Annotated in this window: 62 protein-coding genes and 1 tRNA gene (2 of these 63 running past the window's edge); 13 read left to right on the forward strand and 50 right to left on the reverse strand. The window is 44.9% G+C overall.

The genetic code is table 11. From position 1 onward, the window contains the following. Positions 1–103: the 5' portion of a MerR family transcriptional regulator gene (locus ABMY42_RS08995; protein WP_038898134.1), read on the reverse strand. 254 nt of this gene lie to the left of the window's left edge; 103 of the gene's 357 nt are visible here — the first part of the coding sequence; the start codon lies at positions 101–103; its stop codon lies beyond the left edge, outside the window. A 312-nt stretch (positions 104–415) separates the two neighbouring features. Between ABMY42_RS08995 and ABMY42_RS09000 the strand changes: the two genes are divergently transcribed. Further along, positions 416–592, forward strand: a complete 177-nt coding sequence (locus ABMY42_RS09000; protein ID WP_199449947.1) for a hypothetical protein — start codon at positions 416–418, stop codon at positions 590–592. 94 nt (positions 593–686) lie between these two features. Here ABMY42_RS09000 and vopD read toward each other — a convergent pair whose 3' ends face one another. From vopD to sctW, 12 genes are read right to left on the reverse strand one after another with little or no spacing between them, the layout of a single operon-like run. Then, positions 687–1,700 (reverse strand): type III secretion system translocon subunit VopD, encoded by a 1,014-nt coding sequence (gene vopD / locus ABMY42_RS09005; RefSeq protein WP_005450225.1) that lies wholly within the window; start codon positions 1,698–1,700, stop codon positions 687–689. A gap of 9 nt (positions 1,701–1,709) precedes the next feature. Continuing rightward, positions 1,710–2,909, reverse strand: coding sequence for a type III secretion system translocon subunit VopB (gene vopB / locus ABMY42_RS09010; protein WP_009698249.1), 1,200 nt, complete (start codon positions 2,907–2,909; stop codon positions 1,710–1,712). Between the two features lie 3 nt (positions 2,910–2,912). Continuing rightward, the gene (gene vcrH / locus ABMY42_RS09015) at positions 2,913–3,404 is read right to left on the reverse strand and encodes a SycD/LcrH family type III secretion system chaperone VcrH (protein WP_005450229.1); all 492 of its coding nucleotides are present in this window, start codon (positions 3,402–3,404) and stop codon (positions 2,913–2,915) included. A gap of 12 nt (positions 3,405–3,416) precedes the next feature. Then, positions 3,417–5,507, reverse strand: a complete 2,091-nt coding sequence (locus ABMY42_RS09020; RefSeq protein ID WP_038898137.1) for a virulence-associated V antigen — start codon at positions 5,505–5,507, stop codon at positions 3,417–3,419. Positions 5,508–5,517: 10 nt separating this feature from the next. Then, positions 5,518–5,808: an LcrG family type III secretion system chaperone gene (locus ABMY42_RS09025; protein WP_005441819.1), complete on the reverse strand. Its 291-nt coding sequence runs from the start codon at positions 5,806–5,808 to the stop codon at positions 5,518–5,520. 60 nt (positions 5,809–5,868) lie between these two features. Beyond that, on the reverse strand, positions 5,869–6,282 hold the full coding sequence (locus ABMY42_RS09030) for an LcrR family type III secretion system chaperone (protein ID WP_038898138.1): 414 nt from the start codon (positions 6,280–6,282) through the stop codon (positions 5,869–5,871). Further along, positions 6,282–8,408 carry a SctV family type III secretion system export apparatus subunit VcrD gene (gene vcrD / locus ABMY42_RS09035; RefSeq protein WP_101959964.1) on the reverse strand — a complete coding sequence of 709 codons (2,127 nt, stop codon included), beginning with the start codon at positions 8,406–8,408 and terminating at the stop codon, positions 6,282–6,284. The genes ABMY42_RS09030 and vcrD overlap by 1 nt, the downstream gene beginning before the upstream one ends. Continuing rightward, positions 8,392–8,730 (reverse strand): type III secretion system chaperone VscY, encoded by a 339-nt coding sequence (gene vscY / locus ABMY42_RS09040; RefSeq protein ID WP_005441813.1) that lies wholly within the window; start codon positions 8,728–8,730, stop codon positions 8,392–8,394. Before vscY ends, vcrD begins: the two co-directional genes overlap by 17 nt. Before the next feature lie 5 nt (positions 8,731–8,735). After that, a complete protein-coding gene (vscX, locus tag ABMY42_RS09045) occupies positions 8,736–9,113 on the reverse strand; it encodes a type III secretion system protein VscX (protein ID WP_005441811.1) in 378 nt (125 codons plus the stop codon). Beyond that, positions 9,110–9,484, reverse strand: a complete 375-nt coding sequence (sycN, locus tag ABMY42_RS09050) for a type III secretion chaperone SycN (protein WP_005441809.1) — start codon at positions 9,482–9,484, stop codon at positions 9,110–9,112. Before sycN ends, vscX begins: the two co-directional genes overlap by 4 nt. Next, positions 9,471–9,755 carry a TyeA family type III secretion system gatekeeper subunit gene (locus ABMY42_RS09055; protein WP_005441806.1) on the reverse strand — a complete coding sequence of 95 codons (285 nt, stop codon included), beginning with the start codon at positions 9,753–9,755 and terminating at the stop codon, positions 9,471–9,473. Before ABMY42_RS09055 ends, sycN begins: the two co-directional genes overlap by 14 nt. Next, entirely contained in the window at positions 9,736–10,629 is an 894-nt protein-coding gene (sctW, locus tag ABMY42_RS09060; protein WP_005441804.1) for a type III secretion system gatekeeper subunit SctW, read from the reverse strand. Before sctW ends, ABMY42_RS09055 begins: the two co-directional genes overlap by 20 nt. A 187-nt stretch (positions 10,630–10,816) precedes the next feature. Between sctW and vscN the strand changes: the two genes are divergently transcribed. From vscN to sctU, 8 genes are all read left to right on the forward strand, one after another. Beyond that, a complete protein-coding gene (gene vscN, locus ABMY42_RS09065; RefSeq protein WP_017188262.1) occupies positions 10,817–12,139 on the forward strand; it encodes a SctN family type III secretion system ATPase VscN in 1,323 nt (440 codons plus the stop codon). Next, positions 12,136–12,597: a type III secretion protein gene (locus ABMY42_RS09070; protein WP_005441793.1), complete on the forward strand. Its 462-nt coding sequence runs from the start codon at positions 12,136–12,138 to the stop codon at positions 12,595–12,597. Before vscN ends, ABMY42_RS09070 begins: the two co-directional genes overlap by 4 nt. 9 nt (positions 12,598–12,606) lie before the next feature. Further along, positions 12,607–14,082, forward strand: a complete 1,476-nt coding sequence (locus tag ABMY42_RS09075; RefSeq protein WP_349266237.1) for a type III secretion system needle length determinant — start codon at positions 12,607–12,609, stop codon at positions 14,080–14,082. After that, the gene (gene sctQ, locus ABMY42_RS09080) at positions 14,079–15,044 is read left to right on the forward strand and encodes a type III secretion system cytoplasmic ring protein SctQ (RefSeq protein WP_005450243.1); all 966 of its coding nucleotides are present in this window, start codon (positions 14,079–14,081) and stop codon (positions 15,042–15,044) included. The genes ABMY42_RS09075 and sctQ overlap by 4 nt, the downstream gene beginning before the upstream one ends. Beyond that, a complete protein-coding gene (gene vscR, locus ABMY42_RS09085; RefSeq protein WP_005426130.1) occupies positions 15,041–15,691 on the forward strand; it encodes a SctR family type III secretion system export apparatus subunit VscR in 651 nt (216 codons plus the stop codon). Before sctQ ends, vscR begins: the two co-directional genes overlap by 4 nt. Before the next feature lie 13 nt (positions 15,692–15,704). Next, entirely contained in the window at positions 15,705–15,971 is a 267-nt protein-coding gene (gene vscS / locus ABMY42_RS09090; protein WP_005441784.1) for a SctS family type III secretion system export apparatus subunit VscS, read from the forward strand. Further along, positions 15,968–16,750, forward strand: a complete 783-nt coding sequence (gene sctT, locus ABMY42_RS09095) for a type III secretion system export apparatus subunit SctT (protein ID WP_045488063.1) — start codon at positions 15,968–15,970, stop codon at positions 16,748–16,750. The genes vscS and sctT overlap by 4 nt, the downstream gene beginning before the upstream one ends. Before the next feature lie 122 nt (positions 16,751–16,872). Further along, the gene (sctU, locus tag ABMY42_RS09100) at positions 16,873–17,925 is read left to right on the forward strand and encodes a type III secretion system export apparatus subunit SctU (RefSeq protein WP_005450246.1); all 1,053 of its coding nucleotides are present in this window, start codon (positions 16,873–16,875) and stop codon (positions 17,923–17,925) included. 165 nt (positions 17,926–18,090) lie between these two features. On the opposite strand, the gene ABMY42_RS09105 is transcribed toward sctU, so the two are convergent. From ABMY42_RS09105 to ABMY42_RS09200, 20 genes are all read right to left on the reverse strand, one after another. Continuing rightward, positions 18,091–19,569, reverse strand: a complete 1,479-nt coding sequence (locus ABMY42_RS09105) for a CesT family type III secretion system chaperone (RefSeq protein ID WP_349266238.1) — start codon at positions 19,567–19,569, stop codon at positions 18,091–18,093. A gap of 11 nt (positions 19,570–19,580) precedes the next feature. Beyond that, positions 19,581–20,039, reverse strand: coding sequence for a CesT family type III secretion system chaperone (locus tag ABMY42_RS09110; protein ID WP_349266239.1), 459 nt, complete (start codon positions 20,037–20,039; stop codon positions 19,581–19,583). Between the two features lie 220 nt (positions 20,040–20,259). Next, the gene (locus tag ABMY42_RS09115; protein WP_009698260.1) at positions 20,260–21,237 is read right to left on the reverse strand and encodes a hypothetical protein; all 978 of its coding nucleotides are present in this window, start codon (positions 21,235–21,237) and stop codon (positions 20,260–20,262) included. A gap of 11 nt (positions 21,238–21,248) precedes the next feature. Further along, positions 21,249–21,689: a type III secretion system chaperone gene (locus ABMY42_RS09120; RefSeq protein ID WP_005450259.1), complete on the reverse strand. Its 441-nt coding sequence runs from the start codon at positions 21,687–21,689 to the stop codon at positions 21,249–21,251. A gap of 482 nt (positions 21,690–22,171) precedes the next feature. Continuing rightward, entirely contained in the window at positions 22,172–25,063 is a 2,892-nt protein-coding gene (locus ABMY42_RS09125) for an ADP-ribosyltransferase (protein ID WP_049535756.1), read from the reverse strand. Positions 25,064–25,066: 3 nt separating this feature from the next. Beyond that, a complete protein-coding gene (locus tag ABMY42_RS09130; RefSeq protein WP_029789050.1) occupies positions 25,067–25,462 on the reverse strand; it encodes a hypothetical protein in 396 nt (131 codons plus the stop codon). Positions 25,463–25,687: 225 nt separating this feature from the next. Continuing rightward, the gene (locus ABMY42_RS09135; protein ID WP_017819085.1) at positions 25,688–26,323 is read right to left on the reverse strand and encodes an HrpE/YscL family type III secretion apparatus protein; all 636 of its coding nucleotides are present in this window, start codon (positions 26,321–26,323) and stop codon (positions 25,688–25,690) included. Next, positions 26,302–26,967 (reverse strand): SctK family type III secretion system sorting platform protein VscK, encoded by a 666-nt coding sequence (gene vscK, locus ABMY42_RS09140; RefSeq protein ID WP_349266240.1) that lies wholly within the window; start codon positions 26,965–26,967, stop codon positions 26,302–26,304. Before vscK ends, ABMY42_RS09135 begins: the two co-directional genes overlap by 22 nt. Then, complete coding sequence (sctJ, locus tag ABMY42_RS09145) at positions 26,960–27,703, reverse strand: type III secretion inner membrane ring lipoprotein SctJ (protein ID WP_005441767.1); 744 nt, start codon at positions 27,701–27,703, stop codon at positions 26,960–26,962. Before sctJ ends, vscK begins: the two co-directional genes overlap by 8 nt. A gap of 2 nt (positions 27,704–27,705) precedes the next feature. Beyond that, on the reverse strand, positions 27,706–28,050 hold the full coding sequence (sctI, locus tag ABMY42_RS09150) for a type III secretion system inner rod subunit SctI (RefSeq protein WP_005450269.1): 345 nt from the start codon (positions 28,048–28,050) through the stop codon (positions 27,706–27,708). 8 nt (positions 28,051–28,058) lie between these two features. Continuing rightward, complete coding sequence (locus tag ABMY42_RS09155) at positions 28,059–28,691, reverse strand: YopR family T3SS polymerization control protein (RefSeq protein ID WP_009698264.1); 633 nt, start codon at positions 28,689–28,691, stop codon at positions 28,059–28,061. Further along, positions 28,691–29,047, reverse strand: coding sequence for a YscG family type III secretion system chaperone (locus ABMY42_RS09160; RefSeq protein ID WP_005441753.1), 357 nt, complete (start codon positions 29,045–29,047; stop codon positions 28,691–28,693). Before ABMY42_RS09160 ends, ABMY42_RS09155 begins: the two co-directional genes overlap by 1 nt. 3 nt (positions 29,048–29,050) lie before the next feature. Further along, positions 29,051–29,299: a type III secretion system needle filament subunit SctF gene (gene sctF / locus ABMY42_RS09165; protein WP_009698265.1), complete on the reverse strand. Its 249-nt coding sequence runs from the start codon at positions 29,297–29,299 to the stop codon at positions 29,051–29,053. 15 nt (positions 29,300–29,314) lie between these two features. Then, positions 29,315–29,521, reverse strand: coding sequence for an EscE/YscE/SsaE family type III secretion system needle protein co-chaperone (locus ABMY42_RS09170; protein WP_005450274.1), 207 nt, complete (start codon positions 29,519–29,521; stop codon positions 29,315–29,317). Next, entirely contained in the window at positions 29,508–30,809 is a 1,302-nt protein-coding gene (gene sctD, locus ABMY42_RS09175; protein WP_349266241.1) for a type III secretion system inner membrane ring subunit SctD, read from the reverse strand. Before sctD ends, ABMY42_RS09170 begins: the two co-directional genes overlap by 14 nt. A gap of 5 nt (positions 30,810–30,814) precedes the next feature. Then, positions 30,815–32,686 carry a type III secretion system outer membrane ring subunit SctC gene (gene sctC, locus ABMY42_RS09180; protein ID WP_009698266.1) on the reverse strand — a complete coding sequence of 624 codons (1,872 nt, stop codon included), beginning with the start codon at positions 32,684–32,686 and terminating at the stop codon, positions 30,815–30,817. Further along, positions 32,686–33,114 (reverse strand): YscB family type III secretion system chaperone, encoded by a 429-nt coding sequence (locus tag ABMY42_RS09185; protein ID WP_017188269.1) that lies wholly within the window; start codon positions 33,112–33,114, stop codon positions 32,686–32,688. Before ABMY42_RS09185 ends, sctC begins: the two co-directional genes overlap by 1 nt. Positions 33,115–33,126: 12 nt before the next feature. After that, a complete protein-coding gene (locus ABMY42_RS09190; RefSeq protein WP_005450278.1) occupies positions 33,127–34,107 on the reverse strand; it encodes a T3SS regulon anti-activator ExsD domain-containing protein in 981 nt (326 codons plus the stop codon). Positions 34,108–34,250: 143 nt separating this feature from the next. Next, positions 34,251–35,111, reverse strand: a complete 861-nt coding sequence (locus ABMY42_RS09195) for an AraC family transcriptional regulator (RefSeq protein WP_005450279.1) — start codon at positions 35,109–35,111, stop codon at positions 34,251–34,253. 583 nt (positions 35,112–35,694) lie between these two features. Further along, positions 35,695–36,102, reverse strand: a complete 408-nt coding sequence (locus tag ABMY42_RS09200; RefSeq protein WP_274876744.1) for a YscW family type III secretion system pilotin — start codon at positions 36,100–36,102, stop codon at positions 35,695–35,697. Positions 36,103–36,475: 373 nt separating this feature from the next. Between ABMY42_RS09200 and ABMY42_RS09205 the strand changes: the two genes are divergently transcribed. Together ABMY42_RS09205 and exsE2 are read left to right on the forward strand one after the other, a co-directional pair. Continuing rightward, the gene (locus tag ABMY42_RS09205) at positions 36,476–36,922 is read left to right on the forward strand and encodes a type III secretion system chaperone (RefSeq protein ID WP_005450282.1); all 447 of its coding nucleotides are present in this window, start codon (positions 36,476–36,478) and stop codon (positions 36,920–36,922) included. Between the two features lie 7 nt (positions 36,923–36,929). Further along, a complete protein-coding gene (exsE2, locus tag ABMY42_RS09210) occupies positions 36,930–37,220 on the forward strand; it encodes a T3SS regulon translocated regulator ExsE2 (RefSeq protein ID WP_005450284.1) in 291 nt (96 codons plus the stop codon). Between the two features lie 122 nt (positions 37,221–37,342). On the opposite strand, the gene ABMY42_RS09215 is transcribed toward exsE2, so the two are convergent. The 3 genes from ABMY42_RS09215 to ABMY42_RS09225 all read right to left on the reverse strand — a co-directional run bounded on the left by ABMY42_RS09215 (position 37,343) and on the right by ABMY42_RS09225 (position 41,017). Next, positions 37,343–37,430: transfer RNA gene (locus ABMY42_RS09215), tRNA-Ser, on the reverse strand. Between the two features lie 144 nt (positions 37,431–37,574). After that, a complete protein-coding gene (locus ABMY42_RS09220) occupies positions 37,575–38,024 on the reverse strand; it encodes an L-alanine exporter AlaE (protein ID WP_005441741.1) in 450 nt (149 codons plus the stop codon). A 572-nt stretch (positions 38,025–38,596) separates the two neighbouring features. Further along, positions 38,597–41,017 carry an ATP-binding protein gene (locus ABMY42_RS09225; protein WP_349266242.1) on the reverse strand — a complete coding sequence of 807 codons (2,421 nt, stop codon included), beginning with the start codon at positions 41,015–41,017 and terminating at the stop codon, positions 38,597–38,599. A 94-nt stretch (positions 41,018–41,111) separates the two neighbouring features. On the opposite strand from ABMY42_RS09225, the gene ABMY42_RS09230 reads away from it, so the two are divergent. Then, positions 41,112–41,681: a YecA family protein gene (locus ABMY42_RS09230; RefSeq protein ID WP_009698271.1), complete on the forward strand. Its 570-nt coding sequence runs from the start codon at positions 41,112–41,114 to the stop codon at positions 41,679–41,681. 66 nt (positions 41,682–41,747) lie between these two features. On the opposite strand, the gene ABMY42_RS09235 is transcribed toward ABMY42_RS09230, so the two are convergent. The 8 genes from ABMY42_RS09235 to ABMY42_RS09270 form a co-directional block, all read right to left on the reverse strand. Continuing rightward, positions 41,748–42,914, reverse strand: coding sequence for a glutathionylspermidine synthase family protein (locus ABMY42_RS09235; RefSeq protein ID WP_349266243.1), 1,167 nt, complete (start codon positions 42,912–42,914; stop codon positions 41,748–41,750). Between the two features lie 5 nt (positions 42,915–42,919). Further along, positions 42,920–43,489 (reverse strand): DUF1190 domain-containing protein, encoded by a 570-nt coding sequence (locus tag ABMY42_RS09240; protein ID WP_005450289.1) that lies wholly within the window; start codon positions 43,487–43,489, stop codon positions 42,920–42,922. An 8-nt stretch (positions 43,490–43,497) separates the two neighbouring features. Then, on the reverse strand, positions 43,498–43,914 hold the full coding sequence (locus tag ABMY42_RS09245) for a DUF350 domain-containing protein (RefSeq protein ID WP_005450290.1): 417 nt from the start codon (positions 43,912–43,914) through the stop codon (positions 43,498–43,500). Continuing rightward, positions 43,914–44,957 (reverse strand): ion channel, encoded by a 1,044-nt coding sequence (locus ABMY42_RS09250; protein WP_349266244.1) that lies wholly within the window; start codon positions 44,955–44,957, stop codon positions 43,914–43,916. The genes ABMY42_RS09245 and ABMY42_RS09250 overlap by 1 nt, the downstream gene beginning before the upstream one ends. 132 nt (positions 44,958–45,089) lie before the next feature. Continuing rightward, positions 45,090–46,151, reverse strand: a complete 1,062-nt coding sequence (gene nadA, locus ABMY42_RS09255; RefSeq protein ID WP_005450292.1) for a quinolinate synthase NadA — start codon at positions 46,149–46,151, stop codon at positions 45,090–45,092. 246 nt (positions 46,152–46,397) lie between these two features. Further along, positions 46,398–47,585 carry a mannose-6-phosphate isomerase, class I gene (gene manA / locus ABMY42_RS09260; RefSeq protein ID WP_349266245.1) on the reverse strand — a complete coding sequence of 396 codons (1,188 nt, stop codon included), beginning with the start codon at positions 47,583–47,585 and terminating at the stop codon, positions 46,398–46,400. A 39-nt stretch (positions 47,586–47,624) separates the two neighbouring features. Then, entirely contained in the window at positions 47,625–48,299 is a 675-nt protein-coding gene (locus tag ABMY42_RS09265) for an HAD-IA family hydrolase (RefSeq protein WP_349266246.1), read from the reverse strand. Positions 48,300–48,372: 73 nt separating this feature from the next. Continuing rightward, a complete protein-coding gene (locus ABMY42_RS09270) occupies positions 48,373–49,461 on the reverse strand; it encodes a glycerol dehydrogenase (RefSeq protein WP_017819054.1) in 1,089 nt (362 codons plus the stop codon). Positions 49,462–49,790: 329 nt separating this feature from the next. Between ABMY42_RS09270 and ABMY42_RS09275 the strand changes: the two genes are divergently transcribed. Continuing rightward, positions 49,791–50,660 (forward strand): AraC family transcriptional regulator, encoded by an 870-nt coding sequence (locus tag ABMY42_RS09275; RefSeq protein ID WP_017819053.1) that lies wholly within the window; start codon positions 49,791–49,793, stop codon positions 50,658–50,660. A 3-nt stretch (positions 50,661–50,663) separates the two neighbouring features. Here ABMY42_RS09275 and ABMY42_RS09280 read toward each other — a convergent pair whose 3' ends face one another. The 6 genes from ABMY42_RS09280 to ABMY42_RS09305 all read right to left on the reverse strand — a co-directional run. Then, positions 50,664–50,999, reverse strand: a complete 336-nt coding sequence (locus tag ABMY42_RS09280; protein WP_026138354.1) for a PTS fructose transporter subunit IIB — start codon at positions 50,997–50,999, stop codon at positions 50,664–50,666. 128 nt (positions 51,000–51,127) lie between these two features. Beyond that, positions 51,128–51,805: a fructose-6-phosphate aldolase gene (locus ABMY42_RS09285; protein ID WP_349266247.1), complete on the reverse strand. Its 678-nt coding sequence runs from the start codon at positions 51,803–51,805 to the stop codon at positions 51,128–51,130. Between the two features lie 103 nt (positions 51,806–51,908). After that, positions 51,909–52,772 (reverse strand): sugar nucleotide-binding protein, encoded by an 864-nt coding sequence (locus ABMY42_RS09290; RefSeq protein ID WP_171357739.1) that lies wholly within the window; start codon positions 52,770–52,772, stop codon positions 51,909–51,911. Position 52,773: 1 nt separating this feature from the next. After that, positions 52,774–53,625 (reverse strand): [formate-C-acetyltransferase]-activating enzyme, encoded by an 852-nt coding sequence (locus ABMY42_RS09295; RefSeq protein WP_349266248.1) that lies wholly within the window; start codon positions 53,623–53,625, stop codon positions 52,774–52,776. Further along, a complete protein-coding gene (locus ABMY42_RS09300) occupies positions 53,615–55,915 on the reverse strand; it encodes a formate C-acetyltransferase (protein WP_349266249.1) in 2,301 nt (766 codons plus the stop codon). The genes ABMY42_RS09295 and ABMY42_RS09300 overlap by 11 nt, the downstream gene beginning before the upstream one ends. 133 nt (positions 55,916–56,048) lie before the next feature. Next, positions 56,049–56,355: the 3' portion of a PTS fructose-like transporter subunit IIB gene (locus ABMY42_RS09305; protein ID WP_038898155.1), read on the reverse strand. The gene runs 17 nt beyond the window's last position; the window shows 307 of its 324 coding nt (coding positions 18–324); its start codon lies off the right edge, out of view — the gene reads right to left on this strand; it ends in the stop codon at positions 56,049–56,051.

A 56,355-nucleotide genomic window follows, 5' to 3' on the forward strand; every position in this document is an offset into this window, starting at 1 on the left:
CACTGGGGGATCTTTGAATATTCTTCAATAAACCAATTTTTTCATAATATCTGAGTGTATGAGGCGACAGTTCAACACGCTTCGAAAACTCACTCATGTTCATGCTCATTTCCCTACTTAAATTGCTGTATACCCAAGTAATCTCAAAGTGCTAGGTTCAGCAAGAATGACTTGGTTTGAAGGCGAGGCAACAATTTGAAGCTCTAGTGGTTCTAAATCAAAAATCGTTAACGAAACATACGAACCAAGGCAACTCGCCCTTCAAAGCACCTGTGCTATAAAGGCACTCAAATTTTCAATAGCTTTAATCATATAGAAAGAAGCGATAATCCAACAAATTAGGTAGCCTAAACTCAACCTTCTTGATGAAAACGCCAAGTAACAAGACATTGAAAACCATACCGTAGGACTCGACATGGAACGTCAAAAGCATCGGCTATCAATTTGTTTGACCGCTAGCGTTACCGCACTGGTCTGTATTCTACTTCTACCGCTATCGGACAACATGAAGCTGTTTTCAATCTTAACCGTAGAGAGCGTCATTGCGTTCAGCTACTACCGGAAGCAAAGCGTTTCAAAACCAAAAGAATAATCTGGCTTATACGGCTTATACCATTGCGATCCACACAAAAAAGGCGCTGTATATACAGCGCCTTAACTCTTTATGCGATCTTATCCGCTACGGTTTAAACCGTTGGGATAGATGCACGCCATGCTTGGTTTTGGCTATCAGCAATTGAGCGGAACAGTTCACGCAACTCTTTTAGCAACCCTTCTTGGAAGCCGACGTTTTCGTCTGCTTTCTGTTTAGATGCTTGTGCGCGTGTCGCTAGAACTTCATCTTCTTTACTACGAGCCTGAGCTTTGGTTTGCTCTACGTTTGACGCAGAGTTTGCCATTTGAGTCAGAGCTTGAATGACTGAGTTCGTCGCTTGGTTGTTGCCCATTTGCTTATCAAACTTACGTCCGTAAGCCGTGGTATCCGCTTTGATATGATCCATATCGGTACGAATCATATTTGCTTCGCGGTGCATTTCCCCACGTTTTGCTTTCGCGCCTTCAAAACCTTTGGTGTTTTTGATCTCAGCCATTTTGGCATCTAAGTTTGCTTGTTGCCCCTTAAATGCTTTGTTACCAGCGGCTTCTTGTTTGATCTTCTTACCTGCTTTCATTGAGCCAACTGCGCCCATGATTGCAGTAACACCCGCCATAACACCAGAGATAACCGCCATTGCGATCATCGCTTTGGCTGAGTTGTTAAGCTCTTGTGCTTGGCTCTTAAGGCTTGCTACGTTTGCTTCAACAGCAATTTCACGTTGCAGTACTTGCTGCTCACGGCTTAGCTTAGACACTTGATAAAGCAGCGTAAGCAGAGACAGTGATTGTGAAATCGCGTCCGATGGAGATTTAATGACCTGCTCACCGTTTAGGGCTTTTTCTGTTGTCTGCATTAGCAGATTCACAGTTGGCGCCAATGCGCTCATCAGCTTTTCAACTACTCGAGCTTGATCGCCGATTGCAGGTGCTTTTGGACCATCCAATTGGTAATGTTTAGGACCTGATACTGCTGCCTCGCTGTTACCACGGATTGCCGCAGCTTCCGTTTTTGTCTCAGGCGCTTTTTCAGCCTTAGTGGTTTTACCTAGCTCGCCCAAACCGTAAAGATCTGCACGTCCAGTATTGCCAATTTTATCTAACATAAACGCTCCTTAAACCGTCGCTGGACGGCTCATCACCGCTTGCATCGTTTCGCCTTTCGCCTGAATCATCTGCATGATGACACTCATCAGCTCTTGGAAGTCTTCCATCAGCTTAGCGATCTCTTCTTTAAGCTTGTCGATAACCGCTTGGCTAAGGGTCATCTTCGCTCGCAAGTCAGTGATATCCGATTGGATATTAGTAACTTTCGCGTTATTAGAAGCATGAACCGCATCAGTGGTCCCCTTACCAACATTGACAGCAAGGTCGACGGTTTCTGCACCAAAACGGATTGCTTTCGCAGTCGTAGTCGCAGCTTTAGAGCCCATATCTGCGATCTTCGCCATGTTCGCTGCTGCTTTGGTCGCAATATCAGTGACTTTCTGTGCAATCTTACCTGCACTCTTCGCCGCCAATTTCGCGATACCACCTGCAGCGGCGCCGCCAAAGGTGACGATTGCCCCGATAACTGCTACGGCAATCTCTAGAGCCATCACGACCTTGTTGAGAGCATCGACATTAATGCCAGCCTCTTTCATCGCGTCTTGTACAGCTGGCTCTTGTAGAACCATGCTAACCGCGCCCATCACGCCGCCGGCAATCATTAATGCGCCTGCTGCCGCACCAACACCAGTAGCCACCATGATGGCACCAACGACAATAGAGACAACAGCACTGATCCAACCGAAGATCTTAGAGGCTAAGCCTGACTTCTGAGCTTCTTTTGCCGCAGCTTCAGACTCTTTGATCTTCTCTTGGTTTTCTGCCATTTCTTGCTCGTGCTTCGCTTTCGCTACTTTCACTTCCTGAATTTTAAGCTCGTTTTGAGCGCTCTTCAGTTTGTCTGTGATTGCAGCCAGCTCTACTTCAAAATCATCCGCAGAACCTGCGATGATTCTCACTGCTAGCGAGCCCGTATTGTCGGCAACCGCATGCAAAACCTTGGCAATCGAGTCTACGATTTTTTGTAGCTGAGCCATGGCTTTCAGCGTAAGTTCATTAACCTTATCGCTTACTGCGGCATTAGGTGCATCAAGCTGAACTTTAACTTTACCAGTGTTCAATGCTTCAGCATCTTTACCTTTTACGTTTTCAACGGTTACAGAAGGTGACGCATGAGATGCGGTCTTCGTTACCTTGTCTAACGTAGTTTGGCCAGAATCAGGTGTGTATACCTGACTCTGAGTGCGGTCAAGTGCAATAGAATTCATATTCTAGTTACTCCTTTTGTTTCTCACCGCTTCTAACATGATGTCTGCTCGTTGATGCAAGTCTGCATACTCTGATTTCCCGGCAGACATCTCCTTCGCGCTGTAAAACCCACTCTCTGCTTCTGTCAATTGCTCAAGCTTAAGGTGACATTCTGCAGAGTGGAAAGGTGGGCGTGGATCATTAATATCCACAAGCGCAGCGTAGCTGTAGGCATCAATCGCCTGCAGGTACTCACCCAGTTCCTGACGAGCGGCTCCCAAACCAATGAAAAAGCGCGCTTGGTAATGATCAAGCATGCTAAGTAGTTGGAAAACCTTAGCGGCTTGCTCTACCTTGCCTGATTGGAAAAAGTTGTATCCAACCGCATAAATGTGCTCGATAGTATCTGCCGATACGTCGTGCAGCATTTTTAACGTACCCCCATCCTCTAGAAACGAAAGTAGTTCCTCTGCTTGCATTTGAGATGGGTCAGTTGCCGCGTTTTGTGTAGTCATGGTTGTTTATCCTTAAATCGCTCGTAGGATTTCTTGTAAAATACTGTGGTACTTCTGAACAAACTTGTTCATAGCTTCAACGGTAGAGTTGTATTGAGAACTGGTGTCGTTCAGCTCAGTGGTTTTGATTTGCACTTCATCGTTAAGCAACTTGGATTTATCACTGACAGAACTAGAGAAATCAGACAATTTTTTGGATTTCTCGCCATTTTGATAATTCTCATTTTTTGCATCAATACCTTCATATCTCAAAAACATACGGTGTGTGACCTTTAGTACGTCTTCGGGTGAAGGCTGAATTCCACCAGATGGATGTCGAAATTCTGGCTTGATGTATTTCTCGACATTCTCTTTAGTAAAAATGAATCGAACATCTGTTCCATTTCGACTCTCGATGACACTAGACAAGTTAACCTTGTCTCTGTTTATCGCGTCAAAATCGATATAATCTTGATAGATATTCGCTCTCTTACCTGGTCCAGGTTGCCCCCAGCCTTTGTCACTTCGAAAAACTTCACTTAGATGTTTAAACTCAGGTGACTTATGAAATTCTTCTGGAGTACTGTAGTTAAAACTGGTGTGGTTAAATTTATAACTTTCAGGGTTGTAACCTTCACCATAAGTACCGCTTCCACTTTGCTTGATATGTATCTGAGACTGTACTTCACCAAAGATTTTTAGCCTTGCTGTATAAGACTGAAGTTCCTCTTTTTGCTGATCTCGTTTTTCAAGTCGGTTAACGCGACGCTCGTTTAAGGCAAACAGCACACGCTCATCAAAGCGATCACCAATGCTGGATTCAATCACAGACAGTAAATCGCGAGCAGTCAGAGAGTGTTCCGCTTTAACATCAGCGTGCTCTTTCCCGTCAGCTCCTGTGGTTATCTTCTTTTCTTCTTCTGAGATTTTGCTCAAGCGCGTATTTAACTTGCTAAGGTTCTCCATCATTTTTTGATGACGCGTAATGAAATCAGTACCAATGTCTTTTCTGGCAACAATCTTCTCAAATAGCAGGTTTATGTCTCGTGCAGTATTTTGTTTGATTAGATCAACCTGATCTTGCGTCGCTTGGTATTTCTGTACCTTATGGAGGTTACCGTAAAAAGTATCGACTTGCTTGTTCACAAGGCTTACCGCAATGCTAGAAAACAAACTCGAAAGTGTTATCGCATTTGGGGAGTTCTTGAGGTTTGCTACCACGGCATTAAGCACGTTTTGCAGTTGACCAACCTGTCCTGCCCCGTATTCGTTTTCGTACTGACCTTTCACTTGTTTTGCTAGGTCATTTAATGCACCGGTAAGCTCTTGCTTGGACATACCTGGAATCCAAGCAATCTTATCTGCCAAAGCCTTAGCATCACTGTTACTTAACGTGATGCCTACGCTGTCCAAAGAAGTAACCAGTTGAGCTGTAACCGCTGCACTAAAGCTTTCTTGCGTTAGCAAGTAGTTCGAGTTCTTGAGCCCGTTGATATCTACCGAGCCTAGATTACGAAAGGCATTGCGCAAAAATGAAATCGCACTATCACGGACTTCGCTAGAGCTCATTTGCTGCGCAAGAGCGTCTACAAATTTGCTGATCTCTGCTGTCGCGGCTGTAAGCGCGCTCGCATCTAGGGCTGCAATTTGCTGCGCTTGGGTGCTTTGGCTGCCTAAACGAAACTCATTGATAAAATCTGTTGGAAGCGAGCTGTCGACCGTATCTTTTAATTGCTTATCGAACCAAGACTGGAATTGATGCGCGAGCGTGTTGTTTACGCCAGTCACTACGTCTTGAGGCGCAATCTGACCATTCACCGCTTGGTGTTGCAGTGACTGCATCCAATGCGCAGCAGTCTCAGCGGCAGCAGTCCCCGTAAAGGCGGCTTGCTTTTCTAGCAGCGTGCGTAATGAATCTGCATACAGGTCCAAACTTTCTTGTTCGGTACGCCCAACTACCATTGGTAATTGGCGAATCAAAGACTCTAATTGAGCTGCATCGGAATCGCCTAGAATTGGAGAAAGGGTCTCTACCAAACGCTGCTGGAAAGAGGCTTGAGAGTCACGATTCGTTGCTGTATTTAGAACTCCAGATACAGAGTTCATGGTTGTCATATCCGTCATTTAGAAACCTCTAGATCACCATGCCACGCATCATTGTTGGTCGCTTGCGCCTAGAGCCTTTGGTACTCGTGGCTTGCACTTGATGCTGTTGTTGTCTGCGGCGTTGTACTTCTTCAAGCAGTTCATGCTCTGCTTGTTTCATCAATTGGGGCGAAGCATTTAACCCATCGAGCAGAATATTGCCTGCTACTGGACCAACGCCTAATCCTTCAAGTAATTCATTGAAGACATCAGTTCTATCTTCCGCATTACGGATAGCAAGTTCTGATTTTTCAATGGTTTCGGTAAAGGGTTGCTTCATCTTGATACCTATCTTAAAGCGAAGCATCTCTTGGATGCTGTCAGTAACAGTCGAGAGTTTTTACTTTTTTCTCTTTTTAAGTGGGCGGTAATCACTGAGGCGCAAGAAGTACCAATCTTCTTGTTCATCGTGGCTCGCCCCACAGGCTTTTAAATAGAACTGCGCTAACCTTTGGCTACTCATATTGCTGCCTCGCAATACGTCAACGTTGCCGCGAATGCTCCAATCGGGTGGGTACAATCGGATCGCGTGTTCTGCGAGCAAAAACAGAGCAGAGAAAGGATTGCTCAAACCTTGATTAGGGCTGATTCTTCGCAGCAGTACGATGATGATTTCACCTTCTTCCACTCGGAATACCAGTTCCATACCGTCGCACTCGTATCGTTGCCCGAGCAAGATGGTGCTTTTCTGCCAAAAGTAAGGCGTCACTTCGATTCCTGACGCCATTAAAGACTGAGCGAGTTCACACGCCATTACATTCCTACCCTTCCCAGCGGTTGAATATTGATTTGCTGAGTCAGTTCTTGGAACGACAACACTGGCAGTTCGTAGTATTCAGATTCAATCAATTTACGTACGTAACGACGCACATCCATCGACACCACCAGCACAGGTTTATTTGGCATGCGGCTCAAATCACCGATGGTTTGCTTAACGTCGCTGACAAACTGTTGAGTCACAGAAGGGTCAAGCGCTAAGTAGCTGCCCGCTGAAGTCTGGCGAATACCGTTACGGATCGTATCTTCCAAGCTCTGATCCAACAGATACGCAGGCAGCATATTTTGACCGCTGGCGTACTTGTAACAGATGTAGCGTTTCAAGCTGGAACGGATGTATTCCGTCAGTTGAACCACGTCTTTCTCTTTTTGTCCCCACTCAACCATTGCTTCTAAGATCACACGTAAGTTACGAATAGAAATATCTTCAGAAACGAGGCGTTGCAGGATTTCCGTCATCTTTTGTAGAGGCACAATACGTTGCGCTTCTTTCACTAATTCGGAGTAGCTGCCTTCCATTTGTTCAAGCAAGTAACGGGTCTCTTGAATACCGATAAAGTCTTGCGCGTACTCTTTCAGTACGTGAGACAGGTGGTAAGTCAGAATGCGGTCGGGAGTCAAAAAGCCCACATGGCTGTTTTGCAATTTTTCTCGGTGACTGTGGTCAACCCAAATACTCGCAATGCCCGGCAGAAAGTCGTCATCGTTTTCGTAAGGCACACCCAGTAAATCGATCTGCTCATTGCCCTCTGTCACCAGCAATTTTTCGCTTTCAATTCGACCGCGAGCAACCGGTACTTCTTGCAATTGAATCAGGTATTCACCGTTGCTCATCCCTTCATTAAATCGCAAGTGGATGCCCGGGAATGGCACACCTAGATCGAGGTACAGCGCGCGTCTGACTCGTGCGAGTTCATCATTTAATGCCACAGCTTCTAGGCTCTCTTGTAAGCGAGAATCCAAGTCGATGAGCAGCGGTACTGTCATCGCAAACTCTTCTTGCTCGCCCAATTTGCCTTTGCTGTTGCGAGAAGGGGTTGGTTTATTCGGTTTGGCAGCTGGCGAGCCCGCCCCTTGGGCGACAAAACTAGGTAGGTCAGAACTGTCAGATTCGCTCTGCTTTCTCTGTTGATAGAACAAGAAGAAACCACCACCGCCTACAACAACGGCAAGCACAAGGAAAGTGATTTTCGGGAAGCCTGGAATGAGTGCAAACAGCACCAATAGGACACCACCAATCAATAAAGCTCTTGGTTGCGCGGTAACCTGACCACCGATATCTGAACCTAGGTCAGAGGAATCTTCATTTGAAACACGTGTAACGATAATACCGGCCGTAATAGCGATAAACAGAGCCGGAATTTGCGATACCAGGCCATCACCGACGGTCAAAATAGCAAACAGTTCAAGCGCTTCAGACGCAGACATGCCCTTTTGAGTCACACCAATGGTCACACCGCCCAAAATGTTCACCACGATGATCACCAGACCGGCAATGGAGTCCCCTTTTACGAACTTCATTGCACCGTCCATCGAACCGTACATTTGGCTTTCTTTTTCGATCAATGAACGACGATGACGCGCCTCATGAACGTCGATCACCCCAGCACGCATATCGCCGTCGATACTCATTTGCTTACCCGGCATCGCATCAAGGGAGAATCGAGCACTGACTTCCGCAACCCTTTCAGAACCTTTGGTGATCACCATAAACTGAACGATGGTGATGATCAGGAACACCACGATACCCACGACCAAGTTACCGCCAACTACGAAGTTACCGAAGGTATAAACGATCTGACCGGCGTCGCCTTGCAGAAGGATAAGTCGCGTTGTCGTAATAGAAAGTGACAAGCGAAACAGCGTTGTGATCAAAAGAACCGCCGGGAATGCAGAGAATTCCAGCGGTGAGGTAATGTAGATAGCAAGCATCAAAAGGACGACCGCTATACTCATGTTGGTACCGATTAGTACATCCACCAATGCCGTCGGTAAAGGCAAAATCATCATAAAGACGATCGCCAATAGCATCACGGCGAGCATGATGTCTTTGCGTTGTCCAACTTTGTTTAAAATATCGATCAACTTATTCATTTGATTCACTATTTAGAGATTTCAGATAACGTCGATGAGCACGGCGTGCCCCCTCAACATCATTTTGTTTCCAGCGCGCTTGGCTGAGACAAAACCATAAGCCCGCTTTATTTGAGTTGTTTGCTTCCAATAAGCTTTCGCACAGCTCGATTGAACGTGTGTAACGACCAGAATTCAAGCATGCCACCGCCAGTGTTTGGCGAGCTTCTTGATGCTCTGGCTCGATTTCTAACAACGCATCCAGCAACGTGATCGCCTGTTCGGGCTTTTGATATTGAACTTGGAGTGCAGCGTGGATAAGCAATAGCTCCACATCTTTTGTTTGCAACATGGGGCTTAAACCTGAATCAGTAGATTCAACGCCATGGTGAGATAACGTTGGTCTAATTGCGTGTTTTGCAGCGTTTCCACCGCTTGGGAAAGCGCATGAGAACCATTTTGCTGTGCCAATTCCTGAAGTCGCTGCTGAGTCGTATCAAACTGCTGGCGATACTTGTCTGGGCGAAGTAGCTCTGAATGGGTAAGCTTTGGCTTGGCGAGCGACATCAAGTACTGCTCAGATGGGCGAAGCTCATACAGTTTCTCTAAGTGCGTCGCGATGGCTTGACCATCAGGCAGCAGTTGAAAACGCTGTGGGAAATCGTTTTCAACTTGCTCAAGAGAGACATGAGTAAAGCCTTCAATACCAACGTTTAACGTACTAATTCTACTCATGAATTCGCCACATCATTGTGTAAGCGAACCAAGAGCGCGAATGCTTGTTCGATGGTTGGCAATGTCACTTCATCACCTTCAATTTGCGCAGAGAAAACCAGCGTCTGTTCATCGAGCAATCCGGTTTTAATGGTAAATGGCCAACCTTGCCCTGCATGGCAAAAGCTCAGTGCCTTCTTGATCGGCTCATTAGATTGATGCCACGGCAGCGCTTTCGCCAACATAAGAAACAAACAGTCCTGATGCTTCTCAAGGTGCAAAGTACCGCTCTGTTCAAAGCTCAACTGAACACGCCCTGCTGACGAGAAATCCACAGCGTCAAGCCCCATTCCTCGGCAAAAATCATCCACTGACGCATCAATCCAATTCATCGTCCCACATTTCCTCTTCTTCTAAATCAATCGCTTCATCAAGCGCTTTTTGCACGGCTTGTATTAGGTTTTGTCGCTGCTCTTCATCGTTAAACACATCAATTGGAATATGCCGAACCAGTTTATGCAGCTCTCTGAAAAAGCTAATTTTTCGCTCGGTGGATTCCAATTCCATGGCATTCGCTAAGTTCCAGATCTCTTCACTGCCCACCCAGCGCTGCTCAACCAAAGCAATGACATCTGACATCAAATCAGTAACTTGATAAGCCATGGCTTGCCTGCTGAGGTTTAAACATCTGATAGAGATTGCCAACTTGGTCTTGAAGGGTGTTCAGCGTTTTAAGCTTTTGCATATCTGACATCAAAAGCTGCAACTTAACTGAGTCGATATTGCTGCCTTGAACGCTCAAGTCAGCACTCATGCCTTGCAACATAAAGTCAACCGCCGTAGACACCTCTTTTTCACCAAAGCGCTCAACCACATCCTTGTATGCTGAGCCTAAACCTTGGTAGCTATGTACGGTGTCGCGATAGAAACCACGCAGTTGGTGCAAACTGCTGAAGCCTTGTTCTTGGCTGTATTCGTCAGCAAAACTGGATACGCGAATTTCAGTATCAATTTGAGACCATGAATCTGGGTTTTGCTCAAAGTTCAGAAGGGCTTGGTCGATCAGCGCCAGTAGGTTCTTACTTTCTGGGTTCGCGCCAAGAAACTTTTTCACCGCTTTTAATGCAAGGTACTGGTGGCTTTTCTCTTCAGAAAAACCATTAAGGTACGCTTGTAACTGGGCAATTGTTGATAAGTTGCCACTTGCCATTTTGGCAGCAAGGTCTTTGATCTTTTGGTTCTTCTCAAGATCAGGCACTTTTCTTAGGTAATCAGAAACCAACTCGTGGGCTTCATTAACGCGAATACCGCCATCTTTCACTTTGCGTTTGGTCAGATCTTTTTCCGCTTTTTCTGAGCCTAATGACGTCAGCTCTTCCATCGCGTCAAACAGTGATTGAGTAGCATTGTGTACACGGACAGTTTCGCCTCGATAGTTGCCACCAATTGACTCCCCAGAACGTGAAGACTCAAGACCGCTTCGAATTGGCGTGTCAAACTTGTTACCCGTTGTAATTTGATTATTGATAATACTCATTCACTTGCACTCCTTTCGTACAATATGAGCGAATTATAAGAATTGCATTTGCAACGGGCTGTCAAAATCAGACGTGTTTTTTTAGGGCGTTTTAAGTTTTCTAAAAACTCCCGACCAATAGTCACTATAAATACTGCACCATCCTTTTTATTCTCTCAGCATCAGTTATTGCGCATGTTTTCCTAAATTGAACGACTTCTCATACATCACCGAAACCCAACAATCTGCAATCAAACAGACACGTTTGATCCAAATCCGCGGTCGAGTTACTCAAGTTACCGGCACCATCATCAAAGCCGTGGTGCCAGGTGTACGTGTCGGTGAACTTTGTGAGTTGCGTAACCCGGATCAAACCTTGTCGCTGCTAGCGGAAGTGGTTGGCTTTCAACAACATCACGCGTTACTCACCCCACTTGGCAACATGTTTGGTATTTCCTCCAATACCGAAGTAAGCCCGCTTGGGAAGATGCACGAAGTGGGTGTTGGCGATCACCTGTTAGGGAAGATTCTGGATGGTCTGGGTCGACCGTTTGATGGTACCCAAAGCAAAGAGCCGAGTGCTTGGTATCCGGTTTACAGAGACGCGCCGCCGCCGATGCAGAGAAAACTGATCGAGAAACCTATTTCCATGGGGGTTCGTTCGATAGACGGATTGCTCACCTGTGGCGAAGGACAAAGGATGGGTATTTTTGCGGCAGCAGGCGGTGGTAAAAGTACCCTACTCGCGAAACTTATTCGCTCTGCCGATGTTGATGTAACGGTCCTCGCCCTTATCGGTGAGAGGGGGCGTGAGGTAAGAGAATTTATCGAGCACGACCTTGGTGAAGAAGGCATGGCAAGGTCAGTATTGGTTGTTGCGACCTCCGACAGACCAGCAATGGAACGTGCCAAAGCAGCGTTTGTCGCGACCTCTATCGCGGAGTACTTCCGAGACCAAGGTAAACGTGTCTTGCTGCTTATGGATTCAGTGACGCGCTTTGCCCGAGCTCAGCGTGAGATTGGCTTGGCTGCTGGTGAACCACCAACACGACGAGGCTATCCGCCCTCTGTTTTTGCTGCACTACCAAAACTGATGGAACGTGCGGGTCAATCAGACAAAGGTTCCATCACCGCACTGTATACCGTGCTTGTAGAAGGTGACGATATGACAGAGCCAGTTGCCGATGAGACCCGTTCGATACTGGATGGTCACATCATTCTTTCTCGCAAACTGGCAGCGATGAACCACTACCCAGCTATCGATGTACTTCGCTCCGCGAGCCGTGTGATGAACCAAATCGTGGACAAAACTCATCAAGCGTCGGCAGCTCATATGCGTGAAATGTTGGCGAAATATGAAGAAGTGGAACTGCTGATCAAAATTGGTGAATACCAACATGGTGCTGACAGCCGCGCGGATATGGCGATTGCACAAGGTGATGATATCCGAGCATTTTTGCGCCAAGGCACACACGAACCAAGTGAACTCGACGAAACCGTGACTCAGTTACGAGGACTGGCGGGCTTATGATCGAGCAGTTACTAGAGATAAAAAAGATTCGAGCTGATCGAGCAGACAGTGCCGTTCAGCAGCAAGAGTATCGAGTCAATAGTGCGCTTTCTTTATTGCGAAAAGCCGAGCAGTCCGTGGTCGATTATCACCAATGGCGAAAAGAGGAAGAAGAGCGACGGTTTGCCAAAGCGAAGCAGAAAACGGTGGTACTAAAAGAGCTTGAAATATTACGCCAAGAAATCGCGCTATTAAGGGAGAGAGAAGCAGATTTAAAACAACGTGCCGCAGAGGCAAAAAAAGCATTAGAACAAGAAAACCAACGGCTTAAAGAAAGAAAACAAGAAGCCCTTGCCGCTCATAAAACAAAAGAAAAATTCATTCAGCTAAACGAACAAGAAATTGCTGAACAAATGCGTCAAGTGCAGTACCAAGAAGAGCTCGAACAGGAAGAGTTTCGTAGCGTCGTTGTTTCATAGAAGGTAAAGATGCGAGTCAAACACGATCACCCAAGCACAACAGAATTCTCACAACAAGGTCAACAGAGTCCAGCAAGCAACATCTCTGAAGAACTTGAGTCTCGCTTTAACAACGCTCTTAAGCCAATGCCGTCCGAAGCGGAGCATAGTCAAGAGACGACTCGTTTGTACAAAGCGGCATTGAGTTTAGATAAGTTCGAGCCCCTGAAGCCTAAAGCTCAGCCTAACAATCTTCAGCAAGAAAGAGCCAAAGACCAAGCTTCTTCTGAAAAAACGGACAAAGCTGGCAGTACAAACGGTGCTGACAGTGCGAAACATGCTGCTAAAGCCAATCTTTCTCCGTTAGAAAAAGACTCTACGCTAGGCACAAATCATCAAGCTTCAAAAGACGCTTCGAACAGTGATGCTGTAGAACAGCCAAAGACCGCGACAGAAGCGGAATCAGATATCACAAAACCCATTAAGCCTAACTCGTTAGTCGAGCAAGCTATTGGCGATAAAGAACGCATAAAGCATGAGAACAGCTTGCACAATACGGAGATAACGGAGCGCCCAAATAAGGACAAATCTCCTGTCGAAAACAACGATAAAGACGCTGCTCAATCTCTATCTGAAAAAGCGCCTCCGAGTAATATGGCAGGTAAACATGCACAGCAGCAAGAGGAAATCATTGTGAAAAACCAATCCGTCGGTTCCTCAGCAACAAAAGAAAAAACGACTCGTGATAACCAAGCTGATTCAGCAGGTTCAACCGCATCTCTTGATGGTCTGTATCACGATCCTAAAGCCATTATTGGCGGTTTCCAAAAAGACTTGAATAGTCAACCAACGCCAATCCAGCTTGATGGCAAAGCTGCTACCGCCGTGCAAAACGTATTAAATGGTCAGCGACAAAAGCCAGATACGACAACAAAAGAAGCAGGCACTTTAAGTAACGCGCAAATTAATGCAGAAGCGAAAGCTGCGTTGTCAGCGTTTGAAGAGAAGCTAAAGCACTCGAAGCACATTGATTTACATCATTCGACGCCTGAAGCCGACATCAAACTGTTCTCGGCGTCGAATATAAGCCAGCCGACCACCCAAGGTGATGTGATCCTCAAGAGTATGGAGGCACAAGCACCACAAAGTTCGGCAAGAGATGTGAACGAGCTGATCAGCAAGTTGGTTGACAAGATCTATGTGTCTTTGCCAAGTGCGAACGAGAAGGAAGTCCGACTGCTTCTCAATGAAGGTCAGTTAAAAGGTGGCGAGATCTCGATTAAACATGACAGTTCTGGTTACAGCGTCCTGATCAAGCAAGAGCATGCCCTGTCACTGATCAATCAAAACGCTAAACAAGAATTGGTTGAGCGCTTGCAACGCTTGGGTATCGACCAGCCAATTCGAATCTCGGTCAGCGAACAGATGAACCAACAACAAGATCAACAACGCTCGCGACAACAACGCAGTATTTATGATGAATGGAAACCTGAGGACGAACGATGATACTTGATTTTCCCAAGGTCGACGCATCGAGCATCGCACTAAGCAACCAACTGTGTGCGAAGCAATGTCACTTTCAAGATAGCCAGAGCAACAGCCTGTCGGTCACGCTTGGACAAAAGCCTGAATTTTCGGGCTACCGTTTAACGCTACTCATTGGCGGACAAACGATTCAAATCGATTTTTGTGGTGCGCAGCTACAACAGTGGCTACATGGCATGCTTGACTCAACGGCATTTGAATCGCTGCCAAACTCATTGCAAATGGCGTTACTCAGCAGCCAGATTGAGCCCTACACCGATGTCATTAAGCGTCTGTTTGGGCAACTGCCAGTGTTGAGTAAATTGCAAGCTCATGAACAGCAAGCTCAACAAGAGAATGTGTTGATGCTTACCATCAACCGTGATGACGCCTCTCTTAGCCTATGGGTAAATGAAGGTCGAGATGTGCTGATTGACGCCTTGCCACAAGCACCGTCTTACCTAAGCCAAAACATTGCGCTGCCGTTCTGGCTGAGCTTTGGCAAAACACGTTTAGCACTCGGTCAATTTGAACAATTGGAACTGGGCGATGTGGTGTTCTTCGATGATTGCTACATCGCACAACATCAAGTGCTCTTTCAGGTATCCAATCAAAACCTTTGGCGATGCCAACTCGACGAAACCACTCTCCATATCCTAGAAAAAGAAACCAATATGAACGATATCAATAGCTCTGAAGCACTTACCGACCACCAGCAACTGCCAATTGAACTCACGTTTGATGTTGGTCAGCAGACCATTACTTTAGAGCAACTTAACGCTCTGCAACCTGGTTTTACCTTTGAACTTAACCAACCAATTTCTAACCCAGTGACAATGCGAGCAAATGGCAAAATCATTGGTGAGTGCGAATTGGTGAACATTAATGAACGCCTAGGTGTGCGTGTACTCGAACTGTTTGGCGGTAGTCAGGAGCCAGCATGATCCAGTTACCTGATGAACTGAACCTCATCGTCACACTCGCCCTACTCGCTTTGATTCCTTTCATTGCAATGATGGCGACTTCTTTTGTTAAGCTGGCGGTGGTGTTTTCCCTATTGCGAAACGCACTGGGTGTACAACAAATACCACCTAACATGGCGCTCTATGGATTGGCGATCATTTTGTCGATCTTCATCATGGCACCAGTGGGTTTTGAAACCTATGACTACGTGACGCAGCATGAAATATCCCTAGAAGATTCCGAGAGTATCGAAGGACTGATTGAGAGCGGATTGCAACCGTATCGTGAGTTTTTGAAGAAGCACATTCGTGAAACCGAATCGGTATTTTTCACCGATGCGGCAAGAACATTGTGGCCACAAAAGTACGTCGATCGTTTGGAATCAGACAGCTTATTGTTGTTGCTCCCCGCCTTTACGGTAAGCGAGTTGACTAGGGCGTTTGAGATTGGTTTCTTGTTGTACCTACCTTTCATCGCAATCGACCTGATCGTGTCCAACATCCTATTGGCAATGGGCATGATGATGGTATCGCCGATGACGATCTCGCTACCGTTCAAACTGCTGCTGTTTGTATTGCTAGACGGTTGGACCAAGCTGACTCATGGCTTAGTGCTCAGTTACGGATAGTAAGGAGAGAAGCATGAATCCGGCTGAAATAATCCACTTTACCACTCAAGCTTTGACGCTTGTTCTGTTCTTGTCGCTGCCACCGATTGTCGTTGCGGCGCTGGTTGGTACTTTGGTCTCGCTCATTCAGGCGTTAACTCAAGTACAGGAACAGACGTTGGGTTTTGTCGTTAAACTGATCGCCGTCATCATTACCTTGTTCGTCACCACACAGTGGCTAGGCGCAGAACTGCATGCCTTTGCAACATTAGCTTTGGATAAAATCCCGCAAATACGATGAGTTACGATGATTTGCACCAAGCGTTGTTCCTATACAGCTTAACGCTTCCTAGGTTAATGGCTTGCTTTATATTTCTGCCCATCTTAAACAAGCAAACTCTGGGCGGCACCATGGTGAGAAATGGTGTCTTGTGCTCCCTTGCGTTGTTTATTTTTCCGATGATTAACCAGCAGGATTTGCCCACAGAAACGGATGGGATCTGGTTGATGATCATCTTGGGCAAAGAGGTACTGTTAGGTCTGCTGATTGGCTTTGTTGCGGCGATCCCTTTTTGGGCAATCGAGGCGGCAGGCTTTCTCGTGGATAACCAACGAGGCGCAGCAATGGCGAGTATGTTCAACCCTACCCTCGGCTCACAATCGACGCCAACCGCAGTACTGTTGACTCAAACTCTCATCACCTTGTTCTTCTCGGGCGGTGGCTTTGTCGCTTTTATTTACGCGCTATTTAACAGTTATGCTTCTTGGCCCGTCATCAGCTTTTTCCCGTCCGTAACGGAAGAGTGGGTACACTTTTTCTATGCCCAGTTCGAACAATTAATGTGGCTTGGGGTATTGATGTCTGCGCCTTTAGTATTGGCGATGTTCCTCGCCGAATTTGGTCTGGCATTGATCAGCCGTTTTGCACCGCAGCTAAACGTTTTCTTCTTGGCAATGCCAATCAAAAGTGCCATCGCCAGTGTGTTGTTGATTGTGTACCTGGCGTTGATGATGAATCACTTTCAAGCACTTTTCTCTGAAATTGTACTGTTCAGAGAGCAGCTCAATACCATTTGGTGATCGCATAAGAACACAGTGGAGAGAGGCGAATAGGTGACTGTTCACTAGCTTCCGCCTCTCCGATGATTAAAACGCTTTTAGATTGAACTAAATTTAACTACGAAAGATAAACAGGCCCAGTAATGAGCGGAGAAAAAACAGAACTCCCCACCCCGAAAAAACTCCGGGATGCCCGTCAAAAAGGGCAAGTTGCAAAAAGTCAGGAAATCGTTTCATCGGCGTTGATTCTGGCTTTGATCACCGTGCTATTTGCGTTTGCCGATTACTATATGTCGCATATCTCCGCCCTGCTTTTATTGCCAAGTGAACTGGCGTATCAGGGCTTTCAAGATGCTCTTCTCGATGTAGCAATCGCCATTGCCAAAGAAATGGTTTATCTGCTCGCGCCGATCATCTTAGTCGCCGCTCTCATCGCCATCATGGCGAACATGGGTCAGTTCGGCTTTCTGTTTAGTGGCGAATCTGTCAAACCAGATATCAAGAAGATCAACCCTGTTGAAGGGGCTAAGCGAATTTTCTCGTTAAAGAGCATTATTGAGTTTATTAAGTCGATCCTTAAAGTTTCGCTGCTTTCATGCATTATTTGGGTAACGTTAAAAGGTAACTTAAACACTTTACTGCAGATTCCTACCTGTGGATTAGAGTGTGTACCGACCATCACTGGCGTGCTAATCAAACAATTAATGATCATTTCGGCAGTTGGTTTTATTGTGATTGCTGCTGCCGACTTTGCTTACCAAAAGTTTGACCATACCAAACAATTGAAGATGACCAAGGATGAAGTGAAGCGCGAATACAAAGAGATGGAAGGCAGTCCAGAAATCAAAAGTAAGCGTCGTCAGTTGCACCAAGAGCTACAAGCCTCCAACCAAAGAGATAACGTTAAACGCTCGAATGTTTTGGTAACAAACCCAACGCACATTGCCATTGGTTTGTACTACAAGAAAGGCGAAACACCTCTGCCTGTAATTACCCTGAAAGAGACCGATGCGATGGCGAAACGCATGATTGCAATAGCCAAAGAAGAAGGGATTCCTGTCATGCAGAAAGTGCCACTCGCACGTGCGTTATATTCGGATGGCCAGCTAAACCAATACATACCTGGCGATCTTATTGAAGCCACCGCAGAGATCTTACGTTGGGTTGCGTCTTTGGAGCAATCTGAAGAGCAATAAGCAGAAGCAAGTTTTGTCTTTACAACAGCGAGCCTTGGCCACGGTTGCTTTGACTTTTTTTCATTAGACGGTTTTTCATCAAAAACAAAAGGGAGCATCTGCTCCCTTTTGTGTTTTCTTGTTCGCTAGGATTTCACTGCGGACTTTGGTTTAAAGCCAAATCAGTTAAATCCAACCTTCTGCTAAGTACATCAAACGTAGTTGGCTTGGCGAACCTAGCTTTTCCAGCGCCGAAAGTTGCCCATCATCAAGGTTCGGGCTTTTATCCAAGTACACGCGTCCGTTCGCTGCATCAAGAGGCAGTTTGTAGGTCAAAGTCTTATTGATGTCTTGTGCCTTACCTTGATCAATGGCTCGGACGGCTGGCATCAACCAGTCCCAATCTTCATTGAGCAGTTTCTTAAACGCACCATTCGCCACCGATTCAGTTTGACTTGGAGCATCTTCCACACTCAGTTTAAGCATAGGATCGACATCTGGTACTAAATGCTCGCTAGCATCTGAGCCCAACATCTTCTTGAGCGTCAAACGCGCAGCTTCCATTTCTTGCGCTTCTTTTGGTGCTTGAGGCGATGTCATAGACTTGTCTTCCTTTGGACCTAAGTACGCCATTAAAGCTCGCACTGATGCTGCATCTTGCATGCTGAAAGTAAAGTCACCCTTGCTGTTAGACACTTCAATACGTGGTAACACGCCAGACATCGGCTCTTGACGAAGTTGATCTTGAACTTCGTTGTTCAAGCCGTAAGAGCCAGCTTGACCAGCAACAAAACCAGAGCCACTGATTAAGCCCGATGCTGCCACACTGCCTAGAGCTTCTTTTGCTACAGGAAGTACACCTGCGGTACCTACGGAGGTAACACCAAATGCTCCAAGACCACCTGTTGCCATACCTAACGTGGCACCAATCGCGCCTTCTGCCGACAGAGTTGCGTGCCCATGTGCAAGCGCTTGCTGCATTGGCAGTGCCAACCTTTGGTCACGACCGGGTAACTGGGCAATGTGATCCAATTGGTGGTGGTATGCCTCTGCATCACCATTGACGGCGGCTTTATGCAATTCACGCCCAGTGGCAACCAACAAGCCAACACCCGGTAGCGCCAAGTTAATCGCTGCGTTGACACCAGTCCCTTTAATCTTCTCTTTCGCCATCTCAAGTAACTCAGCGCCAAAGCCATCCATCTTTCCTGGGTATTGGTTTTCGATACTGACTTGTAAACGTGGGTCTTTGCTGATCGAATCGAACGTGCCTTTTAGATTTTCATAAGCGCTTCCGTCAACCTTTACTTCTTCCAATAGGCTGACGACTTCAAGGATCTTACGCTCAGTCAAAGGCTCGCCGCGATAACCTGATGGGCTAACAAGAGAGAACGCCAATAATGCCGTTTCTGGTTTTTCTTCTTTTAACAGCGCCTGTTTTAAATCTAAGTGAGTCTTAATGTTTTCTTGGAAGTACTTTTGATATTTCGAGCGCAGCACGTTTTCACTCACCGCTGCGAATTTTTGCCCTTTATGGAAGGTCGATGGCTCTTTGACTTCACCGCGCTTACTGATCACACGATCATCTTTTTGTGCCGCGACAGAACGGAATTGATCCAAGCTCGGAACGGGGCTTTGACTGATTTTGCTGGTTGGACTTACCATGGGAGAACTCCTTAAACTCGAAGCGTCTGAACGTGAGATTGTTCTTGATTGATAAATTGGGTTGGGTCTTGGTCTAGCATCGCAAATCGAGCCTGCCAGAGTTGCGTTTGCTCATTGAGGGCATGGAACCAAGTTGATAGGCTCGCTGCGTTTAAATGCTCAATTGGCTTTCGACCCGCAAGAACCAACTGTCTACCATTGGGTGCAAGTGAAAGCGTTAAGCTCCCATCCGCAATACCGAAATAATTAGCATGGGCGAGAAGTTCGAGACCTTTCAGTCTCAGTTCACCGCTTTTTTCGAGCCCACCAAAAGCCACCGATAAAATAAGATCGTTTTGTTCTGTCGCACTAAAGTAAATAACGTAACGATCATCAACCAATAACTGGCAACGATTTTCTTCAGAAAAAGAAAGTGGCGGTAGCTCGTTTATTTCGCAAAACTCTTTCAATATAACTTGTAATGTATTCATCGTTTATTCCTTCTGTTTCACTATTGCTAGTAAACAACGAATGGCATAATTACGATGTCGAAAATAGCTTTTATTTTGTTAGTTTCACGATACTGTCGTGATTTGCGCCACAAAAAACGAGAAATAAACAATAAGTAATTTTGAGTTTAATAAATGAAAAAAGAGCAGCGAAATGCTGCTCTTTTAAGAGATTAAATATTAACAACCGATTATGAAATCTTTAATTTAGCTTATGGCTATCAAAAATAACTTCAGACGGTGGGAACATATTAGAAACAGGTGGATGAGCAATATCACCAAACATTCTTGCGCCAAAAGCTGATGCTGCCCAAGGGTCTACAATCTTCACATCTTTATTCCATGTACTTGGGTCTTTGATATCACTACCATCTTGTCGACCAACCAGAACATACAAGTGCGTTCCTGAGTGTCCTTTCTTGAATGCCACTACTTCAACCTTGGTGTTTTGATCCATTTCACCTTGCATTCCTTGAATCATTTCAGAGGCGGCGGCAAAGGCAAACGTCGTACAGCAACCGGCTTTAGCATCTTGAACAGATTTCGCGATGTTTTGCAGTGTGCCCATTTGAGGGCTATTGCCTCTTTGCGCTGCGACTTGAACCATGTTTGCCGACATGGTTGCTTTTTTATCTTGTTGAACTCTCGCTGGGTTGGCGTAGAACCCCTCTAATCTTGGTTTCGCTTTCGATTGATAGAACTCAGATCGCTTGTCACCGAACGTATTAAGGTCAGTACAGGCAAAATCACCCAGCTTTTGCAGTGCGCCTTGGTGCTTTCTGATCAGGGCATCTGCAGGGTCAGTTTTACCCGTACTGGATGGCTTTGAAGTGCTTGAAACACTCGGCCAGTTCTCTCGTGGTCCTGTCGATAGTCGCTCTAAATCTTTAAGGTTTCCAAGAGTCAGCTTATTCTCACCATTAAGTACGTTTTGCATCATGGCTTTTGCGACGTCTTTCGGCAGACCTTGCTTAACCAATAAACCCACTACAATCGCTTTCGCTTTGTTTTGGTGATTGATACGAGCGCTTACACTTGTGTTTTTCGGCGCACCTTCTTTAACAAAGATATCCTTGCCACCATGAGCTCGGACTTCTTTGTCATCTGATTGATTTTGCGTAGATAGGTGTGCAGTCAGCTCGCTGAGCGAGTGCATATGTGATGTATTGATATTTACCATGACCCTAACCTTTAAACAGAGATGAAAGAATGCAGCTTTTCGTGTTGTTCAGCCGACTGATGCTGAGTCGTTAGATATTGATTCCACAACTGGCAAAGCTCCATAAGCTGAGTAATCATGGTCGAAACTCGACTCACTTCTGACGTCATTGGCATGCTTACTTGCATGTGTACTTCTTGGTTTTCTGGGTTTATGCAGAACTGCACGCCACCTGATTCGCGGTATAAGAAGTTATATTCTAAAAGTGTCTGCAGTTTTTTAAGCTCAAATGCTTCTTCACCTTGGCAAACCTTGATTGAAAATAACAGTTCTTCTCTCTCATCCAAGCTTTGAACTTCAACTTCTTTGCCTGCAGACATATATACAGCCCACATTTGATTATCATATGCCGTCACTCGATCAATATCGAGCGTGTTACCAAGTTCAATTAGTAAGGTATTCACCTTATCCATACTCACCTACTATCCTGATATTTAATATTGATGTATTAATTTAACAACCAGATATAAAATCTCGAATTTAAAATACATATATCACATCATTTTTGTTTTATTTTTTATTACTATGGTTAACTTTATTAAACTAACCATTACTGCAAAAACCAAATTAAGTATTCTTGAGCAAACGTTCCGCTCTTATGAGGCAATAGTAAAGCCTTTAAAGATGAACAGATTGTCAGTTGATGGGAGTATTGTGCTCAATAACAGCGACAAAATATGCCAGATATGGTCGGCTTTTTTTCGTTTTAAGCCGTTTATAGAAAGGTATACCCAAGAAACCTCAAGGCGCTAGGTTCAGCGAGAATGACTTGGGTATATGGTGAGAATCAAAGAATCTCACCATATACCCAGCTTTACTCTTTCAATCTCAAGCACGTTACAGCTGCTGAGATACTTCAAGTTGAATGGATTTCGTTAATTAGATGAGGACTTAGCTAAACAAAGCCACCAGAATACATCGGTTTAAAGGCTTCTGTTGCCGCTTTATCCGCATTCGCCACACTGACGTTTGGTGCACTGGATTCTCGGCTCAAAACCACAACTTTGGTTTGCTCTTCCATGTTCGAGCTATTTTTCTTGATATGATCAATCAAGTCAGCAAGCTCCGCCTCTCCTTTTGGATCGCTTTTACCACTCAAACCCGCTTTTTCCATCTCTGGCGTCGTCACACGTATGGTCACATGAGGTTGGCGGCGACCCATCGCAACTTCTGCATCGTGGATTCGCTTTTTCATCATAGTATTGGCTGAAGACGGGTAACCTTTCTCGAGATGTAAGGTGTAGCTTTGTTCAACAGTAAAAGACGTCCCCGCAGGAACCAAGATTTCTCTCTCACCTTCAGCTTTGCTGATAGGTTCAATATTCATCCCGATGTCTGGCGTAGGGTTGATGACTAAAAGCGCACCTTTCGCCATGTAACTTTGTGCCACGTCTGGAGCACGCGTTGTACTCATGAATCCAGGAAACTGAAAACCGGTTCCTTTCTCTAACGCCGCATCGGCGACACTAGTGTGACAGCCATGCCAGACTTTACCGGAGTATCGCTCAAACATTGGAGAGTCTAGCGCAGCCTGCAACATATCCACGGTCTGACGATACTCTTTCTTCGCCTGCGCTCGCTCAGCAGAACTGGTGTATTGGTTACGTTTTAGGAACGATTGAAGACGAATCTCCATTTCACTCTCGTTCTTTGGCGGAGCAAAGTCGCCGTAGCCTGGGTTGATAATATTCGCGCCATTCCCTGTGTAGAATCGAGTCGTCGCCAGCAGCATCACGTTAATCAACGTCGCTTGGTTATTCGCATCATCACCAATGGCTTCTAATACCGCTTGTTGGCGTTCAGCTGGCGTAGCTTTGCTACTCACGACATCTTGCAAAAAGGCCAACGCATCTTGGTGATCAGGTTTGTTTTTTAGCACCAACTGAGCATCAAGCATGTTTGACTTATCTACCGTACGAAAAGTATCCCACACGTCATTACGGTCGCCGTAACGAAAAACATTACTCAGCGATCCTTCCTGTGAAGATTCCGCCAACAAAGATGCAGCATTGCTGAGAAGCTGTTGATATTGCTCAGGAGACTGACGCTCTAACCAATTGCCTAACGCTTCCGCTTTAACACCGTCAATGAATGGCTGTCCTGACGGTGTTCGCTCAGGCAATTCCGGCATGGTTCTCTGCTCGGTATTGTATAACTTCAAGTCGTTCATATTTTGCGCAGCGTAGAGAATTTTCTCAGAAGCCAGACCAAAGGTATCGTCCGCCTCTTGATGACTCTGAGCAGCCTGCGCCAGTGCATCAAGATATTCACTCCCAGCATATTGTGATGGGTAGCCTTTCCCTTGAGTCACAGAATGGTCGAACTCCTCAACACTCATTTTCACCGGTTCAATCGCAGGTAAATGAATTTCTTGCCCATTTAGCGTGATTGTCTTGGCTTCCATTCCGGGTAAGTCGATGTCTTGGCTCACTAGACCCTCGTAAGCACCAAGCCAATTGCCCGTCTCGCGCGCTTGCCACGCCATCATGCCATCACTGTCTACCGTCGCAGCGCCGTGGTCGTTGTGCTCCATCGCATAAGCATCCAGTGCTCCCATGATCTCTGTAAAACTGTGATCACGTGGCTGAATCATCCACCCCAATAGCAAGGCTCGAAATGCTTGCGCTTCAGAAGCGGGCATTTTGAGAAGGCGTGCCACTTCGTACATAAAAGAGGTGGTACTAGATGGTCCAGCAAACATAGGTAATTTCTTATCCATGTTCTGTTGGCGCCAGTTGACTGAAGTTGGCTCATCCTGACCAATCGTGGTTAAGGTTTTATCATTGATAACGAAACCACCATAGCCGGACTCATGCTCTGAACGCTCTTTTAAAGCAACGGCGTCGTTGTGATAAGCCGCAGGCTTCATGGCCTCCTGCATTCCTTGAAACTTGAATCCGGTCCCTTTATGAGGGTCGCCGTTTTGACGACTGCCGATAAAGTCATTGCCGGTTTTGTTGCCAAGCGCTTCACTTGTATTCCAATCGGCATACTTAAGCCATGCCCAACCGTGGGGCTGGGTTGTGGTCGGAGTCGAGATCTCAGGTTTTGCCCCTGCACCGTGTGAGTGGAAAATGTTCAGCCTTTGATTCGCTTCTTTAGCATTCAGCAATGGCTGATTCACGGCATCGCCCATCATCTTAAGTCGCGAAGGATCACGAAATACCCTCAAATGACTATAAGCTAATGTAGTCAGTACCCGAGCATTGGCTTTAGGGTCATTGAGTACGCTGTTGAGCTGCTCTGCCCACTTAGCGTCGTCGTCACTCCAGCCGTCCAGAAAACCGATACCTGCGTCTTCATTTGTCTTTGCTACTGGCACTGAAGGATCTTTCGCTTGAGCGATCGCTACATTTTCTAGGATTCGACGCAAAAACGATTGAGACATGTACTCAACTGCAGGGTTCTGCAGCAGGTCATTGCCCAAATGGTTAAACTCAAATGCTTGGTTGGCTTCTGCAATCTTCTCCACCGACTGAGCAACTATCTGGTTTTTCACCGCGTTAGAGGTTGTTGGAAACTGCGCATTCACCTTATCTCGGACCAAATTTTCAATGCTGCCTTCATACTGAGCAGCACGCATGATGGCATGGTTAAACTCCTCCACAGCCTGACGCAATGGCGGCATTGAGACAGGTTGCGTGTTCAGCGGCGGCTGATTACCAACTAGGGAAACGGAGACCGATGGGGTCTGACTTAAAGAGGTATTAACCGCTCTTGGTGTCTGTTGCGAGGACAGTAAAGCCGCGGTGCTTGTCGCCCCGTCAGTGCGAATCGTCGTTTGCATCGATCACCCCGCAGTGGATTCAGTGATCGCATCAAACAAGGCACTGCGTAAACTGAGCGCATTTTGCCAAAAGACATTAAGGTCGCTATTCACCACGGAGTCATCCGGCAGTGCAAAATTGAGTACAACAGTAGCGTTGTCTGCCGCTAACGAGAACGACGCAATGCCGACGACATCAGGGTGAGAATTAAGCGCCAGCAGTTTGGAGGGTGATATGCCCCCTTCTGGCTGTTTGGCTGGTGACAAAGGGAACATGACCACCATGCGATTTTCATAATTAAAAATCGTGGCGTAATGCATACCGTCTTCGCCAACCAAGTTGCATTGACCATTCAAAAGCTGCCATTGCCCGCCAGATAAGTCGGATAGCCAGTTGTTTATGATTTCTTCTTTGTTCATTGCGAGGACCCCTTTTCGTATTGAATAATCAAAACGATAAGCGTATGGGCATTCGCCATATATCACTTTTGGTCAGAAGTTTTTAGGGCGGCTTTTATCAGTTAGCGCTCGCCGCTTTCATTTGCATGCTAGTGAGAGAAAATTGATGCTGAATCTAGAAATAACCAACCACTGAAAACAAAAAAAGCCCAGCATCGCTGAGCTTTCAAGTTTCAAAGATAGGCGTTATGAGAGTACCTGTTGGCGCTCGCTGAACTGCTTGGTAATCGCTTGTTTGAGCGCTTGCAACTGTCCGTCGATACTGGCATCAATGATGCCGACTTCCGTTTCCAAGATACATCCGCCATTTTTGAGTCGCGCATCGGCGATCACTTCAACATAACCAACTTCAGGGAAGTCACTGAGTATTGAAGAAACCTTTTCTCGAACCTCAGTCACTTGCTCTGGATGCACATGCAAGATCACTTGTTTTTGGTTGCTAACCAGTTGAAGCGCTTCTCTTACGACACTTGCAGTTGTATCCACATCATCAAAGCTGCTGATGATCTTTCTGACTGCATCCAGTACTACACCTGTCATTTTCTGTTCAACCTGCAAGTAGTATTCATTACATCTTGCTAGCGTCGCCATCATGGTTTCCGCGTTCTCGATCTTCGCTTGATCGATACCATCTTGATAACCACGTTGTCTTTCTAACTCATAGGCTTCGTCGGCTTTAGCAACAATGCTCTCGGCTTTGGAATGTGCTGCTTCAACCAAATGTTGCGAATCTAAGTAACTCACATAATCTTTTGCTTTGAGAATTTTTAGACCCGGAGCCAACTGTAAGTTGTCGGTTTTTATTTCAACAAATGAAACCATTGAGGAATTACCTGTTTTGCGATTTTCTTTATAAGTCGATAAGCAAGGTCTCGATGCGTTTCATCCAACCAATCGGCATTGAGTGTGGTTTGAGTGAGTGAACGTTCGAGTTTGAACTGCCATCTTTGCACGAGCTCAGAGGGCGATTTTGCCAATAGGAATCTTATCCATAGATAGCCGAGCTCACGGGCAGTCTTTTCAAAGCTGGCTTCATCTAAAGTCGGCGGCAACGATTTTTGCCAACCGCTTGGCCAGTTTGAAATCATCATTGGTCCATGCTGAATAAGAAAGCGGGTTTCATCGACACCAAAAACATGATTGAGACACTGTTTAGGCTGTTTCAATACGACTTGGCGCATCGATTCGCAATACATTGCTCCGCCAATCATCAACAACAATCTGTTGGTCGCTTCGGCTGGCAACAGTGCCAAACTGTTAAATGGATGATTAAAGACATGGTCAGTAATCGACGATAGCTGCCACTCTTCAATGCACCACTGATTGATTGTCGCTTGCTCCCTCCAGCCTTGGAGTTGTAACAACCAAGGCTGTTTTTCGCTTACCCAGCTCTCATCAATATAGCTGCAAGGACAATAGTTAAACTGATGCTGAATCTGAGAAACCGGCGTATCAGAATTAACCACGTTTTGCATTCCTGCGGCACCATGCAAACGTCGCCGCGTTAGAACCAATGACGAGTAGCACTAAGAATACGAGGATTGCAATCAAATGGCTTGCCGTGTCTTTGGTTACTTGAATCGACAAAATACTTTCAAATTGGTTGCCCTGAGCCGTCACTCGAACTTCTGAAGATGGCACCATAACCACGCTAATACGATCATAATTCAGCCCTTCGATACTGTTGTTCACCAACAGCTTGATTTGAGGGACGTATGAATCCAGAGCGACATCCGCTGCGTGTTTGATAAACACAGATGCCGATGCTGGCGTCGGACGCTCACCTGGACGAAGGTTTTGATCTTCAAGTACAACGTGAACGCGAGCCACTAGCACACCATCAATTTGTGACAAGGTTGAAGACAGCTCTTGCGATTTCGCGTAGATAAGTCTCGCTCTTTCAGCAAGCGGAGACGAGATCAGGTCGTCTTTCGGGAACACTTCTTTCAGGGTTGAAAATTGCTCTCTCGGATAACCTTTACGTTTCAGTGCATCAACCGCAAACGCAATCTGGGCGTTGTCGACCATCAATTTAACGGTGTTGTCTTTATCTGGCTCTTTCGTTGCCACTACGCCCTCAGAAAGCAGAATAGACAGCATTTCATTGCCTTCTTTCTGGCTTACTCCAGTGTATAGCTCCGTCTGACAACCGACTAAAAATAAAACGAGTAACATGCACGCGGCACGCATTGTCTTCATCATGACTATTGGGCCTTCAACAGTGTTTCTACGTTCTGTGTCGTTTTACCTACCGTCTTAGCAATCAGCTCTTCTTGAAAGGTAATTCGAGTCAACGCCCACTGCATCTGCAAAAGTTGAGCGGGATCGTCACCGACCATTTTCATGCTGTCGGTTAAACTGGTTTTTGCATTGTCGATGGTATTTTTCAGTTCGCTAATGTTTTCTAACAAGCCACCTTCTAAACCGTGGTTTCCCTCCGGCGCTAGCATCGCTTGCTCGAAACGCTCACTAAGCCCCTCTTCAGCTTGTGCGTCTTGCACTTGCTCGAGGTTGGTTTGCATTACTTCTGTGTACTGCGTATTGATCATATCCGTTCCTATGAGAGGTCTAGTTTGTGGCTGTAAGTCAACATGTTCTTGACCATGGCATTCTTTTGTATAACAAAGCTCAGCTCTTTTCGGACCATGTCCAACACTGGGGCTTGATCGGGGATGTCTTTCAACTCTGCCCAACTGTGCCAAAGCGCTTGTTCTTTTTGCGCGCCAAGCGGGAAATGCTCAGAAAGCAACGCTTTCAACTCTTGGCGGTCTTTAGGGGGCTCCGCTAATAAGCGCCCCGAAAAACTGCCCAACAACTCTTGCTCTAATGATGCCAACAATTCTGGTGACGCTTTATCGGTGCCCTTTGCACTTCTCTCCTGACTAAAGGCGTACCATAACGCTTCTTTCTTCTCGCTAGGCGAGGAAAACGCACCTTCAAGCGTACTGTTGAGCGTAGTAGCACTGAAATTTCCAGTACGTTTTAGCGTCTCGTACCATTCCTTTATCGCCGTTGTTTTGGCTTCGGCTTGTGTGACGCTGTCCGTGCTCTTTTGCGTCGATGATGTGCTCTTATCTGATGAGCTATCACTCATTAAACGGCTCATCTTGTTCGCATCATGTGCATCAACTCTAGAAGGTTGCTGCACATGACCGAGCGTGTAGTTGAATGCGTTGTTTTCAACCTTCATTAAAGGTTCCTGATGTCCTTAGAGAAACTCATGGCAAAGGCTTGGTTTTCTTCACTGCCTTTTGATGCCATATCTAGCCAAGACTCCGCTTTGCTTGATAGCCCAGCTTTTCCTGCTGCTAACGCTGCCAGACTGATTAAGTCTGGGTACGTCATACAAAGCGGTTCAAGTAGACGATGAGCGTCTTCGTACAAGCCACGATTCATCAAACTCATTGAACGAATCATAGCGACGACTTCTTCTGCACCACCTTGTGACTCAAGGCATTCCGCGATGGTATTTGCCTCTTCATGACGATGCAGACCGGTTGCCATCAACGCTGTTTCAGCCAGCAGCAAACGCATGTCTTTATCCATAACTTACACCTTCTGCAGAATCGACTGCATCACGTCTTTGATTGCACGAGTTGTGGTCGCGTTGATGTTGTAAACCACAGACCATTTGTTGATTGTGTGCTGCAGCTCTGCAAGCTTCGACGGATCGTCTGCGTTCGTTTCTAGGTTTTTGATTGCCGTGTTTACGTCTTCGTTCGCTTTTTGAGCTTGTGCTTCTAGTTTCGCCTTAACGTCGTCGAGATAAACACTTTTACTCGAATCATAAAATGACATAGGTATCGCCTCTTTTTATTTATTGTCTTTGAAAGTTTCAATTACAGTTAAGGCTGCTTGATACGCCTCATGCTGTTTGAGTAGCAATTGATATTCTTGTGGTGAACAACCAAGATCGAGCTGACGCTTTACTGCTGACTGCGCTTGCTTGAACTTGAGGATGATCGCCTCTTTTTCTTGCTGTCCTGAATCGCCTTGTAATAACTGCTCAAGATTTGTCATTGGTATTTTCACCTTCGTACCCTAGATCAATAGTGATCACTCGCCCGCCTTTTACGAGTTCAATCCCTGCAGGAGTAACGCTAGAAATGCGATATCCTTGAGGAGTGCGGGCACCTACCATGTAACGAACATTGTCTGTGAGGATGACGTAAGGGACTCGACCAAAGTTCACGCTACGAAACGGAAAATCGATGTTGGTTCCTTTGCTTACCTTAGGAATGGACTTCAAAACCAAATAAGGTTTCTCGCCATACTGCTCACGGAAATCTCTCGTTACGCCATAAAATCGAGTGGTCTCAATGTCATCAAGCTCACCACGAACTTCGATGCGGTCACCGCTAGTCACAAGCTGAACTTTTTTCAAGAGCTCCGCTTTTTCTAACAGTTCTTTAAGCGTATCCATGTACGCACCCGCTCTTTGTAGCTCGACCTTCCAAGCAACAAGTCCAGGGACATCGCGTTCTAATATCTGCTCAACTTGGCTCCAACGACTTGCGTCATCGATATAGCCCGTTAGCAGCAGCGTGCCTGTCTCATCACCATTTTCGACTTTGACTTGGTGATAACCGAGGTTGCGCAAGATAAAGCGCACACCACGGCGTATCTCTTCCATCGTTCTCAGGTCACTTTTGTAGTTGATACCTAAGGCATCAATCCGACCCAGTAGTTGGAGTTTCTGTGTTCTGTCTTCGACGTAACCTTCAAGTACCGCCTGTCGAGCACTTGCGTTCCATTCAACACGAACATCGTCAAGTTTGAGCTCGCTAAGAATGTTGCGCACCAAGACAATCGGTTCTGCTGCGGTAATGGCGTCTTTGTCACTGGCACGAATTTGACTGTACCAAACGCCTGCAAATATCACGCTTGGAATCAAGCTACACATCAATCCAATGAGCAGTGTTCTCTTCCAACCTGACGATGGTTTATGGCTGACGGGGGCAGCTTGCTTGTCTGATGCATCGCTTGCCACATCGATAACCAAATCGTCTTCTAGATAACCGACTGCAAAGGTTAAACGACCCACAGAGACCAGCGCGTTTCGCGCCAGCTCAATGCCACCAGCATCCACGGTGACACTCTCATTGTTGATGGAGACCTCTTCACAATCGCGCAATAAAACTGTTTCGCCATCGCAAACCAAAACAAGGTGACTTGCTTTGATGCCAGAGTCGGTTAACACCAAATCTGCAGTAAAATCATCACTACCTAATACCAATGAATCATTGGGTAAGGTGACTTCCACTCCGGAATGGACACCGGAGAGGATACGAATTTTCCATTGCTGCATTGAGGCTACTGCTCCTCTAATGGTCGAACGCAATGATTCTCTGAGCCATTACACTCTTTAATTTGTACTCGCCATCCTTTTTGTCCCGTAGGAAGCTCGCATTCTGCTAGCAACGATGACTTTCCTTGTGACAACAAATCTTGCTGGTAACGCTCGGCTTGCACTTGAGTCGTACAGCTGTACAAGGCAAGCGCTGATTTAAGGTCTGCACTGTTGTTTGAAATGTTGTTTAACGTGCCAATCTTTGGTCTTAAATCATATTCATTGCCGATGAGAACGTTGTCGCCAATACCATCCACAACGATTCTTGGCTCGATAATGAACATACGTACCGTTCTTCTTGTGGTGTTTTCCGTACTTCTAAACAAAGCACCAAGGTATGGAATGTCTCCTAGCAAAGGGACTTTTCGCAGCTTGTTGCTGATTTCGTCACGGTATACACCACCGATGAGCAGGCTTTGTCCCTGTTTCACTGTCGCCAGTGTGCTGATTTCTGTCTTGCGAATTGAAGGCACACCGTCGATGTCACCATCAGAGATTTGCGCACCATCTTCTAAGTGCAGACTCAGGTTGATTTCTGGTCTTTCCACAAATCGATCGCCGACGATACGAGGCACGATTTTCAATAACGTACCGTACGTCACTTGCTCTAATGCTGCCGTCTCTTTACCGATCAACTTGACGTAAAAGGTGCTGCTGTTATTGAGTACGGCTTCCACGTTTTCTTGTGTTAGCAAGGTTGGTCTTGAAACTACCTGCGCGCTGCCTCTAGATTCAAGCAAACGGATTTGAGCCAATAGGTAATTCAAGTTCGTTGCGTCAAGCAAAGACTTAAAGGTTTGTCCGCTGCCAAGCTCGACATCGCCATCACCGACGTCACCCGTTGTTTTGAGATCCAGAATGCTGTTGTTACCAACCGCAACACCAGCTCGCCAGTCAACACCAAGCTGACTCAAATCGTTCGCGCTGATATCAACAATTGAAAGCGCCACTTCGATTCTTGACTGCGGCTGATCCAACTGAGCAATCAACTTACGATACAACGGCAATCGAGCTTGCGTATCGCGCACAATGATCGCGTTTAACCCTGGTTCAGCTTCCACCGATGCGCCGCTATGGACAGAAGCTTTTTTAGTCACTGTCGCAGACTTACTCGCTCCTGCTTCTTCGCTCTCATTCGCCACCTTAACTTGAGTTTGAACACCGGATAGAACTCGGCTCAATACCGAAGCAATACCTGGTACCGTCACCCCTTGGTCACGATAAGTGATCTCTCTATCCGTCGCAGAGGCGTACTTCAACGGAATAATGTCAACAAACAATTCATCCGTAGAGTTGGATTTTTGTACCAGTCGGCTTTCCAGCGCTTCTGCTGTTTGGACAACTAGATCGACGTACCTCGGAGGACCAGCCAAGTAAACCAGACCTTTATTTTCTGCTGCGCGCCAACCGTAACGAGAATCCCAGATCCCGGTTGAAATCAGCGTGCTACGCAGTTCACGAGCCGTTAGCAATTCTAGCTGTAGCAATCGCGAACGAGTTTCCGTCGCTTTGTATACATGAAGTACCGCGCCATCGAAGTACCACATCAAGTTGTAAACTTGCGCCAAATAGTCGAGAAACTCGGCTGGGTCTTCTGGTGTAAATCGACCACTGACACGGTCATTTACTTTATCGCTCACCGATACAGAAACGCGGTAGTTTGCGCCAAAGTTGTTCAGTAATTCTTTTAGCGAATCATTGTCCGCGTAGTAACGAAACGGTTGATCAGACCAATTAAGCTCAGAAGCATGAGAAGGAAGTGCCATCATCAAGCTTGAAGCACACACCGCTGATAACACGAGTCTGCGCATTTGTGTCTTTAAAACTGCAAGCATTATGGAATCCAAACACTGTGGCTAACGGTATGATTAACACGCTGGTGCTCGAGCAAATCGCTGAACTGCTCCACCAAATTCACGTGTTGAGAAAGTTGCGTACAAAGCGCTTCTGTCGTTGCGCTTTCCATATTCATTTTGCCTTGCACAATCAACTGCGCTTTGTCGTTCACCGTTAACGTGCTGCGCGTATCTCGCAACGTTTTCAAAGAGAGCTGCATACAGTGCTTTAGCGCCTGTTCTTTCTGATAATCAAGGTGCTGTTCAAACTGAAATGGGAGAACGGTTTCCCACAAGACCCATGATGATTGCTGCCGAATGTTAAGCAGCATCTGGTCGACTTCGATGTCATAGGAACCATTATTTGAGGCAATAAAATCCCCAACCCCTAGCGTTGCCGCTAGAGATTTCATCATTTGATCTAACATATTTAGCCCTATTTAAATCTGGCTGAGATGGTTACAAGCTTGACCGCACTGGTTGCTCTGAATGTCAAAGTAGTAATGATCCACGCTGCCAACGGTTTGCATGTCTTGAAACCATTGCCAAATTTTCGCGACGGCATTTAGGTCGCTGTATACAAGATCACACGCATCCCAAACATCGTTTAGCTCAGGCGCTTGTACTCGCGCTTCGCTACACCATATTTTCCATTCAGAGATAAACTTATCCGACGTTCTGCTGTACTCAGATAAGCCCTTGAGTTTTTCTAGAGTTGGTTTCCACTCTTCAACCAATGCTCGATGAGATTCAACCACTTGGTTTTGCTGCTCATTGAGAACACTTAGCTGCTCATGCAATTCACTCTGCTGGCTCTTAATCAGTTCCAGTTGTTGCTCTGCAAAAATCGCACTGCTCTCTTCTCCAGACAATCTCAACCAATACTCTTTCTGAATACTCAGTTGATTGATTAACTGTTCAAGCTTGATGGAATCATGCAACACCGTCTGATCCGTCTGCTGATTAACCCACTCATTTAGAGTCAAGTACATCGAAAGGATCAGCGTTTTAGGTGACGCTAGATTGAAGCGGTAACCTAATCGGTGATTAATGTAATCCAGTCTTTGTTCAAAAGTGCTCAACGCACGATTGTCACTGAGTTGCCCACCCACCTCTAAAAAGAGGCGCATAGCAAATCGATCTAGAGACGTACCAAGCTTTTGATATGTCTTAATCAGCTGACTAGCACATAAACAATCGACGACATTGCGATCAAGCAAGCGCTGGAGTAAAGACAATTGGTCGTAACTCAGAACGCCTTCACTGAGTAGCTGTCGGTGATTGACATTAACAACATTGGGCTCTTGCGATGATTGGGATAAACCTTCGTATCGTGCGCCTCGCTGTAATACAGTGACCTTCCTTTGCGTCACAATGTTGTTAGGAAAAAGCGAACGGCGTCGCCAATGCTGCTTTTTCATTTGTGTTCTTCTCCGCATCTACTTCGAACAATCCAGAAGGAAGTAGAGGTAATAGTTTTGTTCGTTGTTACGCTGAGCATAATAGAGTTTACGTCAGTTAATGCCTTTCAAAATTAGTCAGAAAATTTTAGTCGTCAGACATTTCATTTAGCAATTGCTACTTGTTCATCTCCAGAACGAACCTTACTTGGTGTCGTTCCGAAGCGGCGGCGATAACTTTGTGTAAAGTAAGATTGGCTTGAGAACCCCGCTTCCATCGCAACGTCGACGATGCTCATTTTGCTTGTGAGCAATAGCTTGTGAGCATGCAATAAACGACGTTCACTGATCCACGCTCTAGGAGAAATACCATAATATTCATTAAAGAGCTCTTTAAACGTAGTCAAACTCGCACCAAATTCTTGGGCGTAGTCGGTCAGTTTCCACTCTTTAAGGTAATGAAGCTCCATAAAGCGACGCAGTCGATCTGAGGTTCGGTTTGTCAGTTGTGATAACAACGCGTAGAGGTGTTCACCTTGGTCCCCATGCAACAATAAGATGAGCATTTCCTCATACTTTAAGCGCATAATAGCATCAGGAAAAGACTGCTCTTCTAGCGTCTTCATTCCTGATAGTGTCTGTTCTATCAATAAATTGAGAGTAAAAGGGAATAATCCAGACTGAACATTCTCAACCTTTGGCAACGACATCAAAAGATCACTATGCTTTTGCAATAGTTGACTCACCAGTTCATTGTCAAACTCGATAACAGAAGCCGTATATTGACCATCTATCGGTGTGTATTCTAGTAAGTAATCCCCTTGAGATAGATAAATTCCACAACCAGCAACAACGTCTAGCGTGCAATCCCCTGTTTGGACTCTCAGTTGACCATTGTGAACGACAACAATGTGAGATTGACTAGAATGAAATACTTCATCGTGTTTTTCATAGCAGCAAGCACTATGGATTTTTCGCAAGCGCGAGTCGACCCTTTCTGTGTTTAGTTGGCCTAACACATCCATTTTCTACCCTTCATAATTTTAATTTCTCTAATCCCCATCAGAGAAACTGTCAAAGTCCCGCAGTGCGAAGACAAACGCAGGACAATTTCAATTAAAGAAGCAAAGAAAAGAGCATAGAAGCGCATAACACTCCCATACCCCCCGAATAATAACGAATAGCTCAAGCGCTACCTTTGGTAGCAAAATAATCTTGGCAAAGAAACCTTCCCGATATTGTTATGTATTGTTTTCGGGAATTAATAAGCTTTTGCTAAAGTTCAACTTATAACTAGTGATACTAAAGCAGCAAAAACTCTTTTTATATTAGAATAAATGAAAGTACTAATGTTAAAGTCCACTTCATTTATATTGATATTTCTAACAACTTTGAGCTGTTTATTTTTAAACCATTCTACCTAGCCAACGTATCCAAGGCGGTGGATATAACCATAAAAATTATGATGGGCGCAACCGATATTCATATAAAGACAAACTGACCCGATGACCTAAGTTGATTGATTAATAGAGACCTAGGTCTGGAGATATTACTTTCAATTGTCTTAATTTTTTTAAATAATAAAGACAAATGAAAACGATTACTTTTTTAGTAATTCTTATAAGCTTCTAGCTTTAAGTCCTTATGTACACTGCCTTGCGTAAAAATATACTGCTCTTCTTTTTTTGCGATAATTTCACCTTGAGAACGCAATATAGCGCGCACTTTCATTTCGCCATTTCCAGCTTGTATTGGAGCAATAACAACCGAGTACTGAACAGGTAACTGAACCCCTTGATAGTCTTGCTGTACAACTGTAAAGCATTGACTATCTGAAACCTGACATACTTCGACGTTTACAGAAGTACTCACTGGAGCGACGTAATCATCAAACGTTATCCAACCAAATAGCGTTCCTTGAATATGATTAGAAAACCCATCTGATACCGTATTTGTGGTAGCACAAGCGCTGAGAAGCAATGTACTTAGTATCGGAATATACGTATTACATTTCATTATGGATTCTATTTGACTGAATATGTTTTAAATAAAAATGAGCAGGCGCAATTTTGGTACACAAATATATAAAAGATCAACTATTATTTTATACACCATTCGGACAATATAGATTCTCAAAAGTAAGACTCATTATTATTTGATAAGGAATTTTTATTGCCTTTATTTTATAGTTGATACTGCTTCCAAATAAATGCTCAAACTTTCTGCAAAGGTAAGTGGTACAACACTTGAGACATAAGCAACATAGTTGATAAGTTTTTATTATCCGCATAGAAAAAACGCTTATATAAAAAATTCCAACCAATATTGATAAACATCAGTTTTAACTTTCCATAATTTCGATGATAAAATTCTAAAAAGGACTGCTTCTATGTCAGCGCGCCAAATCGTAGATGAGGTTTTGCTTAAGTTTGCTCATCAAATAGGTTTGCCTGAATTACATTTGACTGAAGACGAACTGGGTTTAGCTTTTGACGATAACTTAAGAGTGCATTTCATTTTCCACCCAGATACAGAAACGCTTCAACTAGAAGCAGAGATTGTCGACCTACAAATTGTTAATTCTGATCTTTATCGTTCTTTTTTGGCATTCAACTATCATTGGTCTGAGCATCAACTGTTTTTTAGCCTAGATAATCACAGGCACAAGCTTTGTTTAAACAGGTTGCTTCAAACCGAGCAGCTCGACTATGAGTTGTTTGAGAGTGCACTTGCTGAACTGCTCACACAGAGCGAATCTTGGGAGTCATTGTTGTCTGCCCATATCGCAATGGAAGTTTCACCATCTATGCTTCAGAGCTCGGACTTAAGAGTTTAGGTACCCTATGTCCAATGACATCCAACCAACACCAAAGAACTTGTCTATCGACCGGTTAGAACATACCGAGCAAACAGCCTCTGTAAAGCAAGGCTCGTTTCTAGGTCGAACCGTTGTGCAGATAAGCCCTAAAGAGCGAGAGGTGAACCGAGCTAACTCCAAGCTAGAGTTAAGTGAGTCTCTGTCGATGCTTGCAAACGTCGATATTTGCAACTCAATCTTAAGCTTCGAGAAAGATTCCAATGCGGTACAAGCTTTGTTAAATAGAAAGGTTCAAGTGCTCAGTCAACCTCAATAAGACCGACTTTAAACAAGCACTCGCTTCGCCAAAAACGAAAAGCCCCGAACTCTCGGGGCTTTTGTTGTTTCTAAACTGCAGATACAAAAAAAGACGTCCTAGGACGTCTTTTTTCAAGAATGTGGCGGTGAGTGAGAGATTCGAACTCTCGATACGTTGCCGTATACACACTTTCCAGGCGTGCTCCTTCAGCCACTCGGACAACTCACCGAATCAAATTGTGGTTAGCATCATTGGCTAACGAGGCGCTAATTTAATGATTATGTTCCTGATGGTCAAGGCTAAACACGAAAAAAAGTGCCCTTTTGCGTTTGTTTGCTCACTATCTAGCTAAATTGCGCAAAACTGGGGCAATTAGGCTTCTTGATAGTAACCTGGTACTCGGAACCAACGGCGACACTGATCTAAGAAGTAACCGTAAAGGACACCCATGCCACATGACACAACTGCATTACTTGCTACTGCCGTGATGATTTGGTCAGTTGACGCGCCTACTGCCAGCAAAATGCCCGCATAGACTGGAGATTGGAACAATACGTACGCCACCAAGTCAGACACGTTCTTCATAAACGAAGAGGGTGATAGTTTGTTACCTTGGCGTAATACCCAATCACGGAACATACCGTAAGGCCATGCAATCGCGATGTTTACTGGGATAGACAATGTGCGTGATGCTAAAGACTGCTCAAACGTCATACCCGAAATCAAGATCTCGATAATCATCCCTGTAATAAAACAAAAAACCACCATAGCAAAAGTATCCGCTGCGGCATTGCGAATACAAAATGGTCCACGAGACTTCATTTACAACCTCTAAAATCAAATACCAATAAAAACAACATCTATAAAATCATTTACTGCATTTAAAACCACATAGCAGTTAATGGCACTATTAAATCACATAATTTTCAGTTTATGATTCCGTTTTAAAATATGAGTTGTAAATTAATAACTAACTTTCAAAGCAAAAGTAGCATCTTTCACCAAAATCAGTAAAAAGCCCCATAAAACACTTCAAAATGGAGTTTTAAAACGTAATTTATTTACTTTTAAGCCAGTTAGCTCGCGAAAAAACACAGAAAACTAGAGAAATATCTGGCAAATGAATTTCAAAAAGATCGTCTTATGCTATTGGATCAAGCAAATTCAGAGTAAACACGAAGTTTATAGAATGGGAAGTGAAGATGGAGGTTATACCCAAGTAACATCGAGATGCTAGGTTCAGCAAGGATGACTTAGTTTGTAGGCGCAGCGGCGATTTAAAGATCTAGTTACTCTAAATCGAGAAATGACAACGCTCTGAGTCCTGCATCTTGAAATCACTTGGGTATAAGTAATGTAGGAAGTACCCTACACTACTTAGTGAATGCACGGAGTTAGTGTTCTGCTAACAGTACCGTCAGTTGGTCGATGTCCTCTTGCTCAGGGGTAAGCGCTTTACTCAAATAGTCTTCGATGCGTTGGATAACTTTATTCAGTTCATCAGAGACATTTGGTTTGGCACTTTCGAAAATGTGAGAAAGTGTCGTCATTGCTTGTTCCAAGTTGCCATCATCTAATGCCATATAGAAGTTCAGCAACAATGCCTCGGCGTTTTGAGGTTTAGGTTGTTCTCCGCTTTGCTTGTCTTGGTATTGATAAAGTATCGACGCATGACGATACAAAGCATCATCGAGTTCTGATTCAACAATCGGTTTGGCGATGATATGGTTTGCTCCGACATCTAACATACGCTCCTGCGTTTCTTTGAAGACGTCTGCAGTACAGCCGAAGATCAAAACCGAGCGAGCTGGTGCATCCATAGAGCGAATAACAGCAATCGCCCCTACGCCATCAAGTACTGGCATGTGGTTATCCATCAACACCAAATCAAATTCATGCTTCGACACCTGCTCTACTGCTTGCTGCCCATTCTCGACACAAACGCAGACAAACCCTTTAGAGCGCAAGAAGGTCTCTATAATGATGGTGTTCGTACGGTTGTCTTCCACGATAAGCGCACGTAAGCCTTGGCAATCAAGTTTATGTGTATTAGATGCTTCTAACACCCCAGCCTCACAAGGGTTGAGCTCAAGTTCGACAATAAACTTGGTGCCAATACACTCTTGGCTTTGAACAGTAATACTCCCGCCCATATGCTCTGAAATCTGCTTCACTATCGCCAATCCAAGACCCGTGCCGCCATATCGACGTGTCGTCGACGATTCTGCTTGCTCGAATGGTCGGAAAATGCGTTTCTGCGCATCAGGGCTGATACCAATCCCAGTGTCTTTCACACTAATGGTTAGTTTGGTTATGCCATCTTTCACATGCTCAGTCAGTTCGACTTCAACAAAGCCACGATCCGTGAACTTCACTGCGTTATTGAGGAGGTTAAATAACACCTGGCGCAGGCGTGCTTTGTCATTGTTGTACCAACGTCCAAATGGAACATTAGAAATAACTCTAAATTGCAGCCCCTTTTCGGCACATAAAGTGTGATACACACTGTTGATACTGCCGAGAATCGATTCGATTGGGAAAGGCGTGTTGTCGAGCTCAATGTGTCCTTGCTCAATTTTCGAGTAATCGAGAATTTCATTCAGTAGCGTCATCATGTGATCGCCAGAATCATACAAGGTATTTAAGTGCTTTCTTTGTTCGTCAGTTAGATGAGTTTTCAGCAGTATTTGTGCGGTTCCCAACACCCCATTCATCGGCGTTCGGATTTCATGAGACAAGGTTGCTAAGAAGGCTGTTTTTGCGTTTGTAGATGCCTGCGCCTTAACCCGTTCACGCTCAAGGTAAACCGTCTTCTCATTGAATTTGGTGATTAAGTGCCCGATTTCATCTTCACTCTCATAGGCGATATCAATAATGCCACCCGTTTTGGAGTCATCCACTTTCTTAGCAATTCGAACAATCGGTTCTACAATATATCGGTTTAATAGGTAGTAACCCACCAACACGCAGAGCAGTAGAAATGGGATAACACCAGTCTCAACACTCATTACTTGATTAAAGACTTGATCCGATACTTTGACCTTGGCATTCACCACATCCATGCGCCAATTAAAGCCACCAAACCCGAGCTGGCTGATGTATATGTTCTTAGTAAGCTGAAAGTTGTGCTCAATCACAACTTGGTCATCGGCATCGCGAATCACAACACCTAATGAGTATTGATTTGTATGTTCACGAATGAACTGGAATAACGCTTCCAAAGACAAGTCTACGGTTGCCACTCCGGCAAAAACACCCTCTTTGTAGTAAGGCGCTGAAGCCGTGATCATCTGAACTTGCGTGAAGGTATCGATATACACGCCAGACCAACTCACTGCCCCTGCAGGTTTGTTTGCAACAGACTGGTACCAAGGTTCGTTGTCGTAACCACCAGACTCTGGATTATTGTAGGAATGGATTTGATCCAAGCTGCCGTTGTCATTCTTATTGAAGAATAAGCTTGTATATTGCCAACGTTCATCTTCCAATGTTGGTTTTGGCCATAATCCGCCACTGACGATGATGTCGTCGCTCACCGCGAGTAACTGGGGAATCGTATCTTGAAGTGAAATACTTGGTGTTGGCGTCTGCCCTAACCCTACAAGGCTATTGAGCAAACCAACGGAACTGGTTAGCGGTCCTTCAATCTGTGAGGCGAGCAATTGAGTTCGCAAATCCAAATTACGCTCAAGCTTTTCACGAACTGGAGGCTCAACAACGAGGTAAACAACAGAACCAATGGTCGCGATGAAGAAACACAAATAAAGTGTCAGGGCGAGAATGCTTTTGTTTCTGAGTGACGAACGAATTTCCATAGATGTAGACGAATCATTCCCTAATATCGATTTATCACTGATTGATTGGTAAGATTAGCCAACCAACCAGCCCATTAACAAATGGTATTCTATTTTGAAACTACAAGACATCCTTTCTCTTCCAGAACTTGATGGAAAACTACTAAACCTAGCGAAAACTCAAGGCTTTGTTACGTCTATGGCATGTGCGCCAAACGTGTTGAATCCTCAAGAGTGGCTACCATTCCTATGGGGCGGTGAAGAAACAGCACCTTTCTCTGATGGTGAGCAACTAGAACAGTACATCGATGAGATCATTCAAATGTGGAACCAAACACGCCCAGCGCTTCTGGAAGGTGCATGGCTGTGGCCTGAAGGATGCGAGCTGGATGATCAAGATATCGTATCTGCAAACACGCGTGATTTCTGTGAGGGTGTACTTCAAGGCTGGCAATTGTCTCGTGACGATTGGGAAACGTTGATGCCTGATGACAGCGAAGACAGTGCATTGCTTGGTGGCGTACTGCTTTCTCTAACTATGCTTTACGATCCAGAAACGACAATCGCGACACTTGCAGAGCAAGGTATGGAAGGTCTAGAGCAGTTTGAAGAGATCTTCAACGCAATGCCGATGATGCTTTGCGGACTGACTCAACGTGGCGTAATGCTAGCTGAGCAAGAATAAACTCACCACCCTGTGAGATACATAAGACAGAATGAAAAAGCTCCCCAATCCGGAGAGCTTTTTTGATCAATCTAGAATGACATGGGGGATATATCGCGCCATATCTTGGGTAACTAAACTGCTGTCTTCTCGAATGGAGATCCCGGCTGCTTTATCATTCACTAACCAACTGCCAATCAACGTATGGCTTGAGCCAAACTTAGGTAGCGGATGATATTGTTGAATGATGTTTTGGCTCGATTCATACGGACCCGGTGTTTTCACCAATCGCTGACCATTTTTGACAATCTCAATGTTGGCACCTTCGCGAGAAAACAGAGGTTTAATGACATAGTCTTTTAAGCTAGCCGCTTTTGGATCATTGGCAAAATACGCGGGCAAAAGATTCGGATGATTTGGAAACCTCTCCCAAAGCAAGGGTAACAACGCTTTATTAGACAGAATCGATTTCCACATCGGCTCTAACCAATTCACACTCGCAGTTGCCAAGTACTGGCTGTATTCCTCTTCGAACATGAACTCCCAAGGGTAAAGTTTGAACATCCAGCGAATCGCTCTGCCATCGACATCCACAAATTGCCCATCTTGCGTCACGCCAATATCTTCGACAAAAACAAAGGCGGTTGCTAACCCAGCTTCTCGCGCACAGTCTTCGAGGTATTGCACCGTGCCTTTATCTTCTTCGGTGTATTTGCAACAACTAAAATGCAGCGTTTGACCCGGTTGCAATTTGGCAATATCGGCAAATCGTTCAATCAGAAAGTCTTGCAGAATATTAAACTGATCCGCACTTTGGTGAATGCGACCTTTATTGACAACATCCTCTAACCACACCCACTGCCAAAAGCCAGTCTCAAACAATGACGTTGGTGTGTCTGCGTTGTTTTCTAATAACTTTGCAGGAGAGGAGCCGTTGTAAGCAAAGTCCATCCTCGAATAAAGAGAAGGCTCTCTTCGTTGCCAAGAGGAAGCGACTTGTGACCACATTGCTTCGGGAATCGCACACTGTGTCAGTAACTGCTCACTTCGCACAACCTGCTCGACGATTTCAAGACACATTTGATGAAGCTCTTCCGTTGGGTCTTCAATGTCTTTCTCTATCTGTTCAAGGGTAAATTGATAGTAAGCACTCTCATCCCAATACGGTTGGTCGTACATAGAATGGAAGCCAAAACCAAACTGGCGTGCCAATTCACGCCAGTTTTCTCTTTCTTGTATTTCTCGTCGAAACATTTCAGTTAACCGCCGCGGCTGACTGACACAGCTTTACCAAAGCCACCGCGAGACATCGCACGACCAATCGTACCGCCACCGCGCTTATTTAGGTTACTGGTAGCGACCTTAGTGGATTGATTGCGATAAGAGCCGTAAAACTGCCCTGCACCGTTGTAATACTTCGATTTATAACGATACATCGGCTCTGAATAATAACTTTTGTTGTAACCCTTAAGCCCACTCACCGCGCGACTGAAGAAGTAACCACCAACAAATGGGACATATGAGTGATGACGAGAACTGTAGTAACAATCATCCTCGTAAAAGTCATTTTCGCACTCATATTTGTTGTTGTAACGCGGCGCATTTTCTTCTGCACGCGCCATTGCTTCTTGGTAGGCGATGTCACACTGCTCACTGAATTCAGGCGCGGCAGATTTACACTCGTCAGCATCGACGTAGATATAGCCTTCCGTTTCTGATTCTTGAGTTGCGAGGAAAAAAATCCCACCAAAAGCAACGAATGGAATGATTCGTCCGACTTTAAAACTCTTGTCCATTGAGGAACGTTTTACATTGGAACTGCGTTTCATCGTTCCTCCTAGTAGGTCATGCAAGCTGCGTTAAGCACACCGACAGACACAGAGACAGCCGCTAAAACAATGCCTGCTGGTACTTCATCATTCTCAATACGCTCCGATACTTTCGGCAGCAGAATAAAACGCACAATACCAAACGCAATGATCTGTGCCAGCATCGCTACAACGCCCCATACCATGAAATCCACAATATTGACTGAGTTAGTCGCAGCGCCGGCAATAGCCAGACAGTAACCAAGAAAAGCACCACTTAACGCAACTGCCGCAGCGGTATTTTTCTCTTCCTTGATCAGATGCCATTCGTCATAAGGTGTCAATCTGACGTAGACGAACTTAAACGCCAGCACGAAAACGATCGAAACAGAAAAGTAGAGAAGAAAATTGGGAAAACCTGCCAACAGGTCGGCAATCATATGCATTATTTGTCCTTGTTCATGTCTGTCCAAGCGAAGTCATCAATTCGCTCGTCGGCAATGTAAAACAGCTTAGTGCTTGGTGGCACTTGAGCATTTAAATCTGGGTTGAGTTCAATCCCGTCACCAAGATCGAACGCGATCAACGTAGCTTGATGATGCTTCTTGATAAATCCGAAGATCTTTTCCACGCTGGTTGTCGGTTGATCTTGAGGGTAAATCACTGAGTACTGTGTCATACCCCGAGTTGAAGCAAGTAGCTCCTGATGAAGTGCGCTCGAACCCGGATCTACTGCCGCTTTCGCAAGCATCTCCGCGCCAACAGCTGGAATGCATTCCGCTTTTGGACAGTGCTCACTCAACAGTCGACCTAGCGCTTCATCTTTAAAATAAGCCAGCAAGTGTGCATCAGGATTCACTGAGGCACAATACAATGCGGCAGAGAGAGTAATATCATCGCTAAGATTATCGACAATAATACAGTTAGCATCGGTGATGTTGGCGTTTTTCATCTCTTGCGCGTCGGTGTAACTGTTCACCTTGATAAAACCAATTTCACCTGGTAATGGGTTTTCAATGTCTGAACGACTGCATAACACAATTGGGCGTTTGCCCTCTTCTTCATGCTGCAACATGCGGATAAGGTGCATGGTTCGTGCGCCATTCCAACCCAATAATACGATATGGTTATCCACTCTTACTCTCCGTTTACCCAGTATGCCTGCTCGCCAATAGTCAATTGCGCCACCAGCCACTCGCCCCAACATGGCAGCAAATAAACTCAAACCACCAGGGATAATAAACAAAACCACAACCCACTTACCCATATCACTTGAGGGTGATAAGTCACCATAGCCAACCGTTGAAGCAGTCACCATGAGGTAGTAAATAAAGTTAGAGAAGTTTTCGGTCAGTGCATGCTCTCCTGCAAGAGCCAACAATAACCACGAGATGGCAATGTATGCGCCACTAATGACGAGAAGGTTTCGGTTGCTTAATTTGAAAAGATGGGTGCTTAGCCACTTTTTCAGTACTAGCCATACAGCCATAAGTTTCCGATTCCTTTCTGATTGCTATAACTAAATACTAACCTATTGATTGTAAGAAATAAAAAAACCAGCCACATTCGGCTGGTTTTTGAGATTTATATTAACAAACTACAGTCTAAGTAGACGGAATGACTATGCGTTGCCTTTAACTTGCATGTTTAACTGCTCGGCAAAATCTAGCATGCGGTTGAGCGGAATCAGTGACTTCACACGTAGTGCTTCATCAACAAAGATTTCGTGCTCTTCACCACCTTCACGCAGCGCTTGCTCAATTGCTTTAAGACCGTTCATCGCCATCCAAGGGCAGTGTGCACAGCTACGACATGTCGCGCCAGCCCCTGCTGTCGGTGCTTCAATCAGTTCTTTTTCAGGCACTAACTGTTGCATCTTAAAGAAGATACCTTTGTCTGTTGCGACGATCATTTGCTTTTGAGGCAGCTCTTTCGCTGCTTTGATTAGCTGACTTGTCGAGCCTACTGCATCGGCTAGCTCTACAACACTTGCAGGTGATTCTGGGTGCACTAGGATTGCCGCATCCGAGTATACGTTCTTCATCTTGCGTAGCGCATCTGCAGAAAACTCGTCGTGAACTACGCACTCACCTTGCCATAGCAACATGTCTGCACCAGTTTTGTTTGCAATGTAAGAACCTAAGTGGCGATCCGGCCCCCAGATGATTGGCTTATCTTCTGCGTCTAGATGCTCGACGATTTCAAGTGCGATACTAGAAGTCACAACCCAATCAGCACGTGCTTTTACTGCCGCAGATGTGTTTGCGTATACCACCACCGTGTGGTCAGGGTGAGCATCACAGAACTCGCTAAACTTGTCCGCCGGGCAACCAAGATCCAGTGAACATTCTGCTTCTAGCGTTGGCATTAGAATGCGTTTTTCTGGTGTCAGGATTTTTGCAGATTCACCCATAAAGCGAACCCCACCAATGATCAGCGTACTTGCTGGATGACGGTTACCAAATTTTGCCATTTCTAGCGAATCACCAACAAAACCGCCGGTCTCTTCAGCCAGAGCTTGGATTTCAGGATCAGTGTAATAGTGGGCGATAAGTACCGCGTCTTTTTCTTTAAGCAGCTTTTTGATTCGCTCGATGTAATCGGCTTTTTCTTGTTGGCTTAATGGGATTGGTTTTGGTGGGAATGGGTAAACTGTGTCGATTTTATCTAATATGTGGCTCATTGCTCTTGCTCTACGCAACTTCCTTTAATCCGAGTATTGTAACCTTGTTGATTTTCAAAAACCAACCCGTAACCGGAATTTATAGCAGTCTAGCCGTATATCTTTGTTGTAAGTAACAATTCTAATTGTTGCAGTGAAGCATTCATTACATCAATGATCGGCAAGCGAGCCGATCATGATGTTCTGCCGTGTTTGTAGTGAGGATTCAGGCTAAATCATTTGTAACAAAATCTTGGAGCCTTTTGGTTAATTATATGCGCGAGCCAATTTCCCCTCTCCTTTATATTGATAACTCTTGGTGTCGTGACTAATGAACAGCGACTCACCAACTCGGAGCTGGATACTTTCTTTATCCGACCAAATCGTTACCTCACCCTCTATGCAAAAGAGAATTTCTGCACTTCTTAAATATTGAAGAGAGGCTTCTATATCGACTGATATAATGTCAAAGCTGAAATCATCAACTGGCACGGGGTAAGTTATTCGATTCTCTTTGAACAGTGGTGTTATAAGTAAATTTTCCGGAGAGATTGGAGCAAAGCTTGTGTTATCAATCAACTCTGGAATATCGATGTGTTTCGGCGTTAAACCTGCTCTTAGTACATTGTCCGAATTTGCCATGATCTCCAACGCCGTCCCTCGGATATAGGCGTGTGGTACCTCAGCATGAAGAAACATCGCATCACCAGGTGCAAGCTCAATAAGATTAAGCATTAATGGCGCAAACAACCCAACATCATCGGGATAGTATTGTTTAAATGACCGACTGTAATGTATTGCTTGTCGACTAAGAGCCGTTATCTGAGTTGCTTCATGTGCGACATACAATTCACGCAGAGCTTGCTGCTTCTTATCTCCACTTAACGACAAAATAGCACTAAAGAATGCCTTAAGTCCTTCTGCGTTTTGGCAGCGTTCCAAATGTTTCAACTCTTTATCAAGCGCTGAAAGCTGTGCAGCCCTAAATAATGCGATGATCTGCTCAATGGGCCTGAAACCGTTCATCGCTTCATAAAAAGTGAGTGCGTATACCAACTCAGGTTTATGATTTGGGTCTTTGTAATTTCGAGTATCAGCAGCAATCGGAATGCCTAGCTCGTTCTCTCTTCTATAACCAGCTTGGGCCTTTGCATTGTTAGGGTGAACTTGAATAGAAAGCGGTGTCTCTGCGGCAAGAACTTTAAGTAAAAAAGGAAGTTCTCCAAACCGAGCACTCGTGTAATCACCTAGTATTGCGGTCCTATTTTCGCCGATAACGTGAGAGAGCAACTCTCCTGTATCTTTTATCTTAGAGCAACCACTCGGGTGTGCGCCCATCCACATTTCTGCTTGAGGCTCTACGTTGGGATTTGCGATTCCGAACATACGGTTAATAGAAGATAAACTCCCCCACTGATAGTTTTGAATAACAGTATCGAGCTTTGAAATCGACATAAACGACCTCACTTCATAAATACTTGGATTGTTTTGGCGTCATAACATCCGACTTAAGATCATCTGAAACTCGCCAAGTTCATTTTTAATAACGCTTACATCACGCCAATTGTCGACGATGTAATCCGCTTCAATGAGTGCATCCTTTTCACCATGACTAAACATACCGACAACCTTTGCTTTTGCTGTTTTTCCAGAATGAATACCCGCACTGGCATCTTCAAAACAAATACAGTTTTCAATGTTTAAGTCGAGCTCCTCGGCTCCTTTTAAATAAGGCTCTGGATCTGGCTTGCCTTTGCTAATACGCTCCGGCGTTATGAGTACGTTGGGCATCGGCAGCTTTCCGGCTTTGATGCGAGCACTGGCAACAGGAATGGTTCCTGATGTCACAATAGCCCAAGGCACCTCAAATTCGTTAAGTTGATGAAGCAACTCTTGAGCGCCAGTAATCACTTCAATGCCCGTCGTATCTCTAGCTTCCAACTCTTCTAACCAAATCACTTCATTTTGAATTTCTTGTCTAGATGCATTCGACAAAAGTTCAGAGATAGAATCGATAGCAGGACGTCCATGAATACGAGACAGAACGTAATCAGGCTCCAAGCCTTTTTTGATCGCCCAAGTCGTCCAAGATCGGGTTACTGAGGGAATAGAATTCACTAGCGTACCATCTAGATCAAACAATAAACCCGCAAAAGGAATCGTGATCATTTATGTTCTCCAATAGTAATCAACCCCACTGATTTGCAGGAAAAAGCGGGGCTGAATGTAATGATAAGCAGTGCTAGATCTTGCGACGTAACCCTTCTGCATTTGCCGCTTTCATCGCTGCAAACACCATATCTGGAGTGACAGCTCGAGGTTCGTTGTGAATAGTCTCCCCTTCTGCACATGCGGCTTCAGCTACTGCCAATAAATCTTCATCGGATACATTTTCTAAACCGATTTGAGACAGAGTCGTGGGCAAGCCTACTTTTTCGCAGAAGTCATAAACAGTTGCGATGGTCTGAGCCGATTTGTCAGTAAGGAATAGAGAAGAGAGCACACCAAATGCGACTTTTTCACCATGCAAGAACGCATGTGTTGGTTCCAATACTGTTAAGCCATTATGAATCGCATGAGAGGCAGCAAGACCACCACTTTCGAAACCTAATCCACTAAGCAACGTATTTGCTTCAACAACGCGTTCGAGCGCAGGTGTGACCACACCTTGCTCGTTCGATGTTTTTGCCATTTCGCCGTATTCAAGCAAAGTGTCGTAACATAAACGCGCTAACGCGTATGCAGATAAAGAACCGACGTGACCTGTCATATTCGAGGCAAAACTTTGCTGGCATGATTCTGCTTCAAACCATGTTGCTAGCGCATCACCGATCCCAGCGATGAGTAGTCGAACAGGTGCCTTGGCAATGATTTGTGTGTCGACCAAGACAAGATTCGGGTTTTGAGGAAGGATAAGGTAACGCTTAAACTCTCCTTCTTGAGTGTAAATAACGGATAGCGCACTGCATGGCGCATCGCTCGCCGCCAATGTCGGTACAATAGCCACAGGAACTCTCGCTTCATAGGATGTTGCTTTCGCGGTATCAATGGTTTTACCGCCACCTAAGCCAACCACAAACTCACCCTCAAAGCTTTTCAACATGGTTGTCAGACGTGTTATTTCTTCGTCACAGCATTCACCAGCAAACCGGACCACCTCAACTTCAACGGTCTCGAGATAAGGTTCAAACTCAGAAAGTAATGTGTCATAAACAAATGGGTCACAGATCATCAGACCTTTTTTGCCAAAGCGATTGAGTTCTGCTCCGAGTTGTTTTCGAGCATCTTTACCTTGAACATAACGACCTGGAAATATAGTTGTTGTTAGCATGGTAACTCCTAGATAACTGATTTAATTTTTGCTGTATTCGAGAGCACATCTCGACTTGGAATTACCTCAAAATAGCAAGCAAAACCTCTTCATCACATAGCATATTTGTTCGTCTAACTGGAGATTTGTCTTTAGAAAGTCAAATTGTGATGGCGATACAAATAACCACCTAAGTTATTAAAAATTAATGAGGTTATATAAAGCCACTTATTATTACCTCTTGTTATTTCAAAGCAGTATCGCTTCACAAAGAGAGAAAATTGTATCTAGCAGCGACACACTTGAATGACATACACTGATGTTGTTATTTGCTCACTCGGTTACTCTTGATGCTCGACAAAAACTACCTGCTTGAATCTCTTCATCATTACAAAGACCTCAGTGGGGAAATCAGTAATGTGGTTTGCGCAGGCAACTTGCCTAAGCCACCTCAACTCGCCTTTCAAGTCCATTTTCCTCGTATTGAAATGGTGTTATTCGGTGAGCTAGAGATGGAGCTAGGGAGCCAAACCGGCGTAGAACAAAAAAGAGTATTCAAGCAAGGTGACGTGATTTACTTACCAGCAGAAAGTTGGAACCAACCAAGCTGGGGAAGCAAACCCGTTGTCACTATGACTGTGATGGCTGGTAAGCAAAGTTTTGGCTTAAGTTTGTTAAGTTGGGATGGTGAGAAGTTCGACTCCGCGATCAAAGAAACGGTTTTACGTCGGGGACCTCGTGTCGGCACGTTTATTCTTAATGCCCTAGAAGAATTGACTCGACAGATAGAGTCACAAGCAACAATGAAACTATTGGTTAGTTCGCTGTTTAGCCACATCGTGGATCTTATCGAACAACCACTTGAAACGCCTTCAAAAAGTCATGCGCTATTTGAATCGGTGAGAGATTACCTAGAACAACATTATCAAGAGCCTTTGACTCGTGAATCGGTTGCCGAGCACTTCTATGTGTCACCGAACTACCTTTCACAACTGTTCCAAAAGGAAGGACAGATTAAGTTCAATGAATATTTGAATCACATTCGCTTAGAGCGCGCTAAGTTTTTGTTGGTCGAATACGATATGAAGGTAAAAGAAGTCGCGCACCGTTGTGGCTTTAAAGACAGTAACTATTTTTGCCGTGTGTTTCGAGCGCAAACCGAGCGCTCGCCATCAGAGTATCGAGCGCAATACCTCAGCGCTCATGTTGAAGAAGATTAATGTTCAAAAACTAATTTCAGCACCTCGGGGCGCTTGACGAACTTTATCGATAGCGCTCATCACCTCTTCCGTACTACGTAGAAAATGAGCAATAGAACAACGCACAACTCGACTGTTTTCAAATCGTTCCGCGCCCTCAATGTTAATATCAGAAACGATCACTGCGACATCTGCACCATCAATCAGATCTTGCGTTAACTGATTTTCGCTACCCAAAGCGCCTTGGGTTTCTACTGTCACCTTGTGACCGAGCTTACGCCCTAATTTTTCGAGCGCTTCAGCTGCCATATAAGTATGCGCTACACCGCTAATACATGCGGTTACACCAACTATTTCCATAATATAAAAACAAAAATGACCAAGCTTATAAGTGAGTTTAATCTCATTAAGCATGGTCATTATTAATCTTGGTCAGCTTTTACGTTACAACCAAGTCTACAAACTATTAGAGCGTGTACTGGATCACATTAAAGAACATCAAGAACATTAGTGCCCTCGCCGTAAACCGTTTCCCAATCTGAAACAAACCCCGATACCCCCGAGTCAGTTAATGGATGCACAAGCAGGTGGTCAAAAACATCCGGGGCAATGGTCACAGAGTGAATGCCAGCCAGCGCCAATTGATGGACTTGTTGAACATTTTTAAATGAAGCACCAAGCACTTTCGCATCAAGGTGGTAGTTATCGATGATTTGTGCCATTTCCGCCGCAACAGCGACACCATCACCACAAATGTTATCTAAACGATTCACATAAGGAGCAAGGAATTCCGCTCCTGCTTTCGCTGCCATAAGCGCTTGTTGCGGAGTCAGGATCGCAGTGGCTGTTATGCGGTAGCCTTCTTCATGAATCAACTTCATTGCTTTAATACCTTGCGGCGTTACCGGCACTTTGATGATGATCTCTGGATCAATTGAACGCAGTGCTCTGGCTTCTTTCAGCATAGTTTCCGCATCTTTACCCATAACTTGCGCGTGTAACATACGCTCATCACCAATTATCTCACGGATATCTAATAAGATTTCTTTCAGTGGGCGTTTTTCTTTCGCAATAATTGACGGATTGGTCGTTACACCTTCGATCGGATAAAGGTCTACTGCTTTTTTGATCGCAGCAATGCTTGCCGTATCTAGCATGAATATCATGGTACTACTCCTAATTTAACAGCGACCACTCAATTGTTTGGAGTACTCGCCTGAATCTTTTTCTTGAAGAATAATGTCTATAAATCGTTTACATTCCCGCCCATTAGGCAGAAATGTAATGAAATTCTTGTAAGCATTTAGTGATTGCGGCTTTGCTCTCTGTAAACACGACTCCTTGCCCAGCCAACTTATTGGTGTTGAGTCTGACATCTCGAGTTTTGGGCGCGTCATTCGCTTGAAGTAGATGATCGAGGCGACTTTGTTGCCCCAACTCGGTCAAAATATGCTCAGCAATCTCATAACGACTTGCCGGGTTATTTGCCCCCGTATGGTAAGTGCCATATGGAATGGTGAAGATTTTTGGAAACTGCTCTATAAGTTCATGAACATAAGTTAATCCACGGAACTCATTTCTGCGCTCTTGCATCACTTCACCGTTTGTTAAAGCTTGCATGGCATTCCAAACCACATTTGGATTAATGCTGGTATTTCGCTCAGGTAACCCAAATAGCCAGGTAAAACGCAAAATCCACATGTCTTCCAAAATAAAACGCAACTCAACTTCTGCTTCTAGCTTATTTTGACCATATACAGTGTCTGGTACTGGCGTATCTTGCTCACTATATGGTCCTGCTTCGATATTCCCATTGAAGACTTGTTCAGTAGAGATGAACACGAGTTTTGAACCATTTGCTTTACATGCGTTCGCTACATTAATTGCCCCTTGAACATTCACCTTGTGCGCAATGTCTGGGTGTTGGTTACAAAAATCCGTGACTGCAATTGCCGCAGCGTGAATAACGAAATCAGGTTTAAATTCAGCGAATGTTGTATCGACCGCACTTTTATTGGTGATATCAAGTTGCTCAACGTCTAACCCCAAAATATCGAACTCATTGCGATAACGGTTGATAAAACGCGTCCCAAAGAAGCCTCTCGCACCAGTGATCAGTATTTTCTTTTTCATATTAGCCTCCAATGACTACTTGGTATCCACTAGCATGTATATGGCTGCGGATGGCTTCCACTTCAGATTCAGTAGGAACGGGAATGTCTTTCATTAGATACTCCATCCCTAAAGTCTCATATTTGTTTGCGCCGTATTGATGGAACGGCAACAGATGAATTTCTCTGATATTGAAAGGTTTTAAAAAGCACAAAACACTTTCAATATTGATTAAGTCCAAGGTATAACCGGGGATAAGTGGTAAACGTGGAATTACGTTACATTCCTGCTCAACCAACATCTTGAAGTTTCCAAGTACTTTCTCCACGTTAAGCCCAATCACGCTTTTAGCTTTTTGTGCATCCATGATTTTAAAATCGAACAACACTTCATCACACAACTCTCCAATACGACTCAATTGCGTGCTATTACCATGACCAGAAGTTTCAACAGCGGTGCGATAACCAAGTTGCTTTAGTTTGGTCAGAAGCTCGATGGCAAAATGCGCTTGGGTAAGGATTTCTCCACCAGAAAGCGTGATACCGCCATTTGAGGTATCAAAAAACACATCATCTTTTGCAACTTGTGCTATCACTTCATCCAAAGTCATGTCCGTGCCCACTTGCTCGTACGCTCCACTTGGGCACTCTTCAACATCCATTTCACATTCATCACACTCAAGGCATAGTGCTTTACGACGCATATAAGTGATTTTGTGTGAACGTGACTCTGGGTTGGCACACCACGGACAACTCAAAGGACAACCTTTGAAGAACACCACAGTCCTAATCCCTGTCCCGTCATGGAGTGAGTAGCGCTGAATATTGAATATCCGCGCGCTACTTTTGCTTCCATTAGCTTGATCACAGCTCATGGGCAGTTCTTCGAATGATGTCATCTTGAATTTCTTTCGATAACTCGACAAAGAAAGCACTGTAGCCAGCTACTCGAACGACCAACCCTGAGTAGTCCTCTGGCTTTTCTTGCGCTTTTTTCAGTGTTTCAGCGTTCAACACATTAAATTGAATATGTTGTAACTTGAGCTTCATAAATGCGCGGATGAAATCGGACAGTTTGCTTAAACCTTGATCCCCCTCTAACGTTGCAGGTGTGAATTTCACGTTGAGAAGACTGCCATTGGACAGCAAGTAGTTATCTAATTTACTCACTGATTTTAGAACGGCTGTCGGACCTAATTGATCTTTTCCTAACATTGGTGACAAACCACCATCAGCAAGCTGTTCTCCTGACAAACGTCCATCAGCAGTAGCGCCCACAACAGCACCGAGCGGCACGTGAGCAGATACGGTGTACGAGCCCGGAGTGAACTTTCCGCCTCTAGGGTTATCGTATTTCTCTACCTCTTTACAGAATAAACGCAATAACTCAGAGCCCAGAGCGTCCACCTCATCAATGTCGTTGCCGTACTTTTCGTACTTATTCATCAAACGAGCGCGGACTTTTTCACCGTTTGGCACCTCGAAGTTGCTATCTAATGTGGCGATAAATTCTTTGAACGTGCAGCGTTTTTCTTCGAATACATAACGCTTAAGTGCATGGAGAGAATCAGATAGATTAGCGATACCAATTCCTTGAACACCAGAAAAGTTGTAACGCCCTCCGCCGTATGTGATGTCTTTACCATTCTCGATACAATCGCTAATAAATGATGAAAGAAGCGGTACTGGAGCCCAATCACGGTGACCAACATCGCAGATGTTAGAGCCTTCAATCATCAACTTAACGTAGTGCTTAATGTCTTGGTGAATATCACTCATCAAGCTGTCAAAGGTAATATCTAGGTTGTTTGCATGACGTTGCATCGCGAGTTCCATGACCTTCAGGAGGTTAAACATAGCGATGTCGTGCAAGCCATAAGTCTTGCCTGGGATCGACAGCTCCACACAACCAACCACCGAATAATCCCGTGCATCCTCTAGCGACACACTACGATTTAGGAAGGCAGGCACGACCACTTCGTCATTAAAGATTTGAGGAATCCCCGTCCCCAAACGAATCGTCTCTGCGGTTTTCATTAAGAAGCCACGATCCATGAACTCGTTTACGCGCACACCCAAGTTAGGCTGAGGCAGCTGCACACTTTGGTAGGCATCCAAACATAATGTGGATAGTGCATTCACCGCGCTGCGCCCCACTTCGCTCAAACCACCTAATAGAATCGTGTAACCCGTAGGGAAACCCGCAAAAAACTTGGCGCTACTTGAAGAACGTAACAGAACAATATCATTGGTCTTGATCCACAAACTTTCCAACAACTCACGAAGATAATCCGGAGACTCACCTCGTGCTAACGATTGCTCGTAAAATGGCAACATATATTGATCAAAGCGACCCAGCGATAAAGAACTCGCATTCGATTCGTATTGCAGAATAATGTTCATGTACCAGAACAATTGGCATGCTTCATAAAAACCATCTGGAGCTTCTGTTGCAATTTTGCGAGAAATAGCCGCAATCTGAATCAGCTCTTGCTTACGCTGTTCGTTATCAGTGGCTTGCGACATGTTCTCAGCTAATTCGGCGTAACGATGAATATGACGAATCGACGCTTCCAATAAGATCACAACTGACTTGAAGAATTCGTTCTCTGGCTGGCTAAAACTCAAGCTTTGCAGCTCATCGAGAAGCGCACCTAAACCGTTATCTAGCAGACGATCAAAGTCGATAATAATGTGACCTTGACCTTTGTCTGTTTGGTTAACACTAAAGATCTTTTGACCAACAGCAGATTTTACCTCTAGCGGAATTTGAGCATTGATGAAGTCTTTCATCGACCGTTCAGCCCAGTAAGGTAGTAATTGCTCACGGTAGGTTGTTTTGTCTTGCTCAGAAACAAAGAATTTATCTTGAGGGCGAGATTCGAAAATATCTAACTCTTTCTCAATCCAATAAGGGTCCATTTCAGGAGAAGCAATACCCGCTCTTGGTTGTACCGTTCGATTACCAGCAATTAGCTCATCTTCACGAATAGAGATTTCAACATTGTCCATCACATAGGCAGTTGCTTTTGCACGACGAATTAATGTCGGTTCTCCTTCTGTTTGCTTATGACTTTCTGTGTACAACAGTGCACGTTCCAATGAGATTTCGCGTTTTGCGGCAAACAGTGCGGACTTAAGACGTTCTATGCGTGGGGTACTCATATATAGACTCCTGAGAATACCTAGTTGTTGAGCGATTTAATGGTTTTGTATAGCTAAGAAACCCTAACGAGAGTCACTTAGCTATACAGAGCAGAGAGACCAAAATATCTCTGCTCTGTAATGTAGTGGGAGGCTAGGCTGCTACTGATTCAAGATGCTTTTCAATCTTATCCATCACGGCAGATGCACGTTTTACAGCATCACTGACACCGATGCGTACAATGGTTTTACCTGTAAAGCGCTCAGCATTTTTGATATCGATATCTTTGGTAAGAATGACGACATCAGCGGTTTTGATCGTGCTTTCATCTAACTCGTTTTCGATACCAATTGAACCTTGTGTTTCCACTTGGCAAGACCAACCTTTGGCTTTTGCTGCTGCTTCGATGGCCTCAGCAGCCATGTATGTATGTGCAACACCTGAAGGGCATGCTGTTACT

The organism is Vibrio sp. SSH13-20 (assembly GCF_040104475.1).
Lineage (GTDB): Bacteria > Pseudomonadota > Gammaproteobacteria > Enterobacterales > Vibrionaceae > Vibrio > Vibrio harveyi.

Excerpts from the sequence above, each read along its gene's own strand:
- ABMY42_RS09000 (WP_199449947.1), top strand. The coding sequence starts at position 416 with ATGGAACGTCAAAAGCATCGGCTATCAATTTGTTTGACCGCTAGCGTT.
- vopB (WP_009698249.1), bottom strand. The coding sequence starts at position 2,909 with ATGAATTCTATTGCACTTGACCGCACTCAGAGTCAGGTATACACACCT.
- ABMY42_RS09155 (WP_009698264.1), bottom strand. The coding sequence starts at position 28,691 with ATGAAGGTTGAAAACAACGCATTCAACTACACGCTCGGTCATGTGCAG.
- vopD (WP_005450225.1), bottom strand. The coding sequence starts at position 1,700 with ATGTTAGATAAAATTGGCAATACTGGACGTGCAGATCTTTACGGTTTG.
- ABMY42_RS09250 (WP_349266244.1), bottom strand. The coding sequence starts at position 44,957 with ATGGCTGTATGGCTAGTACTGAAAAAGTGGCTAAGCACCCATCTTTTC.
- vscS (WP_005441784.1), top strand. The coding sequence starts at position 15,705 with ATGAATCCGGCTGAAATAATCCACTTTACCACTCAAGCTTTGACGCTT.
- sctW (WP_005441804.1), bottom strand. The coding sequence starts at position 10,629 with ATGAGTATTATCAATAATCAAATTACAACGGGTAACAAGTTTGACACG.
- sctT (WP_045488063.1), top strand. The coding sequence starts at position 15,968 with ATGAGTTACGATGATTTGCACCAAGCGTTGTTCCTATACAGCTTAACG.
- vscR (WP_005426130.1), top strand. The coding sequence starts at position 15,041 with ATGATCCAGTTACCTGATGAACTGAACCTCATCGTCACACTCGCCCTA.
- vscY (WP_005441813.1), bottom strand. The coding sequence starts at position 8,730 with ATGTTGCAAACAAAAGATGTGGAGCTATTGCTTATCCACGCTGCACTC.
- ABMY42_RS09190 (WP_005450278.1), bottom strand. The coding sequence starts at position 34,107 with ATGAAAAAGCAGCATTGGCGACGCCGTTCGCTTTTTCCTAACAACATT.
- nadA (WP_005450292.1), bottom strand. The coding sequence starts at position 46,151 with ATGAGCCACATATTAGATAAAATCGACACAGTTTACCCATTCCCACCA.
- ABMY42_RS09285 (WP_349266247.1), bottom strand. The coding sequence starts at position 51,805 with ATGATATTCATGCTAGATACGGCAAGCATTGCTGCGATCAAAAAAGCA.
- ABMY42_RS09120 (WP_005450259.1), bottom strand. The coding sequence starts at position 21,689 with ATGGATAAGGTGAATACCTTACTAATTGAACTTGGTAACACGCTCGAT.
- exsE2 (WP_005450284.1), top strand. The coding sequence starts at position 36,930 with ATGTCCAATGACATCCAACCAACACCAAAGAACTTGTCTATCGACCGG.
- ABMY42_RS09170 (WP_005450274.1), bottom strand. The coding sequence starts at position 29,521 with ATGACAAATCTTGAGCAGTTATTACAAGGCGATTCAGGACAGCAAGAA.
- ABMY42_RS09290 (WP_171357739.1), bottom strand. The coding sequence starts at position 52,772 with ATGAAAAAGAAAATACTGATCACTGGTGCGAGAGGCTTCTTTGGGACG.
- sctF (WP_009698265.1), bottom strand. The coding sequence starts at position 29,299 with ATGTCATTTTATGATTCGAGTAAAAGTGTTTATCTCGACGACGTTAAG.
- ABMY42_RS09030 (WP_038898138.1), bottom strand. The coding sequence starts at position 6,282 with ATGGCGTGTGAACTCGCTCAGTCTTTAATGGCGTCAGGAATCGAAGTG.
- ABMY42_RS09105 (WP_349266238.1), bottom strand. The coding sequence starts at position 19,569 with ATGGTAAGTCCAACCAGCAAAATCAGTCAAAGCCCCGTTCCGAGCTTG.
- ABMY42_RS09225 (WP_349266242.1), bottom strand. The coding sequence starts at position 41,017 with ATGGAAATTCGTTCGTCACTCAGAAACAAAAGCATTCTCGCCCTGACA.
- ABMY42_RS09070 (WP_005441793.1), top strand. The coding sequence starts at position 12,136 with ATGATCGAGCAGTTACTAGAGATAAAAAAGATTCGAGCTGATCGAGCA.
- ABMY42_RS09195 (WP_005450279.1), bottom strand. The coding sequence starts at position 35,111 with ATGGATGTGTTAGGCCAACTAAACACAGAAAGGGTCGACTCGCGCTTG.
- vcrH (WP_005450229.1), bottom strand. The coding sequence starts at position 3,404 with ATGACTACACAAAACGCGGCAACTGACCCATCTCAAATGCAAGCAGAG.
- ABMY42_RS09160 (WP_005441753.1), bottom strand. The coding sequence starts at position 29,047 with ATGGATAAAGACATGCGTTTGCTGCTGGCTGAAACAGCGTTGATGGCA.
- ABMY42_RS09240 (WP_005450289.1), bottom strand. The coding sequence starts at position 43,489 with ATGAAACGCAGTTCCAATGTAAAACGTTCCTCAATGGACAAGAGTTTT.
- ABMY42_RS09270 (WP_017819054.1), bottom strand. The coding sequence starts at position 49,461 with ATGCTAACAACAACTATATTTCCAGGTCGTTATGTTCAAGGTAAAGAT.
- ABMY42_RS09235 (WP_349266243.1), bottom strand. The coding sequence starts at position 42,914 with ATGTTTCGACGAGAAATACAAGAAAGAGAAAACTGGCGTGAATTGGCA.
- sycN (WP_005441809.1), bottom strand. The coding sequence starts at position 9,484 with ATGAATTGGATTGATGCGTCAGTGGATGATTTTTGCCGAGGAATGGGG.
- ABMY42_RS09115 (WP_009698260.1), bottom strand. The coding sequence starts at position 21,237 with ATGGTAAATATCAATACATCACATATGCACTCGCTCAGCGAGCTGACT.
- ABMY42_RS09265 (WP_349266246.1), bottom strand. The coding sequence starts at position 48,299 with ATGATCACGATTCCTTTTGCGGGTTTATTGTTTGATCTAGATGGTACG.
- sctJ (WP_005441767.1), bottom strand. The coding sequence starts at position 27,703 with ATGATGAAGACAATGCGTGCCGCGTGCATGTTACTCGTTTTATTTTTA.
- ABMY42_RS09200 (WP_274876744.1), bottom strand. The coding sequence starts at position 36,102 with ATGAAATGTAATACGTATATTCCGATACTAAGTACATTGCTTCTCAGC.
- ABMY42_RS09185 (WP_017188269.1), bottom strand. The coding sequence starts at position 33,114 with ATGTTAGATCAAATGATGAAATCTCTAGCGGCAACGCTAGGGGTTGGG.
- ABMY42_RS09055 (WP_005441806.1), bottom strand. The coding sequence starts at position 9,755 with ATGGCTTATCAAGTTACTGATTTGATGTCAGATGTCATTGCTTTGGTT.
- ABMY42_RS09295 (WP_349266248.1), bottom strand. The coding sequence starts at position 53,625 with ATGAGCTGTGATCAAGCTAATGGAAGCAAAAGTAGCGCGCGGATATTC.
- sctD (WP_349266241.1), bottom strand. The coding sequence starts at position 30,809 with ATGCAGCAATGGAAAATTCGTATCCTCTCCGGTGTCCATTCCGGAGTG.
- sctC (WP_009698266.1), bottom strand. The coding sequence starts at position 32,686 with ATGCTTGCAGTTTTAAAGACACAAATGCGCAGACTCGTGTTATCAGCG.
- ABMY42_RS09220 (WP_005441741.1), bottom strand. The coding sequence starts at position 38,024 with ATGAAGTCTCGTGGACCATTTTGTATTCGCAATGCCGCAGCGGATACT.
- sctU (WP_005450246.1), top strand. The coding sequence starts at position 16,873 with ATGAGCGGAGAAAAAACAGAACTCCCCACCCCGAAAAAACTCCGGGAT.
- ABMY42_RS09280 (WP_026138354.1), bottom strand. The coding sequence starts at position 50,999 with ATGGAAATAGTTGGTGTAACCGCATGTATTAGCGGTGTAGCGCATACT.
- ABMY42_RS09125 (WP_049535756.1), bottom strand. The coding sequence starts at position 25,063 with ATGCAAACGACGATTCGCACTGACGGGGCGACAAGCACCGCGGCTTTA.
- vscX (WP_005441811.1), bottom strand. The coding sequence starts at position 9,113 with ATGAGTAGAATTAGTACGTTAAACGTTGGTATTGAAGGCTTTACTCAT.
- sctQ (WP_005450243.1), top strand. The coding sequence starts at position 14,079 with ATGATACTTGATTTTCCCAAGGTCGACGCATCGAGCATCGCACTAAGC.
- ABMY42_RS09275 (WP_017819053.1), top strand. The coding sequence starts at position 49,791 with ATGCTCGACAAAAACTACCTGCTTGAATCTCTTCATCATTACAAAGAC.
- ABMY42_RS09245 (WP_005450290.1), bottom strand. The coding sequence starts at position 43,914 with ATGCATATGATTGCCGACCTGTTGGCAGGTTTTCCCAATTTTCTTCTC.
- ABMY42_RS09300 (WP_349266249.1), bottom strand. The coding sequence starts at position 55,915 with ATGAGTACCCCACGCATAGAACGTCTTAAGTCCGCACTGTTTGCCGCA.
- ABMY42_RS09205 (WP_005450282.1), top strand. The coding sequence starts at position 36,476 with ATGTCAGCGCGCCAAATCGTAGATGAGGTTTTGCTTAAGTTTGCTCAT.
- ABMY42_RS09130 (WP_029789050.1), bottom strand. The coding sequence starts at position 25,462 with ATGAACAAAGAAGAAATCATAAACAACTGGCTATCCGACTTATCTGGC.
- sctI (WP_005450269.1), bottom strand. The coding sequence starts at position 28,050 with ATGATCAATACGCAGTACACAGAAGTAATGCAAACCAACCTCGAGCAA.
- ABMY42_RS09075 (WP_349266237.1), top strand. The coding sequence starts at position 12,607 with ATGCGAGTCAAACACGATCACCCAAGCACAACAGAATTCTCACAACAA.
- ABMY42_RS09020 (WP_038898137.1), bottom strand. The coding sequence starts at position 5,507 with ATGACGGATATGACAACCATGAACTCTGTATCTGGAGTTCTAAATACA.
- ABMY42_RS09135 (WP_017819085.1), bottom strand. The coding sequence starts at position 26,323 with ATGGTTTCATTTGTTGAAATAAAAACCGACAACTTACAGTTGGCTCCG.
- ABMY42_RS09110 (WP_349266239.1), bottom strand. The coding sequence starts at position 20,039 with ATGAATACATTACAAGTTATATTGAAAGAGTTTTGCGAAATAAACGAG.
- manA (WP_349266245.1), bottom strand. The coding sequence starts at position 47,585 with ATGTCGATTTCAAAGCTCGATACTGTTATTCAAAACTATCAGTGGGGG.
- ABMY42_RS09025 (WP_005441819.1), bottom strand. The coding sequence starts at position 5,808 with ATGAAGCAACCCTTTACCGAAACCATTGAAAAATCAGAACTTGCTATC.